60 protein-coding genes, 1 tRNA gene and 1 pseudogene (2 of these 62 running past the window's edge) are annotated in these 55,785 nt (G+C 58.0%); 17 read left to right on the top strand and 45 right to left on the bottom strand.

All coding sequences use genetic code 11. The features are described from left to right. The 18 genes and pseudogenes from rpoC to LA304_RS02680 form a co-directional block, all read right to left on the bottom strand. Window positions 1–4,125, bottom strand: partial view of a DNA-directed RNA polymerase subunit beta' gene (gene rpoC, locus LA304_RS02765; RefSeq protein ID WP_224501600.1) — the 5' portion only. The gene continues 117 nt to the left of window position 1, outside the view; the window shows 4,125 of its 4,242 coding nt (coding positions 1–4,125); its start codon is at window positions 4,123–4,125; its stop codon lies beyond the left edge, outside the window. 55 nt (window positions 4,126–4,180) lie between these two features. Then, the gene (gene rpoB, locus LA304_RS02760) at window positions 4,181–8,317 is read right to left on the bottom strand and encodes a DNA-directed RNA polymerase subunit beta (protein ID WP_224501599.1); all 4,137 of its coding nucleotides are present in this window, start codon (window positions 8,315–8,317) and stop codon (window positions 4,181–4,183) included. A gap of 252 nt (window positions 8,318–8,569) precedes the next feature. Further along, entirely contained in the window at window positions 8,570–8,944 is a 375-nt protein-coding gene (gene rplL / locus LA304_RS02755; RefSeq protein WP_224501598.1) for a 50S ribosomal protein L7/L12, read from the bottom strand. Between the two features lie 69 nt (window positions 8,945–9,013). After that, complete coding sequence (gene rplJ / locus LA304_RS02750) at window positions 9,014–9,529, bottom strand: 50S ribosomal protein L10 (protein ID WP_224501597.1); 516 nt, start codon at window positions 9,527–9,529, stop codon at window positions 9,014–9,016. A gap of 337 nt (window positions 9,530–9,866) precedes the next feature. Further along, window positions 9,867–10,565: a 50S ribosomal protein L1 gene (rplA, locus tag LA304_RS02745; protein WP_224501596.1), complete on the bottom strand. Its 699-nt coding sequence runs from the start codon at window positions 10,563–10,565 to the stop codon at window positions 9,867–9,869. Further along, window positions 10,565–11,014, bottom strand: a complete 450-nt coding sequence (gene rplK / locus LA304_RS02740; protein WP_224501595.1) for a 50S ribosomal protein L11 — start codon at window positions 11,012–11,014, stop codon at window positions 10,565–10,567. Before rplK ends, rplA begins: the two co-directional genes overlap by 1 nt. Window positions 11,015–11,140: 126 nt before the next feature. Further along, window positions 11,141–11,674 (bottom strand): transcription termination/antitermination protein NusG, encoded by a 534-nt coding sequence (gene nusG, locus LA304_RS02735; RefSeq protein ID WP_224502467.1) that lies wholly within the window; start codon window positions 11,672–11,674, stop codon window positions 11,141–11,143. A gap of 240 nt (window positions 11,675–11,914) precedes the next feature. Beyond that, window positions 11,915–12,115, bottom strand: coding sequence for a preprotein translocase subunit SecE (gene secE, locus LA304_RS02730; protein WP_224501594.1), 201 nt, complete (start codon window positions 12,113–12,115; stop codon window positions 11,915–11,917). A 55-nt stretch (window positions 12,116–12,170) separates the two neighbouring features. Next, entirely contained in the window at window positions 12,171–12,839 is a 669-nt protein-coding gene (locus tag LA304_RS02725) for a CatB-related O-acetyltransferase (RefSeq protein WP_224501593.1), read from the bottom strand. An 80-nt stretch (window positions 12,840–12,919) separates the two neighbouring features. Next, window positions 12,920–12,995 (bottom strand) — tRNA-Trp (locus tag LA304_RS02720). Window positions 12,996–13,077: 82 nt separating this feature from the next. After that, a complete protein-coding gene (locus LA304_RS02715; protein WP_224501592.1) occupies window positions 13,078–13,677 on the bottom strand; it encodes a tetratricopeptide repeat protein in 600 nt (199 codons plus the stop codon). Window positions 13,678–13,728: 51 nt separating this feature from the next. Beyond that, window positions 13,729–13,896, bottom strand: a pseudogene (locus LA304_RS17935) (hypothetical protein); the annotation flags it as partial. A 3-nt stretch (window positions 13,897–13,899) separates the two neighbouring features. Next, window positions 13,900–14,406, bottom strand: a complete 507-nt coding sequence (locus tag LA304_RS02705; RefSeq protein WP_224501591.1) for a tetratricopeptide repeat protein — start codon at window positions 14,404–14,406, stop codon at window positions 13,900–13,902. Window positions 14,407–14,527: 121 nt separating this feature from the next. Beyond that, a complete protein-coding gene (tuf, locus tag LA304_RS02700; protein WP_224501590.1) occupies window positions 14,528–15,703 on the bottom strand; it encodes an elongation factor Tu in 1,176 nt (391 codons plus the stop codon). Between the two features lie 91 nt (window positions 15,704–15,794). After that, window positions 15,795–16,430: a hypothetical protein gene (locus LA304_RS02695; RefSeq protein WP_224501589.1), complete on the bottom strand. Its 636-nt coding sequence runs from the start codon at window positions 16,428–16,430 to the stop codon at window positions 15,795–15,797. Between the two features lie 52 nt (window positions 16,431–16,482). Further along, complete coding sequence (locus LA304_RS02690; RefSeq protein ID WP_224501588.1) at window positions 16,483–17,601, bottom strand: M48 family metallopeptidase; 1,119 nt, start codon at window positions 17,599–17,601, stop codon at window positions 16,483–16,485. Between the two features lie 59 nt (window positions 17,602–17,660). After that, the gene (locus tag LA304_RS02685) at window positions 17,661–18,899 is read right to left on the bottom strand and encodes a DUF898 domain-containing protein (RefSeq protein WP_224501587.1); all 1,239 of its coding nucleotides are present in this window, start codon (window positions 18,897–18,899) and stop codon (window positions 17,661–17,663) included. Between the two features lie 18 nt (window positions 18,900–18,917). After that, window positions 18,918–21,275: a DNA topoisomerase IV subunit A gene (locus tag LA304_RS02680; RefSeq protein WP_224501586.1), complete on the bottom strand. Its 2,358-nt coding sequence runs from the start codon at window positions 21,273–21,275 to the stop codon at window positions 18,918–18,920. A gap of 161 nt (window positions 21,276–21,436) precedes the next feature. On the opposite strand from LA304_RS02680, the gene LA304_RS02675 reads away from it, so the two are divergent. From LA304_RS02675 to LA304_RS02645, 7 genes are all read left to right on the top strand, one after another. Next, window positions 21,437–22,072, top strand: a complete 636-nt coding sequence (locus LA304_RS02675) for an SH3 domain-containing protein (RefSeq protein WP_224501585.1) — start codon at window positions 21,437–21,439, stop codon at window positions 22,070–22,072. 76 nt (window positions 22,073–22,148) lie between these two features. Beyond that, complete coding sequence (locus LA304_RS02670; protein WP_224501584.1) at window positions 22,149–22,973, top strand: SDR family NAD(P)-dependent oxidoreductase; 825 nt, start codon at window positions 22,149–22,151, stop codon at window positions 22,971–22,973. Between the two features lie 90 nt (window positions 22,974–23,063). Continuing rightward, entirely contained in the window at window positions 23,064–23,264 is a 201-nt protein-coding gene (locus tag LA304_RS02665) for an HIG1 domain-containing protein (RefSeq protein ID WP_224501583.1), read from the top strand. Window positions 23,265–23,268: 4 nt separating this feature from the next. Further along, entirely contained in the window at window positions 23,269–23,847 is a 579-nt protein-coding gene (locus LA304_RS02660; RefSeq protein ID WP_224501582.1) for a cob(I)yrinic acid a,c-diamide adenosyltransferase, read from the top strand. 125 nt (window positions 23,848–23,972) lie between these two features. Further along, window positions 23,973–24,635, top strand: coding sequence for a hypothetical protein (locus tag LA304_RS02655; protein WP_224501581.1), 663 nt, complete (start codon window positions 23,973–23,975; stop codon window positions 24,633–24,635). Window positions 24,636–24,782: 147 nt separating this feature from the next. After that, the gene (locus tag LA304_RS02650; protein ID WP_224501580.1) at window positions 24,783–25,535 is read left to right on the top strand and encodes an electron transfer flavoprotein subunit beta/FixA family protein; all 753 of its coding nucleotides are present in this window, start codon (window positions 24,783–24,785) and stop codon (window positions 25,533–25,535) included. Next, window positions 25,535–26,455, top strand: coding sequence for an electron transfer flavoprotein subunit alpha/FixB family protein (locus LA304_RS02645; protein WP_224501579.1), 921 nt, complete (start codon window positions 25,535–25,537; stop codon window positions 26,453–26,455). The genes LA304_RS02650 and LA304_RS02645 overlap by 1 nt, the downstream gene beginning before the upstream one ends. 65 nt (window positions 26,456–26,520) lie before the next feature. Here the strand turns inward: LA304_RS02645 and LA304_RS02640 are convergent, their stop codons facing one another. Next, complete coding sequence (locus tag LA304_RS02640) at window positions 26,521–27,267, bottom strand: DUF6473 family protein (RefSeq protein ID WP_224501578.1); 747 nt, start codon at window positions 27,265–27,267, stop codon at window positions 26,521–26,523. A 176-nt stretch (window positions 27,268–27,443) separates the two neighbouring features. On the opposite strand from LA304_RS02640, the gene LA304_RS02635 reads away from it, so the two are divergent. Beyond that, on the top strand, window positions 27,444–28,319 hold the full coding sequence (locus LA304_RS02635) for a 3-hydroxybutyryl-CoA dehydrogenase (RefSeq protein WP_224501577.1): 876 nt from the start codon (window positions 27,444–27,446) through the stop codon (window positions 28,317–28,319). Between the two features lie 118 nt (window positions 28,320–28,437). Here the strand turns inward: LA304_RS02635 and LA304_RS02630 are convergent, their stop codons facing one another. The 7 genes from LA304_RS02630 to LA304_RS02600 are packed head-to-tail and all read right to left on the bottom strand — an operon-like array spanning window position 28,438 to window position 33,824. Beyond that, on the bottom strand, window positions 28,438–29,304 hold the full coding sequence (locus LA304_RS02630; protein WP_224501576.1) for a lysophospholipid acyltransferase family protein: 867 nt from the start codon (window positions 29,302–29,304) through the stop codon (window positions 28,438–28,440). Window positions 29,305–29,326: 22 nt separating this feature from the next. Then, window positions 29,327–29,602: an HPr family phosphocarrier protein gene (locus LA304_RS02625; protein WP_224501575.1), complete on the bottom strand. Its 276-nt coding sequence runs from the start codon at window positions 29,600–29,602 to the stop codon at window positions 29,327–29,329. Between the two features lie 33 nt (window positions 29,603–29,635). Beyond that, window positions 29,636–30,028 carry a PTS sugar transporter subunit IIA gene (locus tag LA304_RS02620; protein ID WP_224501574.1) on the bottom strand — a complete coding sequence of 131 codons (393 nt, stop codon included), beginning with the start codon at window positions 30,026–30,028 and terminating at the stop codon, window positions 29,636–29,638. A gap of 13 nt (window positions 30,029–30,041) precedes the next feature. After that, entirely contained in the window at window positions 30,042–30,965 is a 924-nt protein-coding gene (gene rapZ / locus LA304_RS02615) for an RNase adapter RapZ (protein WP_224501573.1), read from the bottom strand. Next, window positions 30,938–31,393, bottom strand: a complete 456-nt coding sequence (locus LA304_RS02610; RefSeq protein ID WP_224501572.1) for an HPr kinase/phosphorylase — start codon at window positions 31,391–31,393, stop codon at window positions 30,938–30,940. Before LA304_RS02610 ends, rapZ begins: the two co-directional genes overlap by 28 nt. A gap of 5 nt (window positions 31,394–31,398) precedes the next feature. Further along, window positions 31,399–33,123 carry a sensor histidine kinase gene (locus tag LA304_RS02605; RefSeq protein WP_224501571.1) on the bottom strand — a complete coding sequence of 575 codons (1,725 nt, stop codon included), beginning with the start codon at window positions 33,121–33,123 and terminating at the stop codon, window positions 31,399–31,401. After that, window positions 33,123–33,824 (bottom strand): response regulator transcription factor, encoded by a 702-nt coding sequence (locus LA304_RS02600; RefSeq protein WP_224501570.1) that lies wholly within the window; start codon window positions 33,822–33,824, stop codon window positions 33,123–33,125. Before LA304_RS02600 ends, LA304_RS02605 begins: the two co-directional genes overlap by 1 nt. A gap of 377 nt (window positions 33,825–34,201) precedes the next feature. Here LA304_RS02600 and LA304_RS02595 point away from each other — a divergent pair, with 377 nt between their 5' ends. Beyond that, the gene (locus LA304_RS02595) at window positions 34,202–35,800 is read left to right on the top strand and encodes a phosphoenolpyruvate carboxykinase (RefSeq protein ID WP_224501569.1); all 1,599 of its coding nucleotides are present in this window, start codon (window positions 34,202–34,204) and stop codon (window positions 35,798–35,800) included. 81 nt (window positions 35,801–35,881) lie between these two features. On the opposite strand, the gene LA304_RS02590 is transcribed toward LA304_RS02595, so the two are convergent. Then, a complete protein-coding gene (locus LA304_RS02590; RefSeq protein WP_224501568.1) occupies window positions 35,882–36,655 on the bottom strand; it encodes a sulfite exporter TauE/SafE family protein in 774 nt (257 codons plus the stop codon). Between the two features lie 202 nt (window positions 36,656–36,857). Between LA304_RS02590 and LA304_RS02585 the strand changes: the two genes are divergently transcribed. After that, window positions 36,858–38,537, top strand: coding sequence for an acyl-CoA dehydrogenase family protein (locus tag LA304_RS02585; RefSeq protein WP_224501567.1), 1,680 nt, complete (start codon window positions 36,858–36,860; stop codon window positions 38,535–38,537). Window positions 38,538–38,556: 19 nt separating this feature from the next. Here the strand turns inward: LA304_RS02585 and recO are convergent, their stop codons facing one another. Beyond that, the gene (gene recO, locus LA304_RS02580; RefSeq protein ID WP_224501566.1) at window positions 38,557–39,300 is read right to left on the bottom strand and encodes a DNA repair protein RecO; all 744 of its coding nucleotides are present in this window, start codon (window positions 39,298–39,300) and stop codon (window positions 38,557–38,559) included. Window positions 39,301–39,377: 77 nt separating this feature from the next. Here recO and LA304_RS02575 point away from each other — a divergent pair, with 77 nt between their 5' ends. Beyond that, window positions 39,378–40,037, top strand: coding sequence for a Pr6Pr family membrane protein (locus LA304_RS02575; RefSeq protein ID WP_224501565.1), 660 nt, complete (start codon window positions 39,378–39,380; stop codon window positions 40,035–40,037). 8 nt (window positions 40,038–40,045) lie between these two features. Here LA304_RS02575 and LA304_RS02570 read toward each other — a convergent pair whose 3' ends face one another. The 10 genes from LA304_RS02570 to folK form a co-directional block, all read right to left on the bottom strand. Beyond that, window positions 40,046–40,378: a DUF1491 family protein gene (locus tag LA304_RS02570; RefSeq protein ID WP_224501564.1), complete on the bottom strand. Its 333-nt coding sequence runs from the start codon at window positions 40,376–40,378 to the stop codon at window positions 40,046–40,048. A 29-nt stretch (window positions 40,379–40,407) separates the two neighbouring features. After that, window positions 40,408–41,319: a GTPase Era gene (gene era, locus LA304_RS02565; protein ID WP_224501563.1), complete on the bottom strand. Its 912-nt coding sequence runs from the start codon at window positions 41,317–41,319 to the stop codon at window positions 40,408–40,410. Beyond that, the gene (gene rnc / locus LA304_RS02560) at window positions 41,312–42,001 is read right to left on the bottom strand and encodes a ribonuclease III (RefSeq protein WP_224501562.1); all 690 of its coding nucleotides are present in this window, start codon (window positions 41,999–42,001) and stop codon (window positions 41,312–41,314) included. The genes era and rnc overlap by 8 nt, the downstream gene beginning before the upstream one ends. Beyond that, window positions 41,998–42,792, bottom strand: coding sequence for a signal peptidase I (gene lepB, locus LA304_RS02555; protein WP_396022170.1), 795 nt, complete (start codon window positions 42,790–42,792; stop codon window positions 41,998–42,000). Before lepB ends, rnc begins: the two co-directional genes overlap by 4 nt. A gap of 108 nt (window positions 42,793–42,900) precedes the next feature. Then, complete coding sequence (gene acpS, locus LA304_RS02550) at window positions 42,901–43,305, bottom strand: holo-ACP synthase (protein WP_224501560.1); 405 nt, start codon at window positions 43,303–43,305, stop codon at window positions 42,901–42,903. A 1-nt stretch (window position 43,306) separates the two neighbouring features. Beyond that, window positions 43,307–44,056: a pyridoxine 5'-phosphate synthase gene (locus LA304_RS02545; protein ID WP_224501559.1), complete on the bottom strand. Its 750-nt coding sequence runs from the start codon at window positions 44,054–44,056 to the stop codon at window positions 43,307–43,309. Window positions 44,057–44,139: 83 nt separating this feature from the next. Beyond that, a complete protein-coding gene (locus LA304_RS02540; protein ID WP_224501558.1) occupies window positions 44,140–44,805 on the bottom strand; it encodes a DUF2062 domain-containing protein in 666 nt (221 codons plus the stop codon). Between the two features lie 18 nt (window positions 44,806–44,823). After that, window positions 44,824–46,941 (bottom strand): RelA/SpoT family protein, encoded by a 2,118-nt coding sequence (locus tag LA304_RS02535; RefSeq protein WP_224501557.1) that lies wholly within the window; start codon window positions 46,939–46,941, stop codon window positions 44,824–44,826. 54 nt (window positions 46,942–46,995) lie between these two features. Further along, window positions 46,996–47,349 carry a DNA-directed RNA polymerase subunit omega gene (rpoZ, locus tag LA304_RS02530; RefSeq protein ID WP_224501556.1) on the bottom strand — a complete coding sequence of 118 codons (354 nt, stop codon included), beginning with the start codon at window positions 47,347–47,349 and terminating at the stop codon, window positions 46,996–46,998. Window positions 47,350–47,433: 84 nt separating this feature from the next. Next, complete coding sequence (folK, locus tag LA304_RS02525) at window positions 47,434–48,042, bottom strand: 2-amino-4-hydroxy-6-hydroxymethyldihydropteridine diphosphokinase (protein ID WP_224501555.1); 609 nt, start codon at window positions 48,040–48,042, stop codon at window positions 47,434–47,436. A 127-nt stretch (window positions 48,043–48,169) separates the two neighbouring features. On the opposite strand from folK, the gene LA304_RS02520 reads away from it, so the two are divergent. The 5 genes from LA304_RS02520 (at window position 48,170) to LA304_RS02500 (ending at window position 51,483) form a co-directional block, all read left to right on the top strand. Then, entirely contained in the window at window positions 48,170–48,730 is a 561-nt protein-coding gene (locus tag LA304_RS02520) for a LabA-like NYN domain-containing protein (RefSeq protein WP_224501554.1), read from the top strand. Window positions 48,731–48,849: 119 nt separating this feature from the next. Then, window positions 48,850–49,800, top strand: coding sequence for a 4-hydroxy-3-methylbut-2-enyl diphosphate reductase (gene ispH, locus LA304_RS02515; protein WP_224501553.1), 951 nt, complete (start codon window positions 48,850–48,852; stop codon window positions 49,798–49,800). Window positions 49,801–49,815: 15 nt separating this feature from the next. Then, window positions 49,816–50,409, top strand: a complete 594-nt coding sequence (locus tag LA304_RS02510) for a class I SAM-dependent DNA methyltransferase (RefSeq protein WP_224501552.1) — start codon at window positions 49,816–49,818, stop codon at window positions 50,407–50,409. Beyond that, a complete protein-coding gene (gene rnhA, locus LA304_RS02505; protein WP_224501551.1) occupies window positions 50,402–50,863 on the top strand; it encodes a ribonuclease HI in 462 nt (153 codons plus the stop codon). The genes LA304_RS02510 and rnhA overlap by 8 nt, the downstream gene beginning before the upstream one ends. Next, window positions 50,860–51,483 (top strand): trimeric intracellular cation channel family protein, encoded by a 624-nt coding sequence (locus LA304_RS02500; protein WP_224501550.1) that lies wholly within the window; start codon window positions 50,860–50,862, stop codon window positions 51,481–51,483. The genes rnhA and LA304_RS02500 overlap by 4 nt, the downstream gene beginning before the upstream one ends. Window positions 51,484–51,487: 4 nt before the next feature. Here LA304_RS02500 and LA304_RS17805 read toward each other — a convergent pair whose 3' ends face one another. From LA304_RS17805 to def (LA304_RS02470), 7 genes are read right to left on the bottom strand one after another with little or no spacing between them, the layout of a single operon-like run. Next, on the bottom strand, window positions 51,488–51,619 hold the full coding sequence (locus LA304_RS17805) for a hypothetical protein (RefSeq protein ID WP_263491220.1): 132 nt from the start codon (window positions 51,617–51,619) through the stop codon (window positions 51,488–51,490). Continuing rightward, window positions 51,620–51,859 carry a GlsB/YeaQ/YmgE family stress response membrane protein gene (locus LA304_RS02495; protein WP_224501549.1) on the bottom strand — a complete coding sequence of 80 codons (240 nt, stop codon included), beginning with the start codon at window positions 51,857–51,859 and terminating at the stop codon, window positions 51,620–51,622. A 9-nt stretch (window positions 51,860–51,868) separates the two neighbouring features. Next, window positions 51,869–52,108, bottom strand: coding sequence for a hypothetical protein (locus tag LA304_RS02490; RefSeq protein ID WP_224501548.1), 240 nt, complete (start codon window positions 52,106–52,108; stop codon window positions 51,869–51,871). 9 nt (window positions 52,109–52,117) lie between these two features. Further along, window positions 52,118–53,023, bottom strand: a complete 906-nt coding sequence (fmt, locus tag LA304_RS02485) for a methionyl-tRNA formyltransferase (RefSeq protein ID WP_224501547.1) — start codon at window positions 53,021–53,023, stop codon at window positions 52,118–52,120. Further along, complete coding sequence (def, locus tag LA304_RS02480) at window positions 53,020–53,523, bottom strand: peptide deformylase (RefSeq protein ID WP_224501546.1); 504 nt, start codon at window positions 53,521–53,523, stop codon at window positions 53,020–53,022. The genes fmt and def (LA304_RS02480) overlap by 4 nt, the downstream gene beginning before the upstream one ends. After that, window positions 53,520–54,011, bottom strand: coding sequence for a peptide deformylase (gene def, locus LA304_RS02475; RefSeq protein WP_224501545.1), 492 nt, complete (start codon window positions 54,009–54,011; stop codon window positions 53,520–53,522). Before def (LA304_RS02475) ends, def (LA304_RS02480) begins: the two co-directional genes overlap by 4 nt. Further along, window positions 54,011–54,532 (bottom strand): peptide deformylase, encoded by a 522-nt coding sequence (gene def, locus LA304_RS02470; protein WP_224502466.1) that lies wholly within the window; start codon window positions 54,530–54,532, stop codon window positions 54,011–54,013. The genes def (LA304_RS02475) and def (LA304_RS02470) overlap by 1 nt, the downstream gene beginning before the upstream one ends. A gap of 175 nt (window positions 54,533–54,707) precedes the next feature. On the opposite strand from def (LA304_RS02470), the gene LA304_RS02465 reads away from it, so the two are divergent. Beyond that, on the top strand, window positions 54,708–55,785 hold the 5' portion of the coding sequence (locus LA304_RS02465) for a MalY/PatB family protein (protein ID WP_224501544.1). It continues 101 nt past the right edge of the window; the window shows 1,078 of its 1,179 coding nt (coding positions 1–1,078); the start codon lies at window positions 54,708–54,710; its stop codon lies beyond the right edge, outside the window.

Here is a 55,785-nt window from a genome sequence, read left to right as displayed (position 1 = left end):
GATCACCACATTGTCGCGCTCTGCGGCAATGCGACGGACGCGTTGGGTTGCGCCACCAGTACCGGCCGGGATGAGACGACCCACGATGATGTTCTCTTTGAGACCCACCAGTTTGTCGCGTTTGCCCTGAACCGAAGCCTCCGTTAGAACACGGGTCGTTTCCTGGAAGGACGCAGCAGAGATGAAGGAACGGGTCTGCAGGGACGCCTTGGTGATCCCGAGAAGGATCGGCTGACCTTTTGCAGCGCGGCCGCCTTTGGCTTCCGCTTTCTCGTTGGCTTCATCGAACTCGACCTTATCGACCGCTTCGCCTTTGAGCAGAGTGGTATCACCCGAGTCGAGGATCTCCCATTTCTGCAGCATCTGGCGCACGATGACTTCGATGTGCTTGTCGTTGATCTTCACGCCCTGCAGTCGGTAAACCTCTTGCACCTCGTCGATCATGTAGTCAGCGAGCGCTTCGACGCCCATGATGGCGAGAATGTCGTGCGGTGCCGGGTTGCCGTCCATGATGTACTCACCCTTCTGGATGAAGTCGCCTTCAGCCACAGGGATGTGCTTGCCTTTCGGCACCATGTATTCAACGGGCTCCAGCGTGTCGTCCGACGGTTCGATCGAGATCCGACGCTTGTTTTTGTAGTCCTTGCCGAAGCGCACGTAACCGTCGATCTCCGCGATGATTGCGTGATCTTTCGGGCGACGTGCTTCGAAAAGTTCGGCCACACGCGGCAGACCACCGGTAATGTCCTTCGTTTTCGCACCTTCGCGCGGAATACGTGCAACTACGTCACCGGCCATGATGTCCTGACCGTCCTCAATGGAGAGAATGGCGTCCACAGACATCAGGTAGGTCACCGGGTTACCGGCTTCGTTGCGCATCGGCTCACCGTCCTCGCCGAGGACGAGGATTTCCGGCTTCAGATCACTGCCGCGCGGCACAGAGCGCCAGTCAACCACGATCTTCTGGGTCATGCCGGTTGCGTCATCGGTTTCGTCACGCACGGAGAGGCCCGTGATGAGGTCAACAAACTTCGCTTTACCGGATTTCTCCGCGATGATCGGAAGGGTGTACGGGTCCCACTCAAAGAGTTTTTCGCCGCGACCAACCGTCTGACCATCCGTCACGAAGACCTTCGTGCCGTAGCCGAGTTTGTAGGATGCACGTTCCACACCGTTGTCGTCGATGATCGCGAGCTGCATGTTGCGGCCCATAACGATCTGTTCGCCATGACGGTTGCTGAGAAGGTTCGCATCGCGAAGCTCGATCTTGCCTTCTTGGTTCGCTTCCTGGAACGACTGCTGACCACCCTGCGCAACGCCGCCGATGTGGAAGGTCCGCATCGTCAGCTGCGTGCCCGGTTCACCAATGGACTGAGCCGCGATGATGCCGACGGCCTCACCTTGGTTCACCAGCGTGCCGCGAGCAAGGTCACGACCGTAGCAGCTTGCACATACGCCCTCTTCCGCCTCACAGGTGAGCGGCGAACGGATGCGCATGGACGCGATGCCAGCCGCCTCGATGGCGTCGGCTTTGCGTTCGTCGATCAACTCGTTCTTGGAGACGAGAACCTCATCGGTGCCCGGCTTGAGAACGTCATCAGCAGACAGACGACCAAGGATACGCTCGGCGAGAGTTGCAACAACTTCACCGTCGTTGACCGCAGCTTCCGCCGTGATCGCACGCTCGGTGCCACAGTCGACTTCGCGCACGATGCAGTCCTGTGCCACGTCGACGAGACGACGGGTCAGGTAACCGGAGTTCGCGGTCTTCAGAGCCGTATCCGACAGACCCTTACGAGCGCCGTGGGTCGAGTTAAAGTACTCGAGCACGGTCAGACCTTCTTTAAAGTTCGAGATAATCGGCGTTTCGATGATCTCGCCCGAAGGTTTCGCCATAAGGCCGCGCATACCGCCCAGCTGTTTCATCTGCGTCACGGAACCACGCGCACCGGAGTGGGCCATCATGTAAACCGAGTTCGGTTCCATTTCAGCGCCATTCTCGTCACGCTTGTTGGCGGAGATGGTGTTCATCATCGCCTCGGTGACTTTGTCGTTACACTTGGCCCAGGCGTCGACAACTTTGTTGTACTTCTCGCCCTGAGTGATCAGGCCGTCCATGTACTGTTGTTCGAAGTCTTTCACCTGGTCGCGGGTGCCTTCAACGATGTCCCATTTGTTGTCCGGGATCACCATGTCGTCCTTGCCGAACGAGATACCTGCCTTGAACGCTTCTTTGAAGCCCAGGGACATGATCTGGTCACAGAAGATCACCGACTCTTTCTGACCGCAGTAACGGTAGACGGTGTCGATGACACGCTGGACGTCTTTCTTCCGCAGAAGCTGGTTCACGAGTTCGAAAGGTGCTTTCGCGTTGAGCGGCAGCAGGGAGCCAAGGCGCAGGCGGCCCGGAGTCGTTTCATAACGCTTCCAAACTTCCTGACCGTGCTCGTCGATCTGCTTGATCCGCGCGGTGATTTTGGCGTGCAAGTGCACTTCACCAGCATTCAGAGCGTACTCGACTTCCTCGATGTCGGAGAAGACCATGCCTTCGCCCTTCATGCCTTCGCGCTCCATCGTGATGTAATAGAGGCCAAGGATCATATCCTGCGACGGCACGATGATCGGCGCGCCGTTTGCCGGCGACAGCACGTTGTTCGTGGACATCATCAGGACACGGGCTTCGAGCTGTGCTTCAAGAGACAGCGGCACGTGAACAGCCATCTGATCACCGTCGAAGTCAGCGTTAAACGCGGAACAGACGAGCGGGTGCAGCTGAATGGCTTTACCTTCGATCAGCGTGGGTTCGAATGCCTGAATACCGAGCCGGTGAAGCGTCGGCGCTCGGTTCAAGAGAACCGGGTGCTCACGGATCACTTCGTCGAGAATATCCCAGACTTCTGGACGTTCTTTCTCCACCAGCTTCTTCGCCTGCTTCACAGTGGAAGACAGACCTTTGGCTTCAAGGCGCGAGTAGATGAACGGCTTGAACAATTCGAGCGCCATCTTCTTCGGCAGACCACACTGGTGCAGCTTGAGTTCCGGACCAGTCACAATGACCGAACGGCCGGAGAAGTCGACGCGCTTACCCAAAAGGTTCTGACGGAAACGACCCTGCTTACCTTTGAGCATGTCGGAGAGCGACTTCAGCGGACGCTTGTTCGCGCCGGTGATGACGCGGCCACGACGACCGTTGTCAAACAGAGCGTCAACAGACTCCTGAAGCATACGCTTTTCGTTCCGGACGATGATGTCCGGAGCACGCAGCTCGATCAGGCGCTTGAGACGGTTGTTCCGGTTGATCACACGACGGTAGAGGTCGTTGAGGTCGGAGGTCGCGAAACGGCCACCATCGAGCGGAACCAGCGGGCGGAGTTCTGGCGGGATCACAGGGATCACGGTCAGGATCATCCACTCCGGACGGTTGCCGGACTCGAGGAAAGATTCCACGATTTTCAGACGCTTGATGATCTTCTTCGGCTTGAGCTCACCGGTGGCCTCTTTGAGGTCTTCACGCAGTTGTTCTGCGGTGGACTCAAGGTCGATGTTGGAGAGCATCTTACGGATGGCTTCGGCGCCGATGTCGGCCTCGAACGCGTCCATGCCGTAGAGATCCTGGGCATCCATGTACTCTTCTTCGGTCATCATCTGACCGTAGGTGAGGTCGGTGAGACCCGGTTCGATCACCACGTAGTTTTCGAAATACAGCACACGCTCCAGATCACGCAGCGTCATGTCGAGCATGAGGCCGATCCGGCTCGGGAGGGATTTCAGGAACCAGATGTGTGCAACAGGCGCGGCCAGTTCGATGTGGCCCATACGCTCGCGGCGCACTTTCTGGAGGGTAACTTCAACACCACATTTTTCGCAGACAACGCCGCGGTATTTCATGCGCTTATATTTGCCGCAAAGGCATTCGTAGTCTTTGATCGGGCCAAAGATACGCGCACAGAAAAGACCGTCACGCTCCGGCTTGAAGGTCCGGTAGTTGATGGTTTCCGGTTTTTTGATTTCCCCGTAGGACCACGACAGGATGCGCTCCGGCGATGCGAGCGAGACTTTGATCTCGTCGAAAGTCGCAGGAGAAGCGAGCGGGTTGAACGGGTTTGTGGTCAGTTCCTGGTTCATATTTTGAGTTCCTCAAATTGTCTCGGAAAGGGAGGAGAGAAGTGGGCCGCAGCCCTTACTCCTCACCCTCCGAGTCCAGGAGTTCCATGTTGAGGCCGAGGCCGCGGACTTCTTTGACAAGCACGTTGAAGGATTCCGGCACGCCGGCTTCAAAGTTGTCTTCGCCCTTGACGATCGACTCGTAGACTTTTGCACGGCCGGCCACGTCATCCGACTTGACCGTGAGCATTTCCTGCAGGGTGTAAGCAGCACCGTAAGCTTCGAGAGCCCAGACCTCCATCTCCCCGAAACGCTGACCACCGAACTGCGCTTTACCACCGAGCGGCTGCTGGGTGACGAGCGAGTACGGACCCGTGGAACGGGCGTGAATTTTGTCGTCCACGAGGTGGTGCAGTTTCAGCAGGTACTTCACGCCAACCGTGACCTTACGAGCGAATTTCTCACCCGTGCGGCCATCAAAGAGATCGGACTGAGCCGAGGTGTCGAAACCTGCGCGGGTCAGAGCGTCGTTGATGTCAGCTTCTTTGGCACCGTCAAAGACCGGAGTCGCGATCGGAACACCGCGGGTCACGTTGCTGGCAGCGTCGATAAGGTTGTCATCATCCATCGGTTCGAAGCCCTCTTCATAGACTTCTTCGCCGTAGACGAACTTCAGCGCATCGCGAACCGGGGTCATGTCACCGGAGCGACGGTATTCACCGAGAGCTTCGTCAACTTGGAGACCGAGGCCACGAGATGCCCAACCCATGTGGGTTTCGAGGATCTGACCAACGTTCATACGCGAAGGCACGCCGAGCGGGTTGAGACAGAAATCAACCGGTGTCCCGTCTGCGAGGAACGGCATGTCCTCCATCGGAACCACGCGGGAGATAACACCTTTGTTCCCGTGACGACCAGCCATCTTGTCACCCGGCTGAAGCTTGCGCTTCACCGCGATGAAGACTTTGACCATCTTCATCACGCCCGGCGGCAGGTCGTCGCCACGACGGACTTTTTCGACCTTGTCTTCAAAGCGGTGCTCGAGGGCACGTTTCTGAGCTTCGTACTGGGCGTTCAGAGCCTCGACGATTTGCGCGTCGGCTTCATCTTCCAGTGCGAGTTGCCACCACTGGCCTTTGGACAGCATGCCGAGCAACTCGTCATCGACAGACACACCAGCTTTCACGCCTTTCGGACCTTTTGCGATGGTTTTGCCCATCAGCAGGTCTTTGAGACGTGCGTAGATGTTACGGTCGAGGATCGCCATCTCGTCGTCGCGGTCGCGTGCGAGGCGTTCGATTTCCTCACGCTCGATCTGCAGCGAACGTTCGTCTTTTTCAACGCCGTGGCGGTTGAAGACACGAACTTCCACAACAGTACCGTAATCACCCGGCTTCACGCGCAGAGAGGTGTCACGCACGTCGGACGCTTTCTCACCGAAGATGGCGCGGAGAAGTTTTTCTTCCGGCGTCATCGGGCTTTCGCCCTTCGGAGTGATTTTACCAACGAGGATGTCACCCGGCTCCACGTGGGCGCCGATGTACACGATACCCGCTTCGTCGAGGTTGCGCAGAGCTTCCTCGCCGACGTTCGGGATGTCGCGGGTGATTTCTTCCGGCCCAAGCTTCGTATCGCGAGCAGCGACTTCGAATTCCTCGATGTGAACCGAGGTGAAGACGTCGTCACGTGCGATACGCTCAGAAATCAGGATGGAGTCTTCGTAGTTGTAACCGTTCCAAGGCATAAACGCGACGATCACGTTTTTACCCAGAGCGAGTTCGCCCATATCCGTGGACGGACCATCGGCAACCACTTCGCCCTTCTCAACCGTCTGACCCACTTTCACCAGCGGACGCTGGTTGATGCAGGTGTTCTGGTTGGAACGCTGGAACTTGCGCAGACGGTAGATGTCCACACCCGGATCGCCCGGCTCGAGATCGGCGGTTGCGCGGATCACGACGCGGGTTGCGTCCACTTGGTCGATGATACCAGCACGTTTCGCCTGAATAGCAGCGCCGGAGTCGATTGCGACTTTGCCTTCCATACCGGTGCCGACGAGCGGCGCCTCTGCGCGCAGAAGCGGCACGGCCTGACGTTGCATGTTCGAGCCCATGAGAGCGCGGTTCGCGTCGTCGTTTTCGAGGAACGGGATGAGCGCCGCAGCAACAGACACCAGCTGTTTCGGCGACACGTCGATCAGGTCAACGTTTGCCGGCGGGTTCAGCGCGTGCTCACCGGACTGACGAGTGGACACGAGATCGTTCACAAATTTGCCGTCAGCGTCGAGGGTCGCGTTGGCCTGAGCCACGGTGTGACGCATCTCTTCGGTCGCGGACATGTAGGACACATCATCCGTCACCTGACCTTCAATAACCTTACGGTACGGGGTCTCGATGAAGCCGTATTTGTTCACGCGAGCGAAGGTTGCCAGCGAGTTGATCAGACCAATGTTCGGACCTTCCGGCGTCTCAATCGGACACATACGACCGTAGTGCGTGATGTGAACGTCACGAACCTCAAAACCAGCGCGTTCGCGGGTCAGGCCGCCCGGCCCGAGTGCGGAAAGACGACGCTTGTGCGTGACTTCCGAAAGCGGGTTGGTTTGGTCCATGAACTGCGACAGCTGCGAGGAGCCGAAGAATTCGCGGACGGCAGCAGCGGCGGGTTTCGCGTTGATGAGATCCTGCGGCATGACCGTGTCGATCTCGACGGAGGACATACGCTCTTTGATCGCGCGCTCCATACGCAGAAGACCCACGCGGTACTGGTTCTCCATGAGTTCACCAACAGAGCGCACACGACGGTTGCCGAGGTGGTCGATGTCGTCCACGTCGCCTTTGCCGTCACGAAGCTCAACGAGGCCTTTGATACAGGCAACGATGTCTTCACGGCGCAGCGTGCGGTGCGTGTCCGGCGCGTCGAGGTCGAGGCGCATGTTCATTTTCACGCGACCAACAGCGGAGAGGTCGTAACGCTCGCTGTCGAAGAACAGGCTATCGAACAGAGTGGACGCAGCCTCAACGGTCGGCGGTTCACCCGGACGCATGACGCGGTAGATGTCCATGAGCGCGGTTTCGCGGTTCATGTTTTTGTCCATCGCCATGGTGTTGCGGATGTACGGACCGACGTTCACGCCGTCGATGTCGAGAACCGGAATGTCGGTGATGCCGTTGTCGAGCAGCTCTTTGAGGGAGCCGCCGATCACGTCGCCGTCTTTGTCCAGTTCGTAGGTGAGCTCGTCACCGGCCTCGACGTAGATCGCGCCGTTTTCTTCGTTGATGATATCCTTCGCAACGAATTTGCCAACGATCTGCTCGAACGGCAGAAGAAGCTCGGTCACAGAGCCTTCGTCGATGATCTTCTTGACCGCACGCGGGGTCATTTTGTCACCGGCTTTACAGATCACTTCGCCAGTCGCGGCGTCGACGAGGTCGTAGGCCGGACGAGTGCCGCGCACGCGCTCGGGGAAGAACTTGGTCACCCAACCTTTGTTCTTCTCAAGCTTGTACTCAACAGTGTTGTAGTAGGCGTCGCAGATTGCTTCCTGATCGAGACCCAGCGCGTAAAGCAGCGTGGTCACCGGCAGTTTGCGGCGGCGGTCGATACGGGAATAGACAACGTCTTTGGCGTCGAATTCGAAGTCGAGCCAGGAACCACGGTACGGAATGATGCGGCAAGCAAACAGCAGTTTACCAGAGGAGTGCGTCTTGCCCTTGTCGTGGTCGAAGAACACGCCCGGGGAGCGGTGCATCTGGGACACGATTACGCGCTCTGTGCCGTTCACGACGAAGGTGCCGTTCGGCGTCATCAGAGGCATGTCGCCCATGAACACGTCTTGTTCTTTGATGTCTTTAACCGACTTCGCGCCAGTGTCTTCATCCACATCAAAGACGATGAGGCGGAGAGTCACTTTGAGCGGCGCGGCATAGGTCATGTCACGCTGCATGCACTCCTCAACGTCGTACTTCGGAGCTTCGAGCTCGTAGCGCACGAATTCGAGAACAGCCGTCTCGTTGAAATCCTTGATCGGGAAAACCGACTGGAACACGCCCATGATGCCTTCGCCGTCGAGCGGCGTCGCTGCATCTCCGGATTTCAGGAAGAGTTCGTAGGAAGATTTCTGAACCTCAATGAGGTTCGGCATTTCAAGTACTTCACGAATTTTACCGTAGTACTTGCGGAGCCGTTTCTGGCCAAGGAAGGACGATGCCATACGCGTCTACACCTTTCGAATTTTCGCAAGCGTCATTCTCCGTTGGGTGCCGGAGGATGAGCCCTGACGAAACAGAGGGGTTCGATCTATTCCTGCTCCCGACCCAAAGGGAGCTCCCGATCTTTGAACCTCTCCTGAGAAAAGACCTTTTTCGTAACGCTCTCGCGAAAGGTCCTTTCTAAGACAGGTTAAGCTGGACCCGGGAATTCCCGGATCCAGCCCATATTTTGGTTGGCCGCAAGGCCGAGGCGATTAGGCCAGCTCGACAGTCGCGCCAGCTGCTTCCAGCTTAGCTTTGACTTCTTCAGCTTCAGCTTTCTCAACGCCTTCTTTGATTTTGCCGCCAGCTTCAACGAGCTCTTTGGCTTCTTTGAGGCCGAGACCGGTCAGGCCGCGAACTTCTTTGATGACGTTGATTTTGGATGCGCCAGCGTCTTTGAGAACGACGTCAAATTCGGTCTTCTCTTCTGCTGCTGCGCCAGCATCGCCTGCCGGGCCAGCCATCATTACAGCGCCGCCAGCAGCGGGTTCGATGCCATACTCGTCTTTGAGGATGGTTTTCAGTTCTTGTGCTTCGAGAAGGGTGAGACCCACGATCTCTTCTGCAAGTTTCTTCAGATCAGCCATTGTACTGTTTCCGTTCGTTTAAGATGTGTTCCAACGCGTGTGTTTACAACCACGTCGGTCTCTAATTGCTTATGCAGCAGCCTTGTCTTCGATAGTAGACAGGATGCCAGCGATGTTCGAAGCAGGAGCGCCAATCGCGCCAGCGATGTTGGAAGCAGGTGCACCAATGCAGCCAACGATGGAGGCAATAAGCTCCTCGCGGGACGGCATCTGTGCCACGGCTTTAACACCAGCGACGTCGAGTGCGTTTTCACCCATTGCACCACCGAGGATCACGAACTTGTCGTTATCTTTGGCATATGCATCGGCGACCTTGGCAGCAGCCACAGGATCTTCCGAGTAGGTGAGAACGGTCATGCCCGTCAGGAATTCAGCAACGCTTGCGCAAGGCTTTCCGTCGAGGGCGATTTTGGCGAGCTTGTTCTTGGCAACGCGGACGGACCCACCAGCTTCACGCATGCGAGCGCGCAGGTCCTGCATTTCAGCAACCGTGAGACCTTCGTAGTGGGCAACCACAACGACGCCAGAGCTGTCAAAGATTTGGCCGAGCTCTTCGACCATTTTTTCTTTTTGTGCTCTATCCACAGTTTTACTCCAAGTATGGGAGGGTCTCCCCTCCCGGCTCAATTCTACCGGTTGAAACCGGCACGAAGTCCGTTACGGGGCTGCGCCAAAGTCGCCCGAGGTTAGCCTCGGAGAAACTTGTCGTCTTCCCGTCTCAGGCAGGAATTATGACCGACATATCCCGATCACCCACCGTCTTGGACGAAACGCAAAACAGCGCACGACGAATCGCACGCTGGGATGCAAGAGGGTGTTTAGAAGGAATTAAGGGTGCGCGCAACCCATTGCATCACCTCAAAACCGAAAACAAAAGGCGCCCCTCGCGGAGCGCCTTTCAAATTCTCACTAAGTTTAAAACTTAGTTGCCGGAAGCGGAGTCCACAGAGATGGAAACACCCGGGCCCATGGTCGAGGACAGGGAAACCTTCTTCATGTAGGCGCCTTTTGCACCAGTCGGCTTTGCTTTCTGAACAGCATCCACGAATGCGCGGATGTTTTCAGCGAGCTTGGAAGCGTCGAAGGACACTTTGCCAACACCAGCGTGCACAACACCGGCTTTCTCGGCTTTGAACTGAACTTCACCGCCTTTAGCAGCTTCAACAGCAGCTTTGACGTCCATGGTCACAGTGCCAACCTTCGGGTTCGGCATCAGGTTGCGCGGGCCGAGGATTTTACCGAGACGGCCAACGATCGGCATCATGTCCGGCGTTGCAATGCAACGATCGAACTCGATGGTGCCGCCCTGAATGGTTTCCATCAGGTCTTCTGCACCAACGATGTCTGCGCCAGCAGCGGTTGCTTCGTCAGCCTTCGGGCCACGAGCGAACACAGCAACGCGGACGGTTTTACCGGTGCCGTTCGGCAGGGTCACAACGCCGCGAACCATCTGGTCTGCGTGACGCGGGTCAACACCGAGGTTGAGCGCGATTTCAATGGTCTCGTCGAATTTTGCGGTCGCGTTTGCTTTGATCAGCTCAACTGCTTCCTCGACGGTGACGTTCTCTTTGCCAGCGAAAGCTTCACGGGCAGCTGCGGTACGTTTGCCAACTTTCGCCATCACTTCACCTCGATGCCCATGGATTTCGCGGAGCCAACGATGATCTGCATTGCTGCTTCAACGTCATTCGCGTTCAGGTCTTTCATCTTCGCTTCTGCGATCTCGCGCACTTGGGCAACGGTCACGGATGCGACGGTCTCACGACCCGGCAGGGACGCGCCTTTGGGGCGGTTCCGTTTGCCGACCGGCTTAAGACCAGCTGCCTTCTTGAGGTAATAAGATGCCGGCGGCGTCTTGATGTCCATCGCGAAGGATTTGTCGGAGTAGTAGGTGATCACGGTCGGGCACGGTGCACCCGGCTCCATATCCTGCGTCTTAGCGTTAAACGCCTTACAGAATTCCATGATGTTGATACCACGCTGACCGAGCGCCGGACCCACTGGCGGGGACGGGTTCGCTTGACCGGCGGGCACTTGCAGCTTCATCGTACCTGCGAGTTTCTTAGCCATTGGCCTTTTCCTTTCCAACGGTCACAAAACGCGTTTCGTGACCTCTTATGTTGTGTGGTCTGAATTGGATCGCGCGCGACCCGCCTCTCCCACGGCTCAATGCATCCCGTGCGGGACGCGAAACGCTCAGGCCGTTTTGTTGACCTGAGTGAATTCCAATTCGACCGGCGTTGCCCGGCCAAAGATCGACACGGAGACTTTCAGACGCTGGTTGGCGTCGTCCACCTCTTCCACCATGCCGTCAAAGCCCTCGAAAGCGCCCTCGGCAACGGACACCTGCTCGCCCACCTCGAAGGTGATCGTGGAGCGCGGCGCCTCAGCATTTTCTTCCACGCGACCGAGAATCGCCTCGACCTCCGAATCGCGCATCGGCATCGGCTTGCCGAAAGAACCGAGGAAACCGGTGACCCGGTTGATCGAGTTGATCAGGTGATACCCCTCATCGGTCATTTCCATGCGCACGAGCACGTAGCCCGGCATGAAACGACGCTCGGTCGTCACCTTCTTGCCCCGGCGCACCTCAATGACCTCTTCGGTCGGCACCAGAACTTCTTCGATCTGATCCTGCAGGCCCTTTTCTTCCACGGCGGTTTTGATCGCTTCGGCGATTTTTTTCTCGAAGTTCGAGAGAACGCTTACCGAATACCAACGCTTCGCCATGGTGCCTTTGCCTTTTCCATCGTCCGGCATTGCACCGGAACTCGTTTATTCATCAGTCACTTACGTGTCACTCGCCCGAATAGTAAAGCGGCGCACAACTCGAATCGCTGCACGCCCCGTCGGTAGAGTGCGCCCGCTCTAACGCCTCTGGGCTTTGAGTTCAAGCCTTTAGCGGTCTCCCGGAAACGACGAAGCCCCCGCACATCGGCAGGGGCTCAATTTCATGTCCGCGCTTTTGGCTCAGCCGAAGAGGTTGAGGAAGCCAGCGAGACCAGAGCGGATCAGGAGATCGACGAGGAAGAAGAACGTCGCCGTCAGCGCAGCCATTACGAAGACCATCAGAGTGGTCAGCATCACTTCGCGGCGGGTCGGCCATACGATCTTGGAGGCCTCTGCACGCACCTGCTGAATGAACTGAAGCGGATTGGTTTTCGTGGCCATATCTTTGTCCTGAACCTTGATTACCCGGCGCAGATACGCGAGCGGGACGGGAATTTCAAGCCCGCATGCGCTCCGCGATGCGTTCAAGCGCCGCAATGTCTTGTCCACAGATCTCCGCTTCATGCGCAAGGATGGTTTCAATCGGCCAGTCCCACCACGCGAGCGCTTGCATTCGCGCGGCATCCTCGGGAGACAAGCGCTCTCGCACCTGCTGCGCGGGATTGCCCGAGATGATCGTGTAAGGCGCAATCTCGCCGCGCACAACCGCGCCCGCTCCAACGATCACACCATCACCAATCACGGCCCCAGGCAAGATCATCGCGCCCGTGCCGATCCACACATCGTTGCCGATGACAGTATCCGGCCCGGGATCAGGCATGGAAGGACGCCCGACAGGCAGGGCATCGTCGAAGATCATGAATGGAAAGCTCGAAAGGCCGTCAAAGCGATGGTTCGCAGACGACGTGATGAACTGCGCGCCGTGGGCGATCTGGCAGAATTTCCCGATGATCAACCGTTCAGGGCTGAACTCATAGGTGTAGGGCGCAAGACGCGCAGCGACGTCTGCACCGTCGAGAAACGGTTGATGTGAGGACGCGTAGCTGTAGTCGCCCACCTCAATCCGGGGGTGTTCCAGAATCGCAGAGAGAAACACGGTTCCGCCGTGGACAGAGCCATCCGGCAGACGCAGAGGAAAGGATGTATCGGGAGTAGAAAAGGGCATGGTGCACCTCCTATTTGAAATCTTCGAAAAGGTTCAAATGAGGGTGTTGTCCATCGTCCCGGTTCCTTCGGCTGGATGTTTGGCAGGGGCAGCAGGGTTCGAACCCGCGACCTACGGTTTTGGAGACCGTCGCTCTACCAGCTGAGCTATACCCCTAAGGCCGTGCAGTCAGATACGAAAGGGCGCGCCGCTTTGCAAGCGGAAAACTGTCGAGAAACTCAACGTCGACGTAAAAGTCTCAGTCTTCACTCTTTGCGTGGCTCAGGTGGAGCTTGAATTGGATCAGGCGCAGGTACTCGCCGTGCCCCGCCAGCACTCCGTAGAATTCGTCGAGCCACTGCGGATCGTAGCCGTAGGAGATTGCCTCTTTCACCTTCTCCTGGGCCGCATCGAATGACTTGCTCTTCGCAAGCAGGATCGCATCAAAGTATGTCGCATCCGGCGACTGTGGGTTCATTTCCAACAACGCATCACGCGCCACCCCTGCTCGGTCGAGACGATCCGTCCGGAACGCTGCCCAGAACGCCATCGTGTGGTGATAGTCCGGAAGACTGCCATCATCCTCAATGCCATCAAGCACAGATAAGACCTCTTCGGGCCGCGCGTCATCCTCATAGAGAGTCGCGAGCCAGTGAGCAGCCCACCTTGCTTGGTCAGGGTCAAGCGTCTCGTCGTAGGCGACCCTTTTGAGCAGCCCAAAGGCCTCGCCCCCTCGCCCGCTATAATATTGCGCACGCGCCTTCAGAACGTACCCCTCCGCCCTGTCCGGCCACAACTCAATCATCCGATCCGCTTCATACTCAGCCACACGGTAACGCCCCAAAAAGAGTAGGTTCACGCCCCGCGAATTGACGAAGTCGAATTCCTCTCCGCCATACTCGATGGCCTTGTTAATATGCTCGAGAGACTCTTCATACCGGCCGAGTTCGTGGAGAACTTCGCTCAGCGCAAAATGGGTATGAACATCCCCATCATCGAATGCGACAACGCGGCGGAACGCGTCTTCTGCAACTTCGTAGCTATTTAGCCCGAACGCGAGCCACCCAAGCTCTGTGATCGGTCATATATAGTCAGGATCTACGGCATGCGCGGCTTCAAGCCCCTCGGAAGCCTCTTCGAAGTCAACCCTACCCCCGCGAAACTTGCTCGACGCGGCCCCAGCTAGTGATTCCGCTTGAAATATCACGGAAAGTGCCTGCTCGAAAGCCTCAGCGGCCTCGCCATACTCGCCTTTGGACCAAGCACACCACCCGAGGCCATTGAGCCCCATCGTCGAATTTGGCTCGATGAGCAGCATCTCGTCATAGATCTCACAGCCACGCTCATCTTGCCCCAGATCCTCATAGCTCCACGCCAACTGGTTCATGATTTTCAGCCGCTGCGTGGTGCTCGCGCCCGCGGCATCCAGCGCTAGCTCACAGATCTGGACCAATCGCTCTGGGGTCTCCCATCCGTCGATGCAGGCGGAGACATATGTGTCTTCGGAGTTGAGCAGAAGCGGCTTGGCCTGCGCCACAGGCGGCAGAATGACAAACGGCAGGGCAATTAGGAGTGTGCTCAGGCGCATAATAACTTTCGCAAAATAGACGCCACCAGCCTACCGGCACATCGCTCAATATCAAAGAGCGGAGAACGAAAAAGGGCCCCACTTTCGTGGAGCCCTTTCTAACTTTCAAATCAGCGAGAGATTACTCGATGATTTTGGAGACAACGCCGGAACCCACGGTGCGGCCGCCTTCGCGGATAGCGAAGCGGAGGCCTTCTTCCATGGCGATCGGTGCAATCAGCTCAGCGGAGAGCTTCAGGTTGTCGCCAGGCATAACCATCTCGGTGCCTTCCGGCAGGATGCAGGTACCGGTGACGTCCGTCGTACGGAAGTAGAACTGCGGACGGTAGTTCGCGAAGAACGGGGTGTGACGGCCACCTTCTTCTTTGGTGAGGATGTAGACCTCAGCCTCGAATTTGGTGTGCGGGTTCACGGAGCCCGGCTTACACAGAACCTGACCACGCTCAACGCCGTCACGGTCAACGCCGCGCAGCAGGGCGCCGATGTTGTCGCCAGCTTCACCGCGGTCAAGCAGTTTGCGGAACATTTCAACACCGGTACAGGTGGTTTTCTTCGTGTCGTGGATACCAACGATTTCGATCTCGTCACCTACGTTGATCACGCCGCGCTCAACACGACCGGTCACAACGGTACCACGACCGGAGATCGAGAACACGTCTTCGATCGGCATCAGGAACGGCTGGTCGATCGCACGCTCAGGCTCAGGGATGTAATCGTCCACTGCAGCCATCAGTTCTTTGATCTTCTCTTCGCCGATTTCCGGATCGCGGCCTTCCATAGCGGCCAGAGCGGAACCTGCGATGATCGGAATATCGTCGCCCGGGAAGTCGTACTCGGACAGAAGCTCACGGATTTCCATTTCGACGAGCTCGAGAAGCTCTTCGTCGTCAACCTGGTCAACTTTGTTCATGAACACGACGAGAGCCGGAACGCCAACCTGACGCGCAAGCAGGATGTGCTCACGGGTCTGCGGCATCGGGCCGTCTGCTGCGTTCACAACCAGGATACCGCCGTCCATCTGGGCAGCACCGGTGATCATGTTTTTCACGTAGTCAGCGTGACCCGGGCAGTCAACGTGTGCGTAGTGACGGTTCTCGGTCTCGTACTCAACGTGAGCCGTCGAGATCGTGATGCCGCGAGCTTTCTCTTCCGGCGCACCGTCAATCTGGTCGTACGCTTTGAAGTCACCAAAGTACTTGGTGATCGCTGCAGTCAGAGTCGTTTTGCCGTGGTCAACGTGGCCGATCGTGCCGATGTTGACGTGCGGTTTGTTACGTTCAAACTTACCTTTAGCCATATCGAGGCGCCTCTTGGTTTGAAGGGGCCAGCTCTCGGCCCGGAATTAACATCGCGGGCTAGTTATTGGCTCTGGAGAGGAAAATCAAGCATCAGTTGCTATTTGTGTTCTCTGAAATCGCATCCGGTGCAAGAACGTCGAGCGCGGCCTTTGCTTCCTCGGCATCGGTCATTTCTGCGGCGATAGGTTCAACACCGAACCACTGACCATTTTCCTGCAGCCAACGCTCAATCTTGAGGGCGGCATTTCGCGTAAGAATATCAAGCTGTTCCTCTCTTGACCGCGTGAGGCCCGAGCCGACCAATGTGTCCCCGGAAACACTCTCGAAGACGGTCAAAATCTTCGGTTTCTCGGTGAGTTTCAATTCCTGCGAATCGTCCCAGATATTGACCGCCAGAACGAGTACGGATTTCGGCGTGAAGAGAACAGGAACTCCGGGCGCTGCAAGCCCGTAAGCATCCACCTTGATCCCGATGTGGTAGAGTTTTTCGCCGTCGTATCGACCGAGGCGCGCCTGCATCGCTGCTGCGAGCGCCTCTTCGATTTCCGCCTCGGTTGCGTTGCGTGAAAACGGCGCCTTTTGCACGTCCTTCGCGATCACGATGTTATGGCCAAGGGCAAAATCCCCGAGATCGACCAGTGGTGTTTCTGTCGTAATTTGCTCCGCATCTGCGCAAGCGACCAAAGCCAGCAGCGAAAAGCCCATGAAAGCGCGACGGATAGACATAAACACAGAGAACCTCCTCTAAGACGTTCGACAAGAGGTAGCGGGAAAGGTCTTAGTCCGCAACGTCTTCCGCACCCCACCAGGAATCGTCGCAGATTTCGCGGAGATCCGCCCATGCGGCATCCGTGAGAATCGGCACACTCGGACCGTCATAGCCGAGGGCCGCAGCCTCCGCCCGATCGACACGATCACCGAGCTTCGGGTGGGATGCGAGGTGGGACGCCATCCCGTCGACATCCCCGAACGCTTCTTTCAGTCGCGCAAAAAACGGCGCCATCGCCCCAGGCGACACCCCAGCTTCAGGCAAGATGTCATGCGCGAAGGCATCAGCCGCGCTTTCCGCACTCTGACTGTATTGCGCGTTCACCAGTTGATTGACCCCCATAAGCACGAGCATTCCGCCTGAGAAATCACCGAAGACGAGAGACAACACGCCAAACGTGCCCACGCTGCGAAGCGCATGCCGCGTTGGGTCGCGATGCACAACGTGGCCGATCTCATGGGCGATGACAGCCGCGACTTCGTCGGGGCTCTCGGCAGCATCAATAAGACCGTTCATGACGACGATCCGCCCTCCCGGGAGCGCAAAGGCGTTGATCATCTCAAGGTCCAGCACCGTGAGCGTCACATCATCAGGTTCGAGATCGGACGCCGCGAGAAGCTTCTCCGCCATTTGCTCTAGCGCAATCTGCCCCTCTGGCGCACCGCATTCGGGCACCACCCAAAACCCCTCGCCAAAACTCGTGCGGATTTGTTCGTAAGTTTTGTCGCCCAGCGCGCGCTCTCCCTCGAAAGGAAGCAAACGCGCAAGCTGATCTGACACGACGGGGATCAGCAAGAAGATGATCAAAGCAATCGACACAACTGCCCCCGCGACCAACGCCAGAAGGCGCGATCTGCCGGAAACTGGAGGGCGCTCGGTCAGTTTCCAAGCTTTTGACGTGAGGTGCTGAAGCAGATCCCGGTCTGTAACATAGAGGCGCGCGAGCGGCGCCCGCGTCGCAGTAAAGACACCGAAGGGCTGTTTGCCAGAGCGAAGTCGCGATTGCCCCTCGACATATCGCAGGTCTTCCAATCTCCACCGAACATCCTCTGCGTCAGCACGGGTCAGGATCAACTCATTTTCGGCGACCTGCACCCGCGCAAATACCTCGTGCCGTTCGGCTGTCATGCCATCATGAAAATCGCACGGCACCCCCTCGGGTTGCGCCGTCCAGGGGCCCGACACGCTCATATCGCCGCTCCGAGATCAAAGGCCTCTGCCATGCCCTCAGCCTGCCCTGCCTCGTCTCTCTCCCGCTGACGAATGTGCGCGAAATGCTCGCCACCCGTGAGTGAAAGCGTGGAGGCGTAATGCCTCCAGATCGGAAAGAGGACAAAGGTTTGACGGAACACGGAGAAAAAGAGGAGCGTTGCCATGTAGAGGAAAATCGAGATGAAGAGCGTGACTTCCGCAGAAGGCAAGTCCGACCCGGCTACATCCAGACCGTCGGATAGACCCGCCGCAGCAAAGATGCCCAAGTCAGTGAGCGCAGGATAAAACAGGATGAGAAGCCCGGACAGAATGGCACCCAATACGAACGCGGATAAGACAGTGAGAAGGTTGGTAAACGTGTATCCCGCGAGCGTAATCCAGAGCACACGCGGGAAAGACAGCGTAGAGATAATTCCGACACCGCCTGCCGATTTATGATTAGCTAAATACCGCACTGCAACGATGCGATAGCGGGTGTAAAAAAACAGACCAACACAGACGAGGAGGATAATGAGCGGAAGCAGCGCCAATTCGTCATACCAGGAGTTCGCGATCTCCCTCAAAAGCATGTAGCCCACCAAAGCCGCCGACACCCAAACGCAGATCAATGTCGGAAGGAATGACTTCAAGAGCCCTGTCCACTTTCCGCCCTGATGCATCCTCTGATCCCCGAAAAACGTCCGGTCTGTGCGGAATTTTTCGAGCTTGAATGTCATCCGCGGCCAGAGAAGGCCGAGCGTGACGAGCGTCAGAAATAGATGCCCCATCGCGTGCAGCGCATACTTGGCGGCGGCGGGTTCCAACCCAAACCGAATACCGCGCCAGCGGGTGCGCGCGTAGACATAGCGCTTGGCCCGATAGGCCGCAAAATAGATCAGAGGCAAAGCGATGAGAGCCGCGACAATGTAGGCTTCGTATTCTTCGTTGAAAATCGCAAAGGACGCATAGACGAGGACGAGCGCCACGATTCCGATCAGGAACGCGAGGATCACGAGTGCAATCAGAAATCCCGCAAACTTCTCCACGCCCTTCCCGACATATTCGAGCGGCGTTCCCGCCGGACGCACAGCCGACCAGAAATGCCGCCGGAGCCGTGTTTTCATCCAGAAGCGGTAGAACCCGAGCGTCAGGACCGTGAGGGCAGATGTCCAGAGAGACAGCTTCAGGAGCGGCCAGATGCGACCTTCAAACTCCGTTCTCAAAAGCTGCGCCATCGGCCCTCACACATCTGATCAGGTGAACTTGTTGTTCCTCGGGAAGCCATGCGGAGGCTGTTTGCCCACACCGGCACGTTTGCCGAGCCATGGAGTCAGGTCTTTCTCCGTGCGGGTGTTGCCACCGCCCATGGTCCAGCTCAGACCCTCTTCCCAGTTGAAGGTCGTCAGATCAGACAGACCGCCATCAAGTTCGAGCATCCCCTGCGCCCCACGCGCCTGATTGTATTTCTGCAAGCGCACACCTTTGCCGCGTGTCATCTCGGGAAGTTCGGAGATCGGGAACACGAGGAAGCGTCGGTTCTGCGAGACAATCGCGACGTGGTCCCCCGTGACACGGTGGACGATCAGGGCCTTCTCGTCGTCTTTGACGTTCAGAACCTGTTTACCCGTGCGGGTCTGCGCAATGACGTCCTTCTCCGCGATCTGGAACCCGTTGCCTGCGTTCGACGCAACCACAAGTTTCGCCTCCGGATCGTGGGCGAAGATATCGACAATCTCGACCTCGTTCGGGAGATCGACCATGAGCCGCACAGGCTCGCCCATTCCGCGACCACCCGGCAGGTTCGCCGTCGACAGCATGTAGAACCGTCCATTCGAGCCCATAACGATCAGGCGATCCGTCGTCTCCGCATGGAAGATAAAGCGCGGACCATCGCCGTCTTTGAACTTCAATTCACGGGTCAGGTCGATATGGCCGGACATTGCGCGGATCCAGCCCATCTGCGAACAGACCACAGTGATCGGCTCACGTTCAATCATGGCCTCGAGCGGCACGTCCTCAACCTCGGCGGCATCGGCAAACTGTGTGAGGCGCTGGCCGCGCTCATAATCTTTGCCGAACTTCTTCTTGGTCTCTTTGAGTTCTTCCGAAATGCGGTCCCATTGCTTGTCCTCGGACCCGAGCAGCTCAACGATCCCAGCCTTTTCAGCGAGGAGCGCGTCACGTTCTTTCACCAACTCGATCTCTTCGAGGCGGCGCAAGCTGCGCAGGCGCATGTTGAGGATCGCTTCGGCCTGAACCTCGGTGAGTTCGCCTTGCCCTTCCGGTGCAGGCAGCGGGCTCACATAGTCGGCTTCGGACATAGCCCGCGCGAAGTCGCGGCCCCAGACCTCGGCCATCAAGGCCGCCTTGGGATCGTCGTCGTAGCGGATGATGTCGATCACGCGGTCGAGGTTGAGGAAGGCAATGATGAAACCTTCCAAGACCTCGAGACGGTGGTCGATCTTTTCGAGACGGTGCTGGCTCCGACGCTGCAGAACCACACGACGGTGATCGAGCCATGCGCGCAGAACCTCTTTGAGCGAACAAACCTTCGGCGTCCGACCGTCAATAAGTACGTTCATGTTGAGTGAAAACCGCGTCTCCAGATCGGAGTTCCTGAAGAGCGTGTTCATGAGAACGTCCGGATCCACGTTCTTCGACTTCGGCTCGAGAATCACGCGAATATCTTCGGCGCTCTCGTCGCGCACATCCCCGAGGATCGGCACTTTCTTCGTCTGGATCAGTTCCGCGAGCTTCTCGATCAGCTTCGATTTCTGGACCTGATACGGAATCTCCGTGACCACAACTTGCCACTGCCCGCGCCCGAGGTCCTCGACCTCCCACTTCGCGCGGAGACGGAAAGACCCCCGCCCCGTGGCGTAGGTTTTCATCATGCTCTCGCGCGGCTCGACTATGACGCCGCCGGTCGGGAAGTCCGGACCTTTGACGTAGTTGAGCAGGGTGTCGTCACGGACATCCGGCGTCTTGATCATGTGCAGCGACGCGTCGATCAGTTCCGCAATGTTGTGCGGCGGGATGTTCGTCGCCATACCGACAGCGATCCCCGAGGACCCGTTCGCAAGAAGATTCGGGAAAGCGGCGGGCAACACCTCCGGCTCGCGGAGCGTGCCGTCGTAGTTATCACGGTAATCGACCGCGTCCTCGTTGAGACCTTCGAGCAGAGCCTCCGCCGCAATCGTCATCCGCGCTTCTGTATAACGCGACGCAGCGGGGTTATCCCCGTCGATGTTGCCGAAGTTCCCCTGACCATCGACAAGCGGGTAGCGGACGTTAAAGTCCTGCGCCAGACGCGCCATCGCGTCATAAATCGCCGCGTCGCCATGCGGGTGATAGTTTCCCATTACGTCGCCAGAAATCTTCGCGGACTTCCGGAAACCGCCGTTGGAAGACAGGCGAAGTTCGCGCATCGCAAAGAGGATTCGCCGGTGCACGGGCTTCAGACCGTCACGGGCATCCGGAAGCGCGCGGTGCATAATCGTGGACAGCGCATACTGGAGATAACGCTCGCCAATCGCGCGGCGCAATGGTTCCGAGCTTTCTCCGAGAGGAGCGCCGTCGTTTTCGGGATCTTGGGTCAAATCACTGCTCATGACAAAGATGAATACCCGCGCTCATTCCCTCCGGCAAGCGCATCTGGCTTTGCGGCCTGTCGGTCCTGTCAATGAGGTGGAAAACTGCGGAACTTTTCCCCATTCGCGGCGTTGGCTTCACGACTATGATGAAAATGATAGATTTGGTGGGGGCATTTCAGATGCTGCGTTTAACAGTGATGACATTGGCGGGTTTGTGGGCAGGCCTGATGACCTTCGGGACTGACCTGACCGCGGAGGAACAGGCCGCACTCGACGCACGTCGCGCCGAGCAAACTCCACTCCAGACACAAATTATAGCGGTGCTCTCCGATTCCTTCGCAACGGAACAGAAGCGTCAGGGAGCCTATGTGCCCACGCTCGCAGAAATCGCCGCGAAAGAGGCGGTTACCCCGACGAAACGTGACGCGCTGCAAAGCCCGTTGGTCCACCTCGCGAGTGCGAAAGTGACGCCGCCGCAAGTCTCGACAACGCGCGTCTCTCATCCTGAGAAACTTGCAGCAGCGCTGTCGGGCAAACCTTTGAATGTGACGAATGTCGCAATGCCTGCGCCGATTCAAAAAGTCACTCCGACCACTGCAGAGAAAGACACGGCAGACCTGCGTGAAGTGACCGCATCGCGCGTCAACGTCCGCTCCGGCCCGTCGACAAACTTCGAAGTGATGGGACAGGTCAGCCGCGCGGACATCGTTCAGATTGTTTCTCCTGTTGAAAACGGCTGGGTCAAAATTCTTGTCGAAGGCGACGGTGTCGAGGGGTTTATGGCCGCCCGCTTCCTGACCTCTCCTGACGAATAACTTTCGTAAGATAGGCGTTTCCCTCGTCGCCGATCCTGCGCTAAGCCTTTCCCGAGACTTCGGGAAAGGCTTTTTCATGCGCTCCATTCTGATCACCGGCTGCTCCTCCGGCATCGGCCTTCACGCAGCCCGTCACCTCAAAGCGGAGGGCTGGCGCGTGTTTGCGACCTGCCGCCGCGAAGAAGACGTTGCGCGCCTGCAGGCAGAAGGATTGGAGAGTCTGCGCCTCGACTATGAAGACCCCGCCTCAATTGAGGCCGCCTGGACAGACATCATGATACGAACCGGCGGCACGCTCGACGCTCTTTTCAACAACGGCGCCTACGCGATCCCTGCCCTGATAGAAGACCTACCGGTGAACGCACTCCGCCAGAACTTCGAGGCAAACCTCTTCGGTTGGCACGACCTGTCACAGCGCGCAATCAAGGTGATGCGCAAACAGGGACATGGCCGGATTGTCCAATGCTCTTCTGTTCTGGGGTTCATCACGACCAAATTCCGCGGCTCGTATTCAGCAACGAAACACGCGCTCGAAGCCCTCACGACCGCCATGCGTCTTGAGCTGAAAGACTCCGGCATCGGCGTGTCCTTGATCGAACCCGGCCCCATCGCCACGGATTTCCGCCTCAACTCTCGCAAACAATTCGACAAATGGATCGACTGGGAGAAAAGCGATCAGTCGCAGAGATATAGCAAACTCGTCTCGCGCCTATACGCCACCGACAAGGCCCCCGACGCGTTCGAACTCCAATGCGATGCCGTCACCGAGAAACTCATGCGCGCCCTCGAATCCCCTCGCCCCAAGGCCCGCTATCACGTCACGAAGGTCACGACCTTTTCGTCCCTCGCCCTTCGTTTTCTTCCGCCGCGCGCCACAGAATGGATGATGTCCAAAGGCTGACTGCGTCGATTTCGTGACTTGGGAAAACGACCCAAACGCGCTATCTGAACCGCCAACAGCGCTCTCGCGCGACAGAACAAGGGTCAGATCATGTCTGAATCATTCCTCTATCTCATCGGCGCAGGCTGCCTCGTCGTTCTCGTCATACTCGCGCTTGGCCTTAGCCAATTCGGCCGCGGTGGCATGGAAGGCGCGAAGCGTTCCAACAAACTCATGCAGGCCCGCATTCTCGCGCAATTGGGCGTCGTGATCCTCGTGGTCATTCTCGTCGCCATCACCAAAGGAGGCTAACCCGATGGTCGTGTTGAACAAGATTTACACCCGCACCGGCGACACGGGCGAGACCTCTCTGAGCGACATGTCGCGCGCGCCGAAACATGCGACGCGCGTCAACGCTTACGGCACAGTGGATGAACTGAACGCGACTCTCGGCATTGCACGGCTCCACGCAGAGGGCGCGACAGATGACGCGCTCGCCCGTATCCAGAACGACCTGTTTGACCTCGGCGCAGACCTCTCCCGTCCGAACCTCGACAAAGATGATGAGGCTGGCTATCCGGTCCTGCGCACCGTTTCTGAGCAGGTTCAGCGATTGGAAACCGAAATCGACGCGATGACCTCGGTGCTCGAACCGCTCCGGAGCTTCATCCTGCCCGCAGGCACCCCGCTCGCAGCCCAGCTCCATCTTTCCCGCACCGTAGCCCGCCGCGCAGAGCGCCTCGCAGTCGAGCTTTCCGCCGAGGAAAACGGAGACGCGAATCCTGCCGCAATCAGATACCTGAACCGCCTCTCCGACTGGCTTTTCTGCGCCGCACGGATGGCGAATAACGACGGTAAGGACGATGTTCTTTGGGTTCCCGGCGCAAATCGGTAGATCGAAAATGCCGGGGCAAGAGCGGGCCTATCTGAGCGAAGACTTACGACACATCGTCGAGCGTGCATACGGCGTCTTCCACAGCCGCCCCCCCCGCCGACCTCGGCGTCTGCACCTCTTGCTGCATGCCGCCAGATACAGAAGCCAGTATTCTTTCACGATCGCCACAAAAACTCACCTTTGAAGAGATCGAGGAATGGTACGACGCCGCCTACAACACAAAAGATGACGCCTCAGCCCTCTTTTGGCTCATGCCGCGCATTCTCGATCTTTTGGCTCAAGGGCGCGAGATTTGTTTCTTTGGAAACATAGGCACTTTCTCTCGCCTCAAGTCCTCCATGCTCTTCCCCGACTGGCCTAAACCCTATCAGGAAATCTTTCACGAATTTGCCATTGCCTATCTGGATTGCGTGATCGAAGGGAAATTCGTCGAAGACGATTATCTCTATGACGAGGGCCAATTCTACACCGTCTTCGGCATGTTCTCGAACGCTGGCTTGCCTATGAAAACCTTGCTCGATCATCTCGATGCACTTCCCCGCGTAAAACTCGCACAGGGGATCCTTTGGCAATTCGCGTCGCCCTATCAGACATTGCCTCCCAAAATCGAGAGCGACAACCTGTGGGCCAACCCCAAAGATGCAGAGGAAGTCAGCGCCTTCCTCGCACGACGCGAGTTTTACGATGACTTTCTTCGGCTTGGAATGGACGCAAATGGCGAGGAACAAACCGTTCTCCTGAAAGCCGCCGAACTGCTCGAATTGGTGATTTCCTCGAAACACCCCTGACCCTGCGGCAATTGTTCCGCGAAACGTGACGTCTTTGGACCAAAGTCGCGCGATTTGGGGGTGTCTTCTGCGCCCGCAAACGGGTAAGAAAATTGCCGGAGAGCTTTTAGCACCCCGCTCGGGGACGCAAAAATAGGGAGTTTACCTATGAAAGTATTGGTGCCCGTGAAACGGGTGATTGACTACAACGTCAAAGTGAAGGTTCAGGCCGATGGGTCTGGCGTTGATCTGGCAAACGTCAAAATGTCGATGAACCCGTTCGACGAGATCGCGGTTGAAGAGGCCATTCGCCTGAAAGAAGCCGGTGTGGCATCTGAAGTGGTCGTCGTATCCATCGGCGAAAAGAAGGCCACGGACACGATCCGCAACGCGCTTGCTATGGGTGCGGACCGCGGCATCCTCGTGACCGAGGACCAAGGCGTCGATATCGAGCCGCTCGCAGTTGCGAAGATCCTCGCAAAGGTTGTTGAAGAGGAATCCCCGGAACTGGTGATCCTCGGCAAACAGGCCATCGACAACGACATGAACGCGACGGGCCAGATGCTCGCGGCGCTTCTCGGCTGGGGTCAGGCGACCTTTGCGTCCGAGGTCAAAATCGAAGACGGAAAAGCTGTCGTGACCCGCGAAGTGGACGGTGGTCTCCAGACCATTTCCGTGTCCCTTCCGGCCATCGTGACCACCGACCTGCGCCTCAACGAGCCGCGTTATGCGTCGCTGCCGAACATCATGAAGGCGAAGAAAAAGCCGCTCGATGAAAAAACAGCTGCTGACTACGGCGTCGATACCGCCCCGCGTCTGACCGTTGTCACCACTGAAGAGCCCGCTGGCCGCGAAGCCGGTATCAAGGTCGGCTCCGTCGATGAACTCGTTGCGAAACTCAAAGAGGGAGGTCTGGTCTGATGGCTGTTCTGCTTCTCGCTGAAGTCGCGGGCGGTGCGCTCGCAGTTGATGCTACCGCCAAGGCTGCGACCGCTGGAGCCAAGCTCGGCGATGTGACTGTGCTCGTGTGTGGTCCGTCATCCGCCGCTGACGAAGCTGCGAAAATCGACGGTGTGTCCAAGGTTCTGGTCGCCGATGACGCTGCCTATGCCAACGGTCTCGCCGAAAACCTCGCGGACCTGATCGTCTCGCTCGCCGGTGACTATTCCCACATCATCGCGCCTGCGACCACGACCGGCAAAAACGTCCTGCCGCGCGTTGCTGCTCTGCTCGACGTGATGGTGCTGTCCGAGGTGATCGAGGTTGTCGACGCCGACACGTTCAAACGTCCGGTCTACGCCGGCAACGCCATTCAGACCGTGAAATCCGGCGACGCGACGAAGGTCATCACCTTCCGCACCTCGACCTTTGACGCGGCTGGCCTGTCCGGCTCTGCATCTGTCGAAGCCGCCGCTGGCGCCGGTGACAAAGGTCTGTCCTCTTTTGTGGAAGACAAAGTGGCCGAGAGCGATCGTCCGGAGCTCACCTCAGCGAAGATCGTCGTGTCTGGCGGCCGTGGTGTTGGCTCCGAGGAAAGCTTCTCGATCATCGAAGCGCTCGCAGACAAACTCGGTGCTGCCGTCGGTGCATCCCGCGCCGCTGTCGACTCCGGCTTTGCTCCGAACGACTGGCAGGTCGGTCAAACCGGCAAGGTCGTGGCCCCCGAGCTCTACATCGCCTGCGGCATCTCTGGTGCGATCCAGCACCTCGCCGGCATGAAGGACTCCAAAGTCATCGTCGCGATCAACAAGGACGAAGAAGCCCCGATCTTCCAGGTCGCAGACTTCGGCCTCGTCGCAGACCTTTTCGACGCCGTTCCGGAACTCACTGAAAAGCTCTGAGGCGAACGGATTAAGGTTAGAAGGCCCGCTGATTTCGGCGGGCCTTTTTATTTATGTAATTGATATTAAATAACTTTATTGATGGCCTCAGCCAATTCATCGACCACAGCGGATGAGAGTAGATCACCCGAAACGATCTCCATCTCAAGCACATCTTTCACGAGAGATTTCAGCCCCGCAAGCATCGCACGGGTCACGAAGAGCGGCTCATTGCCGAGCGCATCACAGGCGGCGGCATCATCAAGCGAATGATTGGGGAGCGCGACCAGCACCAACTTCCCGCGCAACTCTGTGGCCACAGAACGCATCCGTGCGATCCACGCATCGCGGAGTTCGTTCCGCACAACATCGAACTTGTCCGGCCCTTTCGCGTGCAGGAGAGACAAAAGCTCATCCGTCGTGCGCACCCCGCTGAAATCGACCCCGTTATAAATTGTCTGCAAGAGGGAAGACGGGCGAATGATGCGGTACGGGTCAGCACGGACCACAGTGTAGAACCGGTTGGAAATAGTCGACGCAGCCGGAATTTGTAGCACCGTCAGGTTCGCCTTTCGGCAGCGTTCTAGCGTAGCCGGGTCATGGAGAAGCGCCTCGATGCCCATCTCGCCGAATGTGACGCGAACCGCGCTCTTTTTGGGGAAAGTCTCTTCGATGGCCGCTTGAATATGTTGCCCCACGAGTCTCTCAAACCCAATCAAGGCGATATCGCGCACCGAAGGGGCCTTGGGGGCGGCATCAGTGCGGGGATTTGAGGCAATGGACCGAGAAACTGCGCGTGCGTGCGCCTCCGCCTCGCGATTTTGATATCCCATGTGACCACCCGCTGATTAGACTCTCAGATGGGGCGCAAGGTCGCACAGATAGGTTGCTAAAACGCTAAAACACGAATTCGTCACGAATTTTTACTGTTAGCGGTATGGCATGCACTCTTGAACCCCGTGGGACACGCGGCGTAAAGTCTGGCAAATTCAGCCAAGGAGACGATTGGATGAGCATCAATAAGGTGGGCGTGGTCGGCGCTGGTCAGATGGGCAACGGGATTGCGCATGTCTTTGCCTTGGCTGACTATGATGTTGTTTTGAATGACATTTCGCAAGAGGCGCTCGACAAGGGGATTGCGACGGTGACGCGCAATCTGGATCGTCAACTGTCGCGCGGGAAGATTTCGCAGGAACAGATGGACGCCGCCCTCGCACGGATTTCGACGACACAGGAACTCAGCGTTCTCGGCGACACCGACCTCATCATCGAGGCGGCGACCGAGCGTGAGGATGTCAAAAACGCGATTTTTGAACGTCTTTTGCCGCACCTCAAGCCCGAGACGATTCTGACGTCGAACACCTCGTCGATCTCGATCACACGCCTTGCGTCCCGCACGGATCGTCCGGAAAAATTCATGGGTTTCCACTTTATGAACCCTGTGCCGGTTATGCAGCTCGTGGAACTGATCCGCGGGATTGCGACGGACGAAGAGACCTTCAAGACGCTTCTTGGCGTTGTGGAATCTCTTGGAAAAACAGCAGCTTCCGCCGAAGATTTCCCCGCATTCATCGTGAACCGCATTCTGATGCCGATGATCAACGAAGCGGTCTATACGCTTTATGAGGGTGTCGGTTCGGTCAAGTCCATCGACGAATCCATGAAGCTCGGGGCGAACCATCCGATGGGGCCTCTGGAGCTTGCGGACTTCATCGGGTTGGACACCTGTCTGGCGATTATGAACGTGCTGCACGACGGTTTGGCGGATACGAAATACCGCCCCTGCCCTCTGCTCACGAAATACGTTGAGGCCGGGTGGCTCGGTCGGAAAACGCAGCGCGGGTTCTACGATTACCGTGGCGAAACGCCGGTTCCGACGCGCTGATTTCCAGACAAACGAGAGAAAAACAAAGGGGCCGAACGGCCCTTTTTTGCTGTCGGCAAAACGTCGGACAAGTGTCGGACTTTTGTCGGGCAAAGTGTCGGGCACCTCCGCCCTTCCGTCAGTCGGTCCGACCGCCAAGCGCGAGCGTATGCGTGCGCATCCAATCCATGAATTCGCGCGTCTTCGACTGCCACGGCACCAGATCGTCAGGCGTCAGAGGATCGCCGATGATCGGTGACTGCGGTTTGTCCATCGCCCGCGCAATTTCATGCAGCAAAAGACCCTGACGCATCGAATCCGAAATCTTGTCCGCGATCTGGTAGAGGCGCGTGTTGCGGCCCGGGAAGTAGATCGGGAGAACGGTCGCACCGGACTTGAGCACCATCTTCGCGGTGAAGGGGTTCCACGGCTTTTCAACCACCGGTCCGAACCAGTCTTTCGACGCGGCCACCGCGCCCGCGGGGAAGAGGATGATCACGCCGCCCTGCTTGAGCGTCTCCATCGCCTCGTTGCGCATCTTGATCGACTTGCGGTGGCTGTCTTCCTCGTGTGGGAACGGCACCGGCAGCATGAAGTGATCGATCTCGCGCACGCCGGTCAGGAGAGAGCGGGTGAGGATTTTGTAATCCGTGCGGACCTGACCGATGAGCTCTGCCATCACCAACCCGTCCACGAGACCGTGGGGGTGGTTGGCAACCACGACGAGCGGGCCTTCGCGCGGGATTTTCGCAACTTGATCAGCGCTCGTTTCGACGGAGACGCCCATCACATCAAGGGCCTGCCGGAAGAACGGCTGCCCGAAAGGCGTGCCCAACTTTTCAAAACGCCGGATGCGACGGAGCAGTGGCAGTTTACCGGTGACCCATTCGATAGAGCGGATGATCGCGACCTTCGACGGGTCGCTAAAGGTGCCTGCGTAGGACAAGCGCCGTGCATCATATCGCACGAAATCCTCATCGCCCGGTTTCGGGGCGTGGAGATCCATCATCTCGTCCTTCTCCGACACTTTACATTTCCTCGCCGAATTTATTTTTGATCAGGGCTTCCAGTGCATCGGCGAGCTCCGCCGACTGCGGACCGCTTGTGGAAACCTCGATCGTCGTTCCTTTGGACGCCGCCAACATCAGCAGGCCCATAATGCTGTCTCCGGTCGTGCTCAGGCCGTCTTTGGCGACCTCGGCCTCGGCGTCATAGGATTCAACCATCTCAACAAATTTCGCGGAGGCCCGCGCGTGCAGGCCCTTCACGTTCACAATCTCATGCGTGCGTGTCACGGACGCCATTCCTCTTCCCAATCTTAAATCTTTAAACCGCCATCAATGCCCGAGCACATCGAAACTATCGATGTATTTGCGCCCGGCCGTGAGCGCCTGACCGACAGCTTCCGCAACGGTCTTGTGGCGCGATTTGGCGAGCTTGATCAACATCGGCAGGTTGGCCCCGTAAACGATTCGTCTGTCATCATGATGACAGGCCATCAGAGACAGGTTCGACGGGCTTCCCCCAAACATATCCGTCACGACCACGACGCCGTCGCCGGTATCCACGTCATCCGCCGCCATGCAGATTTCGCGTTGCTTTTCAGCCCGGTCATGGTCGGGCTCGATGGAGATCGCTTCAATGCCACTTTGCTTGCCGACGACATGTTCGACGGCAGCCAGATATTCCTTGGCCAATCCACCATGCGCGACGATGACGATTCCGATCACGCGAATACCCCGTTCACAAGCCGCTCCGGCGGCGTTCAAGTTCCCTGTGTCTTATTGACACCTGCCATTCATGTTCCGCAAGGGCTTTGGACAGAATCTCGGCCAATGTCACCGACCTGTGTTGCCCGCCCGTGCAGCCAAAGGCAATTGCAAAATGTTTCTTTCCCTCTTGCTGGTAGGCCGGAAGCAGCAGCAGCGTCAACTCCAGCACCTTTTGAAAGAAGGCCTCGAACCTCGGGTCATTCTGGACATAGGCTTGCACCCGTTCATCCTGACCATTGAGGGCGCGTAAGGACTCGTCCCAGTAGGGATTGGCCAGAAAGCGCACGTCGAACACCATATCGACGCCGCGCGGCATGCCCCGTTTGTAGGAGAAGCTGTGCACAGAGAGCGCCATGTCGGCCTCTTTGTCGTGGGCGAACCAGTGTTCGATTTCCTCACGAAGCTGATGCGGCGTCATTTCAGACGTGTCGATCAGGATGTCAGCGCGCGCCCGCACGGGAACCAGCAGGTCCATTTCGCGGATCACCCCATCCTGCGCCGTTTCAGCGGGGGCAAGCGGGTGACGGCGGCGCGTCTCGGAATAGCGTTGGACGAGCACGTCGGCGCGGCAATCGAGATAAAGGAGTTCGACGTCATGCACGGGATCGGCGGTCAGGCCGTCGATAACTTCGATGAGGCCGTTCACGGAAAAATCGCGGTTTCTGACGTCAAGACCCAAGGCAAGCGGGCGAGTCAGCGCCCCACCTTCAAGCAGGCGCGGCAGGAAGGTCATCGGCAGGTTGTCGATCACTTCATAGCCGAGGTCTTCGAGCACATTGATCGCGGTGGAGCGCCCCGCGCCAGACGGGCCGGAAACGAGCACGATCCGCTGATTTTTCGCCGGGGTCGGAGCCGTGTCAGCTGGGGTCACGCGCGACGCCCTCCTTTGAGCCATTGGATCAGTCCGGGGGCAAATTGCGGCCCCTCCACCCGCCGCATGAGCGGCACTGTCACACCGATCAAAGCGGTTTTCTGCAGGGGAGGCAAGCGCTCCTCCTCAGGTTCAGAGAGGTCAACAACACCGATGATGCGCGCCTTTGGCAGCGGGTCAGCCGAGAGCAGGCCGATGCCACGTGCCTCGATCATGCCGGAAAGGAGCGCGGGGGCAGAGGCTATGACGGTTTCGCCGCGTCGGATGAGGTCACAGCGGTCGTCCGACACCAGCCGCGCCCCATAGGCCATCAGGGTGAGCGAGAGCGTCGATTTGCCGCTGCCGGAAGGGCCGAGGATCAGAAGGCCACGGTCTTCATCGAGCGCGACACAGGACCCGTGCAGGTTCACACCTTCGTTTCCCCGCCCCACGTCTGATTGATCCTGAGGCATGGCGATTAGATCGGGAGTCCGACAACAAATCGTGCGCCAAGCGGCGGAGAGCCGATCTCAGCCCCAGCAGGTCGGATGTTTTCCGCCCAGATCACACCGCCATGCGCCTCAACGATCTGTTTGGAGATCGCAAGACCGAGGCCGGAGTTGTTTCCGAACTGACCGGCAGGGCGTTCGGAGTAGAAGCGTTTGAAGATCTTCGCGAGGGCTTGGTCCGGGATGCCCGGGCCGGTGTCTTCGACGACGATGAGAACACGGTGATCACGCTTGCGCACCCACACGCGGATGGCATCGCCATCTTCGCAGAACGAAATCGCATTCGAGATCAGGTTCACGATCACCTGTGCGAGACGGGCCTCAAGCGCCGAAATGATGATCGGTTTGTCAGGCAGATCTGCAACGAAATCGACACCCTTTTCCTTGGCCTCGATGGAGAGATAGTCAATCAGATTGCCAACCATCTTGATGAGGTTGAACTCTTCTTCGTCGTCTTTGACCAACTCACTGTCGAGGCGGGAGGCGTTCGAAATGTCAGAGACCAGACGATCGAGACGACGGACATCGTGCTCGATGATGTCCAGAAGCTTCATCCGCTGCTCTTCTTTCTTGATCATACGCAGAGAGCCGACCGCAGAACGCAGCGATGCCAGCGGGTTCTTGATCTCATGCGCGACGTCGGCGGCGAACTGTTCGTTTGCGTCGATCCGGTCATAGAGCGCAGACACCATACCCTGTAGCGCGGAGGACAGTCGGCCGATCTCGTCCGGACGGCCGGTCAGGTCGGGGATGCGCACGCGGCCCGGAGAAATCGTGCGGCTGTTCTTGTCGCGCCCGATTTCAGCCGCCGCAGCCAGATCGGAAAGCGGGTTTGCAATCGTGGAGGCAAGCACAAGGCTCAAACCGATAGACACGAGGATCGCGATGACAAAGACCTGCAGGATTTGCTCACGCTCCACACGCACGAGCGCGTCAATCTCACCCTCGCCGGACATGAGGCCCACGACACCTATTGCCCCCTCGAGCCCGACATCTGCCGACGCCAGAATGGGAGCCGCAACGGTGAAAACGGTCGAACCGGCCTCGGTCACGATTGTTTCGACATGGAATTCGTTCGACAGCGCCGATTTCGCTAGCTCGGCAAGCGAGACGGACGGATCATAGGCGCGGAGAGGCGCGGTGTCTTCGCCAAAGGACAGGAATGTTCCGACCTTGCTCAGAAAGTCCGAAAGAACCGTAGAGCGCCCTTCGAACCGCAAACCGGAAACCGTCACACCGTTCGTACGCGGTCTGCCCTCGGTGGACGCGATCAACTCACCGGTGACATCATAGATGTAAACGTGTTCCCGCAGCGGCAGTTCGAGCACGTTGAGGATCGAGGAAACGTCGTCCACAGGATCGAGAACGCCGTCCTCTCCCGTAATCGTCCCGAGGAGGTCGGCCACGAGCGCAGCCTCTGTCACCATGGCCGATTCGCGTTGGGTCACGAGGCTGTTGCGGAAGGGGTTGAGGTAGAGAATGCCCGCAACCATCAGAATGATCGCGACGAGGTTGAAGGTGACGATCTTCCGCGCGAGCGGCGAGCGCTTCATCGCCAGGACGCGGCGACGTTCACGCTTGGCTCGTAGTTCAGCGTCTGAATTGCGTGGCGCAATCCAGTCGTCCCCGAGCACGACCTCAGGATGATTGCCGCGCCGTGCGCGCGACTTACCCAGTTTAGAGGGAAAGGCCATTATTCCTCGTTGTACCGGTACCCGATCCCGTAAAGGGTTTCGATGGCGCTAAACTCTTTGTCGACGGTACGCATCTTTTTGCGAAGGCGCTTGATGTGGCTGTCGATGGTGCGGTCATCGACATAGACCTGATCGTCGTAGGCCACATCCATCAGTTGGTCACGCGACTTTACGAACCCCGGGCGCTGCGCAAGAGCCTGCAACAGCAGGAATTCCGTCACGGTCAGGGTCACATCCAGACCTTTCCACGTCACGGCGTGGCGCAACGGGTCCATTTCAAGCTCACCGCGCACCATCACCTTGGTGTCGTCGCTTTCGACAACGTCTGCGCCGTCGATCGCCTCTTTGCGTCGCAGGAGCACACGGATGCGTTCTACGAGCAGGCGCTGGGAGAACGGCTTTTTGACGTAGTCGTCGGCCCCCATGCGAAGGCCGAGCACCTCGTCGATCTCGTCATCTTTGGACGTGAGGAAAATCACCGGCATGCTCGATTTCTGTCGCACACGTTGAAGAAGATCCATGCCGTCCATACGAGGCATCTTGATGTCGAACACGGCCATATCCGGCATGCGTTTGTTAAACGCATCGAGTGCGGATTGACCGTCGTTATAGGTTTCAACTTCGAACCCCTCGGCTTCGAGAGTCATCGAAACTGAGGTGAGGATGTTCCGGTCATCATCGACCAAGGCGATACGAGACATGATCGGCTTCCTTGCGCTGCTCTTCTTTCGCTTTGCAAAGCATAATCCGTGTTTAACGGAGGCAACGCAAGAGAAAGTGCGAATCGCCAATCCCATCAGAGCGTCGAAAAGTGAATAATTCTTAACAAATGGAGATTCACAGAACGGTTTGCTCGAGCATCCCTCTGATTTCCTCCGATTTTCGGCGCGAATCCCCTTGTTTGCGCTACCCCTCCGATGGTTGCGCTAACCTTGACCTGTGTCCTGTTTACGCCGCTGGCCAGCATGCTATAGCACATGCGTCGGGCGCATAGCTCGCCCGTCCGCGATTGGCCCTTTCGCGCAAAGAATTTCGACATCCATAGACGCCGCCAGAGAGGCGGCGAGGGAGTTTGCATATGACAACCGGACGCGTGAACCCGGATTTCACACTCGAAGCCCAAGGCATCACTGGGCTTGGCACGGTCTACTACAACCTTCTTGAGCCGGCGCTGATCGAGATCGCGCTGAAGAACAACGAAGGCAACTTGGGTCAGGGCGGCACGTTCCTCGTGAGCACGGGTGAGCACACTGGCCGTTCCCCGAAAGACAAATTCGTCGTCCGCACCCCGGATGTGGAAGACACGATCTGGTGGGAAAACAACAAGCCCATGGATCCCGCGAAATTCGATGTGCTCTATGCTGACATGCTCGAGCACATGAAGGGCAAAGATTACTACGTTCAGGACCTTTACGGCGGCGCCGATCCGGCCAACCGTCTCGACGTGCGCGTCGTGTCCGAGCTTGCTTGGCACAACCTGTTCATCCGCACCATGCTGCGTCGTCCGGAGCTGTCCGAGCTTGACGATTTCACCGCAGACTTCACGATCATCAACTGCCCGAGCTTCAAGGCCGACCCTGAGAAGCACGGCTGCCGTTCCGAGACCGTTGTCGCGCTGAACTTCGAGAAAAAGCTGATCCTCATCGGCAACACCGAATATGCAGGCGAGAACAAAAAGGGCGTCTTCACCCTTCTCAACTACATCCTGCCGGGCAAAGGCATCATGGCGATGCACTGCTCCGCGAACCACGCTCCGGGCAACCCGGTCGACACCGCGATCTTCTTCGGTCTCTCCGGCACGGGTAAAACCACCCTGTCCGCTGACCCGGATCGCGTTCTGATCGGTGATGACGAGCACGGCTGGTCCGACAAAGGCACCTTCAACTTCGAAGGCGGCTGCTACGCGAAGACGATCAACCTCTCTGCCGAAGCAGAGCCGGAGATCTACGCGACCTGCTCCATGTTCGGCACCGTGATCGAAAACATGGTCTTTGACGAGCACACCAAAGAGCTCGACTTCCAAGACAGCTCGCTGACCGAGAACATGCGCTGCGCTTACCCGCTGCACTACATCTCCAACGCATCGCCGACCGCGATGGGTGGTCACCCGAAAAACATCATCCTGCTGACCTGTGACGCGTATGGCGTTCTGCCTCCGATCGCACGTCTGACCCCGGCGCAGGCCATGTACCACTTCCTCTCCGGCTTCACCTCGAAGACCCCGGGCACCGAAGTTGGCGTGACCGAGCCGATCCCGACCTTCTCCACCTGCTTCGGCGCGCCGTTCATGCCGCGTCGTCCGGAAGCCTACGGCAACCTGCTCCGTGAGAAGATCGCGAAACACGGCGCGACCTGCTGGCTAGTGAACACCGGTTGGACCGGTGGTGCGTTCGGCGTCGGTTCCCGTATGCCGATCAAAGCAACGCGTAACCTGCTGCACGCTGCCCTCGAAGGCACGCTGGCCGAGGTCGAATTCCGCGAAGACGAAAACTTCGGTTTCGAAGTTCCGGTATCCGTGCCGGGCGTTGCAGACGTTCTGCTCGACCCGCGCCGCACCTGGGCTGACAAAGACGCCTTCGATGCGCAGGCCGAGAAACTCGTCGGCATGTTCAAAGAGAACTTCGAACAGTACCTGCCTTACATCGACGAAGACGTAAAAGCCGCAGCTATCGGCTAAGCGCTCTCTCTAAGAAAAAAAGAACGCCTCGGTTTCACGACCGGGGCGTTTTCTTTTGGGCGATTGAATTGTTCGAAAGCGTCAGGCGAGGCCGCGACGGATCAGGTTCGCGCCCGCGATCAACAGAACAAAGAGTGTCGCGCGCTTGAACTTCTTCTGATCGAGCCGGTCCTGCACCAAGTTCCCCAGCAACATCCCGAACAAAGCAGGGACCATCAGACCTACAGAGAGGGGAATCGTCTGGGCGTTGAGCACGCCGGATCGCAAATGCGCGATGAGGAGTGTCAGGGAACCCATGCCAAAGATCACGCCGGTGATCTTGATCTGCAGCTTCTTCGGCGTATCGACCGCCGTCAGATATGCGACCGTCAGCGGCCCCCAAATGCCCGCAACACCGCCAATGACGCCAGAGATGCTCCCGAGACCGAGGTCATAATAGGCGCGATGGTGGTCAGGAATATGGAGCGCGCGGCCGATAAGGAGATAGCTCGCTAGCAACACAACGATGATTCCGAGCGTCAGAAAGACCACGGATTGCGGCAGGATGACCACAAGCTGCGCCGACAGCAGAATCATCACGAGCAGCGCGGCGATATAGAGACGATAGAGTTTAAAGGCCTCCACGGCCTCCCCCACGCCGCCGCGCAGCGATTGCCAGACGTTCGAGGCAACGGTCGAAAAGATCAGACCCGCGAGCGCAAGCTCCGGCGACAGGAAAGACCCGAGCCCCGAAATCATGATCATGGGCATCGCAAAGCCGGTCGCGCCTTTGACGAAACCCGCGACGAGCGCGATGCCAAAGGCCATCATCACTTGGGGGAGCGTCAGGAAAGACAGGACAACTTCAAAGCTCATACCCCCTGATACGGTGGCACTGTGCGGTTGCCCAGAGAGAAGCGCGGCCACGTTGAGACCAGCCGCATTCTTTTTCAGAGCCAGCGAGATTTGACATTTCTATGCGACATTTTAAATCAACAAAAACGCCCATATCAAAATATTATTGCGCTGCGACTGCGAAAGGATTAGACAGACATGAAATCCAAGGAGGAGAGATTCCATGGCCCTTGATCGACAGGAGATGACCATGACGAACCCGATTTTGCCCGACCTGCTGACCCTGACCGGTGCGGCTGTCGCGCCCGTAGAAGCGCTGCTTGATCGTGCGCGCGCAGCGCTCCGTGCCGAATTCATGGACGGTGGCCGTATTTCCAACGCGAAAGTCGAAGCCAACCAGACTGCGGCACATGGTCTCGCATGGCTTGCAACCTATGTGGAAGCTCTCCGTCAGATGCAGAAATGGGCTGAGGCTCTGTCTGAGGCCGGCACCTTCGGTGAAATGGAACAGCTGATCCACCAGATCGCGTTCGGGGAATACCTGAACCAGATCTACGGCGGCATTCCGATGAACCAAGGCGAAGTCGTGCGCCTGTCCGATCTCGGCCTCGGCCTCGTGCAGCCGAGCCACAATGAAGTCGTCAAACTCATGCTGGAGGGCAATTCCCTCTCCGCACGGAACCGCCTCGTGGCGCTCATGCGCGACAACCACGGTCATGCGACCTTCGGGGCTTCCGGCCTCGATGAAGAGTTGGAAATGGTCCGCGACCAGTTCCGCCGTTATGCCGATGACAAGGTTGTGCCCTATGCCCACGAATGGCACCTCAAAGACGAACTCATCCCGATGTCGGTCATCGAAGAGCTCGCCGAAATGGGCGTGTTCGGCCTGACGATCCCCGAGGAGTTCGGCGGCTTTGGTTTCCCCAAGGCGGCGATGGTCGTTGTGTCCGAAGAACTGTCCCGTGGCTACATCGGCGTTGGCTCTCTCGGCACGCGGTCTGAAATCGCAGCTGAACTGATCCTCGCGGGCGGCACCGACGAGCAGAAAGCGCAGTGGCTGCCGAAGATTTCCGCCGCTGAAGTGCTCCCGACCGCTGTGTTCACCGAGCCGAACACCGGCTCTGACCTCGGCTCCCTGCGCACCCGCGCCGTGAAGGACGAAGACGGCGAACATTACACAGTGACGGGCAACAAAACGTGGATCACCCACGCCGCGCGCGCGAACATCATGACGCTTTTGACCCGCACCGATCCCTCGACCGACAACTACAAAGGTCTGTCGATGTTCATCGCAGAGAAAGAGGCCGGCACGGATGAAAACCCGTTCCCGACAGACGGCATGACCGGCGGCGAAATCGAGGTGCTCGGCTATCGCGGCATGAAGGAATACGAACTTGGCTTTGACGGGTTCAAAGTGAAGTCCGAAAACCTGCTCGGCGGCGAAGAGGGCAAGGGCTTTAAACAGCTCATGGAGACCTTCGAGTCCGCCCGCATCCAGACCGCAGCGCGCGCCATCGGCGTGGCGCAGAACGCGCTCGAGATTGGGATGCAGTATGGTGAGGACCGTAAGCAGTTCGGCAAAGCCCTCATCGAGTTCCCGCGCGTGAGCAGCAAACTCGCGATGATGGCCGTCGAAATCATGGTTGCGCGTCAGCTCACCTACTTCTCGGCTTGGGAAAAGGACCACGGCCACCGCTGTGACCTTGAAGCCGGTATGGCGAAACTGCTTGGCGCGCGTGTCGCGTGGGCAGCGGCAGACAACGCGCTGCAAATCCACGGCGGCAACGGCTTTGCCCTCGAATACCAGATCAGCCGCGTGCTGTGTGACGCGCGTATCCTCAACATCTTTGAGGGCGCAGGCGAAATTCAGGCACAGGTTATCGCGCGTCGCTTGCTCTCCTGACCGCGATGTCCTGACCTGTTCAGAAAGGCGGTGCTGATTGCGCCGCCTTTCTCATGAGACGGTCCCAAAACCGGTCCCGCGCGGCGGGGAGAGGGCGGTCCGCGAGTTCGGCGGAAATTTTTTCGAGAAAATGCCCCGTCGTTTTCAGACCCAGCGCGATTTCGGCGTAGTCGAGAGAGGATTGCCCGAGCAGACATTGCGGCAGGGGCAAGAGACGATCCGCCCATTCCCCCGCCCCTTGGCGCGACACCGCGCGGCCCGTCTTGGGCGATACGTAAACCAGATCATCGGGTGAACCGGTGACAGCGCAGGCCGTCAGGTCAAGACCGAAGCCCAATTCCTCAAGCAGCGACACCTCCCAATGCAGATAGCTGAGAGGCCAGTTCGGATCGATCCCGAGTTTGTCAAAGAGAGACAGGCTCTCCGCATAGAGATAACCGTGCGGTTCGCGCTCCGGCAGGACCGCAGAGAGAAGTGCAGTCATCGCACCCAGTCCTGCGAGCGCCAGCGGATCACCGAGCGTCGCGGCAGCACGGCTTTTCAGCGGTTCGAACGTAAAGCTGCCCAAATGGTCCTCAAGACGCGCTTTCCACGTGACCGTGAGCTGTGTGCCGGGTTGGAGATGAGGCGACATCTTTCGCGAAATACCCCCGCGCACCACACCCGCATGGCGGCCGTGATTTTCGGTGAACATCTCGACAATCACCGAGGTCTCGCCGTGTTTGCGCACGGATAAAACTGTGCCCTGATCGCGCCACTCCATGCGGACAATGTGTCGGTGCCCCCGTCCGAACGCAAGAGCTATTGCCGGAGTGGATCGCGCACCTTAGCCTCCGCAGCATGAAGCATGAGACGCCTCCTCCCCTCACGCCGGCGGCCCGCGCCTCGGCAGGCCTCATTGCCGTGCTCGCCCTCGTCTCGCACGTCTGTCAGTTCCAGTCCTCGCAGATCGAGCATCCGGACGACACGGCGCTCCAGACGCTCTGGGCGATGGCGCGCTATTTCACTGTGATGACCAACGGTCTGATCCTGATCCTGTTCACGCATATGGTCCGCACGGGCCGCGGGCTATCCGCGTTCTGGATGTCCGGGATTGCGCTCTGGATCGCCATCGTCGCAGGGGTCTGGCACGGGATTTTGGTGGACCGGAGCCTCGTGCGTGTCGGCGCGGATTTCTGGGCCAATGCGCTCTATCATACCGTGAACCCGATCGGAGTTCTCGTGTTCTGGGCGGTCTGGGGCAAGAAGGCGCATGAATTGCGCACGGCCTTCCTCTGGCTCGTCTACCCGCTCGGCTATTTCATCTACGCACTCTGGCGCGGGAGTCTCGATGGTAAGTATCCGTATTTCTTCGTGGACCTGCCAACGCTCGGGGTTGATGGGGTGGCCCGCTGGTTTGCGATCCTCTCCGTGGCCTTTGTCATAGCAGGGCTCGGCTTTATCGGGATCGGACACCTTTTGCGCCGAAATAAGCGACGCCTGAAGCGGGCATCGCTCTGATCGCAAATTCAGTCGGACAAGCCAGGCTCATCAAGCAGACTGCGCCCTTGCCGGTCTTCGACTTCGATGATCCAGAGATCAGGATCGAAACTGGCCTGCTTTGAGAGAGCGGCATCCACATCGCGTTCGTCGCCCTCTGCCAGAACGGCCCAATCACGGCGGTCCTCAAGGATGTTGAATTCGCGCTGAAACGCCTTGGCCTGCCCGTCGAGCGTGTTGAGCTTGACCATCACAGCGCCCGCCGTCGCGTCGCCTTTGCGGGTAACGAAGGCGGGAATGTCAGAAAGACGCAGGCGGGTGAGATAGGCGGACACCCAGAGATCAGCGGTCAGACGGGCCATGATCTATTCCTCACCACGCGCGGAGGCGTTCAGTTTCCGTCTTTGAAATCGAGACCCATCTCGCCATAGCGCTCAGCTTCTTCGAGCCAGTTCGGGCGCACTTTCACCTGTAGGAAGAGGTGGATTTTACGACCGGCGAACTCGGACAGTTCCTCACGCGCGGCGCGGGAGATGCGTTTGATCGTCTCGCCGCGTTTGCCGAGGATGATCCCCTTGTGACCGTCGCGGGACACGTAGATCACCTGATCAACCTTGGCGGAGCCATCCTTGCGCTCTTCCCAGTTCTCGGTCTCAACCGTCAACTGGTAGGGCAGTTCCTGATGGAGGTTCAGGGTCAGCTTTTCACGGGTGATTTCTGCCGCGATCATGCGCATCGGCAGATCGGCGATCTGATCCTCGGGGTAGAGCCACGGGCCAGCCGGCACCTCTTTCGCGAGCCATTTGCGCAGATCGGCGACACCTTTGCCCTTCTCTGCGGAGATCATGAAGGTTTCGACGAACTCGCGGCGCTCGTTCATGTCCTTCGCGATTTTCAGGAGCTTCTCAACATCGACCATGTCGATCTTGTTGATTGCGAGGGCAATTTTCTGACGCGGGTTGGCGTGTTCGTCGAGGGCGGCGAGGATGGCTTCGACACCTTCGGTGACACCTTTGTGCGCCTCGATCATCAGGACCACAACATCCGCGTCCGCAGCCCCGCCCCAAGCGGCCGTGACCATCGCGCGGTCGAGACGACGGCGCGGTTTGAAGATTCCGGGCGTATCGACAAAGACGATCTGGCTATCGCCTTCAATGGCCACGCCGCGAATGCGGGCGCGGGTGGTTTGCACCTTGTGCGTCACGATGGAGACTTTCGCCCCGACCATCGCATTCAAAAGCGTGGATTTACCAGCGTTCGGCTCACCGATCAGAGCCACGAAGCCTGCACGTGTATCAGCCATTCTTGGCCTCCAATTCGGTCAGTAGAGATTTTGCTGCGGCCTGTTCGGCCTGACGTTTCGAGGGTGCCTCGGATCGTGCGGACTCACCGCTTTCGAGAGACACTTCGATTGTGAAAACCGGCGCGTGGTCCGGACCCTTGCGGGCGATTTCCGTGTATTTCGGCGGCTTCTGCCCGCGGGCCTGAGCCCATTCCTGCAACGCGGTTTTGGCGTCACGGGAGTCGGCGTCCACGGTCTCGATCCGTTTGCCCCAGAGTTTGCGCACAACAGATTTCGCAACATCAAAGCCAGCGTCGCGGTATACGGCGGCAATCACCGCCTCCATCGCGTCGGCCAAAAGCGCCTCTTTGCGACGTCCGCCGGACATCATCTCGGAACGGCCAAGTTTCAACACCGCGCCAATATCAATCTGACGGGCCACGTCTGCGCAGGTTTCTTTACGCACGAGCGCGTTGAAACGGGGAGCGAGCTGGCCTTCGGACGCGGTTTTATCCGCTTCAAACAGTGCCTCTGCCATGGTCAGGCCAAGCACACGGTCCCCAAGAAATTCGAGGCGCTGGTTGTCCGGACGGGTCGGCGAGGAAATGGAGCTATGGGTCAGCGCACGCACAAGCAAATCGGGCTGAGAAAACTCATGCCCGAGGCGTTTTTGAAACGCTTGGAGATCGGCGGAAATCTTCACTGTAGTGCCTTGAAGAAACGGTCGGAGCGCCAAGTCCAGAAGTAGAGCAGACGTTGACCGGCAGAAGAAAAGATCACGCGGTTCACTTTGCCGAGGAGATACTCTTCAGGGACATAGCCAACACCGCCCGCGGATTGCGCCATGCGGCTGTCGGCAGAGTTGTCACGGTTATCACCCATGAAGAAATAGTTGTCGGCAGGAACCGTGTAGACCGGCGTATTATCGACGGAGATGGTCCGCACGTTCAGGATCGAGTGCTCGTGCCCGCCCGGAAGCGTCTCGATGAATTTTTCTTTGATACAGTCCCCACCACGACCCGGTGCAGCGTTGGAACAGGACGGATAGCGGCCTTGGGCCCCCTGCGGCTCGAACGTCTCAACAAAGGCACCATCAGGGGTTTGCACGGCCTCTTCGCCATTGATGAAGACCACACCGTCTTTGACCTGCACCTTGTCCCCCGGCAGACCGATCAAACGTTTCACGAAAACACGTTCCTGCGTCGGGTGCATAAACACAACGATGTCCCCCCGCTCAGGCTCTGATCCCAAGATGCGCCCGGAGATCGGGCAGAGGAAGTTGACCATCTGCGGGCAGGACCACTTGGAGAAACCGTAGCTCATCTTGTTCACAAAGAGGAAGTCACCGATGAGCAGCGTGTCTTTCATGGACGAGGATGGGATGTAGAACGGCTGGAAAAAGAACGTCCGGAACACGCCCGCAATCAAGAGCGCGTAAACCACCGTTTTGACGGTTTCCATCAGGTTATCTTTGCCGCTGCTCATCGAATTCATCCTTGTGGGCTTTGTTGGAAAGCATGTGGGGTATTTTTACCTTGGCGATATGAAAGGCAAGCACTTGGGAGTCAAGCGATACCCCTAGAAACGCAGGTTTTTGGCGGTTTAACCGGCCTTGGGGCGCGCCTCAATGACGACAAAGGCCTGCGCCCACGGGTAATCGTCGGTCAGGGTCACATGAATGATCGCTTCGTGACCTGCGGGCGTCATCTGGTCGAGACGGTCTTTCGCCCAGCCCGTGACCTCCATGATCGGCTGTCCGGTCGGGAGGTTTTTGACCGCCATGTCCTTCCACGAAATCCCCATCGCGAGGCCGGTGCCGAGCGCCTTGGAACAGGCCTCTTTCGCGGCCCAGCGTTTCGCATAGGTTCCGGCCACATCGCGGCGACGTTCGGCCTTGGCCTGCTCGATCTCGGTAAAAACGCGATTTTTGAACCGGTCTCCGAACCTCTCCAGCGTGCCGGAAATCCGGTCGATATTCGCGAGATCAGAGCCAATGCCGAGGATCATGTCATCCCTCCGCGCGCGCTTCGTCCATCAGGCGGCGCATTTCATGAATGGCCGGAATGATCCCGCGGAAAATCGCTTCGCCAATGAGAAAATGGCCGATGTTCAATTCGACGATCTGAGGAAGGGCCGCGATCGGTTTGACCGTTTCGTAGGTCAGGCCGTGGCCCGCGTGGACCTCAAGACCCAGACCATGCGCGAATTCGGCCATGTCTGTCAGGCGTTTAAGCTCGTCATCACGCTCCGCGAATTTGCCTTCGGCGTGGAAATCGCAATAGGCGCCTGTGTGCAGTTCGACCACGGCAGCACCGATCCGGTGGGCCGCTTCGATCTGCGGCTGGTCGGCAGCGATGAAGATCGATACACGCGATCCGGCCTCGCGCAGCGGCGCGATGAAGTGGGCGAGGCGGTTTTCCTCGCGCGCGACTTCGAGACCGCCCTCGGTCGTGCGCTCTTCGCGCTTTTCAGGAACGATGCAAACGGCGTGCGGTTTGTGACGCAGGGCAATGGCCTGCATCTCATCTGTCGCAGCCATCTCGAAATTGAGCGGCACAGTCAGGTTAGCGACAAGCGCCTCGATATCGGCGTCGGTGATGTGACGACGGTCTTCGCGCAGGTGCGCGGTGATCCCGTCGGCACCGGCCTCTTCCGCGAGCTTGGCTGCGCGCACCGGATCCGGATAGGCAGAGCCGCGCGCATTTCGCACGGTCGCAACGTGGTCGATATTCATGCCGAGGCGCAGTTCGGTGGTCATGGTCTTCTATTCCTGACGATTAATCTGGTGCGAAAATAGCGTCCGTGACCGGAAAGCAAAGCCACAATCTCTGATCGTGTCGATCAAGGCTTGTGCGTCACCTTATCCAGAGGCGCGTCTTTGATCTTGGCTTTCTGGCGGCGGTCTTCGAGTTTGGCTTTTAATTTACGCCGACGGCGCAACTGATAGGCCGCGATCATGGGCAGGGTCACGTAATAGGCCACAAGCCCCGCGATGAGACCGGGAACGATTCCACCCACCAAATAGGGAAGAAAGACTTCGTGAAAAAACCGGCCCAGCCCGGTCCAATCCGCGTCACGATCGGTGAAGAGCGCGAAGAAGTTGCGTTGCAGATCATCAAGTGCGTCGTAACTCTTGCCCACAAAGCTGCGCTCTTGGTGGTGATCGAACTCCGTGCCTAGGATCAGGTGGCCCATTTTGAGGGAGATCACACCAATAGGCACATAGGTCAGAGGATTGCCGACAAAGGTCGCCAGAAGAGCGGCAACCACGTTGCCACGCATGATCTTCGCGAGAATGAAGGCGAGGACAAAATGCAGGCCGTAGAAGGGCGTAAAGACACAGAACACACCGGCAAAGACGCCACGGGCAATCTTCTCAGGTGTGTCAGGAAGGCGGTGCAAGCGGTGTTTGAGATACTGCGCCGCGCGCGCCCAGCCTTTCTTGGGCCAGAGCAGTTGCCCCAACCACTGGAGTGGTGTCAGCTTGTCCCGGCGTTTGAAAACCACGTTCTACCCTCGACGCGCTCAGGGGCGTCTGCCCAGATCCCGATGTCGCCGCACCCGCGCCACGTCACTTTCGGCCTCAAGGGCCAACATGACGGCGTGCAGATGTTCGATATCTCTCAGTTCTACGTCGACAATGAGGCGATAGAAGTCAGGTTTTCGATCAATAAATTTCAAATCTGAGATATTGGCCTTTTGCTCGCCAATCAAAGAGCAAATACGCCCGAGAACACCGGTGTCGTTCGAGATCGTCAGATCAAGAGAAACGGTATGCTCTGCCGCGTGCGGGCCAGCGTGCCATTGCAAATCCACCCAACGCTCCGGCTCGCTTTCCAGAGCCTCGAGGGTCGGGCAGTCGATCGTGTGAATCACGACGCCCTTGCCCCGATAGGTGATGCCGACAATACGTTCGCCCGGAACCGGCTGACAACATTGGGCCTGATGATAGCTCTGCCCCTCAGAGAGACCGAGGACGGCGCGTTGGCTGTCGATCTCGCCGCTCTCACGCACGAGTTCCGGATAAACCGTGCGGACAACAGACGACGCCGTGAGTTCAGCGGACCCGAGACGCGAGAGAAGTTCCTCGCTGTTTTCAAGCGAGAGTTGCTTTGCAGCGGTTGCGAGCGCCTTTTCCGTTGCCTTGCGACCAACGTGCTCAAACGCCACACGGGCAAGCTCGCGGCCCAGCTTGATAAACCGTTCACGGTCCTCTTCACGCAGACTTTTGCGAATGGCGGCTTTTGCACGTCCCGTCACAACGATATCGAGCCATGTCGCCTGCGGGCGCTGGCCCTCGGCTGTCATGATCTCGACGCTCTGACCATTCTTCAAACGGGTCCAGAGCGGGACGCGAATACCGTCCACCTTTGCGCCGACGCAGCTATCGCCGATGCGCGTGTGGATGGAATAGGCGTAGTCCAGAGGCGTCGCCCCTTTCGGCAAAGCAACCACTTCGCCCTTGGGCGTGAAGGTGAACACCTTGTCGGAATACATTTCCATTTTGACGTGTTCGAGGAATTCGGAGTGGTCCTCCGCGTTCTCGAACCGCTCGGTGAGCGTCGTGAGCCATTTCGTCGGATCAACCGCAAACGGGTTCTGCGCGCGGACACCATCACGGTAGGACCAGTGCGCAGCCACACCGGATTCCGCGACCTCGTGCATCTGACGGGTGCGGATTTGCACCTCGACGCGTTTGCCGTCACGGCCCGATACGGTGGTGTGGATGGAGCGATAGCCGTTCGACTTCGGTTGACTGATGTAGTCCTTGAACCGCGTCGGAATCGCGCGCCAGCGTTGGTGGATCACGCCGAGAACCCGGTAGCAATCGAGGTCCGAACGCGTGATGACGCGGAAGCCATAAATGTCTGACAGACGGGAGAAACTCTGTTGCTTCTCCTCCATCTTGCGCCAGATTGAATACGGTTTTTTCGCGCGCCCAAACACATCCGCCTCAATCCCCTCGCGCTCAAGCTCGGTACGGATATCGTTGGTAATCTTGTGGATCACATCACCGGTTTCGCGCTGAAGCGTGATGAAACGGCGGATGATCGAGTTGCGCGCCTCGGGGTTGATGACGCGGAACGAGAGATCCTCGAGTTCCTCGCGCATCCACTGCATACCCATCCGGCCCGCGAGCGGCGCAAAGATATCCATCGTCTCGCGCGCTTTTTGAAGCTGCTTTTCCGGACGCATGGATTTGATCGTCCGCATGTTGTGCAGACGGTCAGCGAGTTTTACGAGGATCACGCGCAGGTCTTTCGACATCGCCATGAACAGCTTGCGGAAATTTTCCGCCTGCTTGGTCTCGGTCGAGGAAAGCTGAAGGTTCGTGAGTTTGGTCACGCCATCGACAAGCTCGGCGATTTCCTCACCAAAACGGCGGGAGACCTCCTGATAGGAGGCGCGCGTGTCTTCGATCGTGTCGTGAAGAAGGGCCGTGATGATCGTCGCATCATCGAGCGATTGCTCGGTCAGGATGGCGGCAACGGCGACGGGGTGGGTGAAATAGGGTTCACCCGACCGACGGAACTGACCTTCATGCATCTCGAGGCCATAGGCATAGGCCTCTCGGATCAGGTCAGCATTTGTCTTGGGGTTATAATTGCGAACCAGGGCGATCAGGTCTTCGACGTCGATCATTTTGGTTCGCAAACTCCTTTAGCGAAGGCAGGCCTTCGTCGTCTCTCCAATCCCTCAGGATTGGCCTTGTGCTTCCATCAGTGCGCGGAGCAGTTTCTCTTCGGACATGTCGTCGTCTGCCGGTTTGTCCGTTTCCTGACCCATCAGCAGAGCCATTTGATCGTCTTCCGGCTCATCGACCTCGATCTGGGTCTGATGGCTCTCGATCATGCGCTCGCGCAGCGATTCAGCGGATTGGGTTTCTTCTGCAATCTCGCGCAGAGCAACAACGGGGTTCTTGTCGTTGTCACGGTCCACGGTCAGAGAGGAACCAGACGCAATCTCGCGCGCACGGTGTGCAGCAAGCATCACAAGCTCGAAGCGGTTCGGAACCTTATCGACGCAATCTTCAACGGTCACGCGGGCCATGGGAACTCCAATCGTTTGACGGGGGTATCAGTTCAAAGGCTTTATTTAGGCGCTCGCATACTGAATGACAAGCGCCCTTTGGCCTTATTTCAGGGGGATTTCGACGCCGTCGAGCGCTTTCACACCGGTTTTCTCCCCCGCCGGACGGGCATCCAGCATTTCCTGCACGGTTTGCCCCAAAAGCGGATGCTTCCAATCGGGTGCCACATCGGCAAAGGGAATCAGCATGAACGCGCGGTCCTGAATGCGTGGATGTGGCAAGATGAGCGTGTCAGGCGCGCTCTTCATTTGAAGCTCCAGCGGCATGTTGATCCAGCGCTCTACACCTTCTCGGTCCGGGGCGATAAGGTCCTCGACGGCAAGAAGATCGAGATCAAGCGATCGCCCCGCCCAACGGGTTTCGCGCACGCGCCCGAATTGCGCCTCGACCTCGTGAAGAACGCTAAGGATCGTCTCGGCAGGCAAATCGCTCTGCAATTCAAGGGCCGCATTGAGATAGTCAGGACCTGCACCTTCGGGGAAACAGGGGGTTTCAAAGACGCGACTCACCGCGCTGACGTGAAGCCCGAGCGCCTGCAACGCGGCCACAGCGCCACGCAACGTGTCGATCGGTTCACCTGCTGTCGAAGGCAGATTGGCCCCCATCGCTACAAAGATGCGTCGCAGATTTGCCTTTTCTGCACCCTGACCCATTTGACCCCCGAGATATCCCTTTAGACAAGTTCTTTTCGAGCCATAGGTCGAATATGATCGTCTGTGTAAAGCGAATATTGACCAATCGTATTACGGTTGGCCCAAGAACAACAAAAAGGACCATTGAATGTTTTACAAAGATGAACGCCTTGCTCTGTTTATCGATGGTTCGAATCTTTATGCGGCCGCTAAATCGCTCGGGTTCGACATTGATTACAAACTGCTTCGGCAGGAATTTATGCGCCGCGGAAAAATGCTTCGCGCGTTCTACTATACCGCACTGCTCGAAAACGATGACTATTCGCCCATTCGCCCGCTTGTAGACTGGCTGAACTACAATGGCTTCACGATGGTGACGAAACCCGCAAAAGAGTTCACTGACTCGATGGGTCGCCGCAAAATCAAAGGCAACATGGACATCGAACTGGCTGTCGATGCGATGGAATTGGCGCCGCACGTCGATCACATCGTGCTTTTCTCCGGCGACGGTGATTTCCGTCCGCTGCTCGAAAGCCTCCAGCGTCAAGGCGTCCGTGTTTCCGTGGTCTCCACGATCAAAACGCAACCGCCCATGATTGCGGACGAACTGCGCCGTCAGGCTGATAACTTCATCGAACTCAGCGACCTTCGTGATGTCATCGGCCGCCCGCCGCGTGAACCGCGCGAAGAAGGCAACTACGACGACTAAACGCACCGAACACACGCACAAAACTGACTGCAAACCCCCGCTTCACGGCGGGGGTTTTATTTTGTCCCGTTGCCATCGCCGTCCGGAGACAATACCTCATAGGGGAACAGGAGCGCGCTTTGACCATGACACCACTCACTCTCTATCTTGCTGCGCCACGCGGATTCTGCGCGGGTGTTGATCGAGCCATCAAGATCGTCGAAATGGCGATCGAGAAATGGGGACCGCCCGTCTATGTCCGGCATGAGATCGTCCACAACAAATTCGTAGTCGATGGCCTGAAGGAAAAAGGCGCGATATTTGTCGAAGAGTTGGAAGACTGCCCCGACGACCGTCCAGTGATCTTTTCGGCGCATGGCGTCCCGAAGGCAGTGCCCGCCGAAGCCGCGCGGCGCGAGATGGTTTACGTAGATGCCACCTGCCCGCTCGTCTCCAAAGTTCACATCGAGGCAGAGCGCCATCACGCCGACGGGTTGCAGATGATCATGATCGGTCATGCCGGCCACCCTGAGACCATTGGCACAATGGGGCAACTGCCCGATGGCGAGGTTCTGTTGGTCGAAAAGCCTGAAGATGTGGCGGGGCTGACGGTTCGCGATCCGGATCAACTGGCGTTTATCACGCAGACGACGCTTTCTGTGGACGACACGGTGGATGTGATTGCCGCACTCCGCGCCCGCTTCCCGAAAATAGTCGGGCCGCATAAAGAAGATATTTGCTATGCGACCACGAACCGCCAAGCGGCCGTGAAAGCAATTTCCTCAAATATCGACGCTCTTTTGGTGATTGGCGCGCCCAATAGTTCGAATAGCAAACGTCTTGTAGAAGTTGGAAAAGCGAACGGCTGCGACTATTCGCAGCTAGTGCAACGTGCCGATGACATCGACTGGCGCGCTCTTGGCGACATTAAATCCGTTGGCATCACCGCTGGGGCGTCGGCACCAGAAGTGCTCGTCAACGAAGTGATCGACGCGTTCAAAGCGCGGTTCGACGTGACCGTCGAGCTTGTGGAAACCGCGCAGGAGAACGTCGAATTCAAAGTGCCGCGCGTTCTGCGTGAAACCGCGTAAAGCGGCATGCCGCCCATGAGCACCGACGAGCCAACCATCGCCGTCTACGACGCACAGGCCGACGCCTATGCGAAACGGAATGAGACGCTCTATGAGGTGCGCGAGGCAAAAGCCCTGATTGAGGGACTTCCCGACGGCGCGAAGGTTTTGGATCTCGGATGCGGCCCTGGCCAATATGCTGCGTGGTTCGCAGACCACGGTTGCGACGTCGACGCATGGGATGCGTCAGCAGAGATGGTAGCGCGGGCATCTAAGCACCCGAAGGTCAACGCGCGGCAAGCGCAATTTGTCGAGTTGGACGCCGAGCACACCTACGACGCGATTTGGGCGAATTTCAGTTTGTTGCACGCCAGACGAACCGAACTCCCCGATTTACTCGCACGAGTTCATCGCGCGCTCAAACAGGCGGGAAAATTCCACGTCGCGATGAAGCTCGGCGCGGGTGAAGGTCCGGACAAAATCGGACGGTTTTACACTTATTACAGCGAGGAAGAATTAGAGGCCCATCTAACCGAAGCAGGCTTTTCAATCCTCGCACGGCGCATCTCGCAGGGCGAAGGGCTTGACGGGAGCACAGGGCGCTTTATCACCCTTCTCTGTCATGGCTGAATTTTACGCATATACCGACGGAGCATGCTCCGGAAATCCTGGCCCGGGTGGCTGGGGCGCTTTGCTTCAGGCGAAGGAAGGTGAAACCGTTATCAAAGAGCGGACGCTCAATGGCGGTGAGCCGGAAACCACCAACAATCGGATGGAGTTGCTAGCGGCGATCTCCGCGCTTGAGACGCTCGGACGCCCGACAAAGATCACCATCGTGACCGACAGTGCCTACGTGAAGAACGGGGTAACAGGTTGGATTTTCGGCTGGAAGCGGAACGGTTGGAAGACCTCAAACAAGAAACCGGTTAAGAACGTCGACCTTTGGCAACGCCTTGATGCGGCTCAGCAAAACCACGATGTAACGTGGGAATGGGTCAAGGGGCACGCGGGGCATCCGGAGAACGAACGCGCCGATGAGTTGGCGCGCGAGGGCATGGCCCCGTTCAAGAAGGTCGCCTCATGACGCCCCTCGCCGCTCTCGATTATGCCTCGGTTATCGTGTTCGCAATTTCGGGAGCTTTGGCGGCGTCACGCGCACAGCTTGATATCGTTGGCTTCGCGTTCATCGCCTGTCTGACGGCGGTGGGAGGGGGCACGTTGCGCGACGTGCTTCTGAACCGCGACTCCGTGTTCTGGATCGCCAATCCGACCTATATCGTCATCGCCTGCGTCGTGGCGACGGTCGTGTTTTTCACCGCGCACCTTTTTGAGAGCCGTTTAAAAGCCCTGATGTGGGCCGATGCCATCGCTCTGCCGGTCGCAGTGGTCGCGGGTGCAGGCGTCGCGATGACACTCGGCCAACCGCCTGTGATTGTGGCCCTCATGGGGGTGACGACGGGCTGTTTTGGCGGCCTGATGCGCGACGTGGTGTGCAACGAAGTGCCGCTCATTCTCAAGCAAGGCGAGATCTATGCCTCCGCCGCACTCGCTGGCGCAATCACAATGCTATTAGCGTCTTATTTTGAATTTCCGAGGACAGTGTATTTCACGGCGGGTGCGTTTATGACCTTTGCACTTCGTTCCGGCAGCCTCATCTGGGGCTGGTCTCTTCCGGTTTACAAGAGCCGTCCTCCGCGATCCTGACTGGTCAGAAATACCATGTTGCGGCGATAGCGAGACAGCACGCAACGAACCATCCACCCGGACGGAACATGAGCCAAAGCCCAAGCGCAAAAACAAGCCGCACGGCCATTCCCGGAATGCTCAGGAACCAAAGCACTTAGCGGCGCCCCCGAAGCGTCTTCCATACCCAAATCAGCAACATCGCCCCGAGCAAGGCACCAACAAACCCTGCAGCCATGCCGGTGAGCAACAGGACGCCGCGGAGCACTAGCCCGCCGATCAGAGCGCCTGCCATGCCGATCAGGATTGTTGTGAATATATCCGTTTTGACGTCCATCACACGGGTGGCAATAAACCCTGCTGCAGCCCCCACGATGATCAAGAACAGAACGGGCATATCCCTCTCCTACCGATTTCGCCAATGGGTCGGCACGATAATCAAAGATCCGAGCGAGGCGACAATCGCATTGATGCCCGGGGTTCGAAAACCAAAGCCGAACATGATCTTCACAAAGTATGCCAGAAAGGCGCCGCCCACGCAGATAATAATGGACTGCAGAATGCCATTGCGGGTGAAGCCTGTCTTTTCAGAAACATAGCCAACGATTCCGGCAATGATAACAGTTCCCATCAGAACCATGAACATGGAAACTCCTCACTCAAAACGACTGCCGATCGGGAGCTCGAGACCTTTCAGGATTTCCGAGACCGGCATCGCGCGTTTACCTTCGCGCTGTGCCGTCAAAATTTCAACCGCGCCGTCACCGCAGGCGATGGTGAAATCTCCGATCACGTCTCCCGGTTGGCCGCTGCCCAAAACCGCGCGCGACATGTGGAACTTGATCCGCTCGTCGTTCAGCATGGCCCATGCGCCCGGGAATGGCGATAGTCCACGGATTTGGCGGTCAATTACGGTCGCCGGGCGGGTCCAGTCGATTTTGGCCTCGGCCTTATCGATTTTGGCCGCGTAGGTGACGCCGGCCTCTGGCTGAGGTTCAGGCACAAGTTGCGACAAGGCATCAAGCGCGACGACAATCGCATCAGACCCCATCTCCGAAAGGCGATCATGAAGGATGGCGGTGGTGTCTTCTGCCGTAATTTGCGTTTCTTGACAGAGCAAAACAGGCCCAGTGTCCAGACCTGCTTCCATCTGCATGATGCAGACACCCGTTTTCTCATCGCCTTCGAGGATCGCGCGATGGATCGGGGCAGCGCCACGCCAACGCGGCAGGAGCGATGCGTGGATATTCAGGCACCCGTGTTTCGGCGCGTCGAGCAGCGCTTGCGGCAGGATCAGGCCGTAGGCCACGACGACAGCAACATCTGCGTCGAGCGCGGCGAACTCCTCCACATCAGAGGGATCTTTGAAGTTGATCGGGTGACGGACAAGAAGATCAAGTTCCTCGGCACGCGCCTGAACTGGCGTCGGGCGGTCTTTCTTGCCACGACCCGCCGGACGCGGCGGCTGGCAGTAAACGCAGGCGATCTCATGCCCCGCCTCGACAAGCGCGTCGAGCACGGGAACGGAGAACTCCGGGCTGCCCATGAACACAACTCTCATTTGATGGCTCCCGTTTTCTTCGCCTTCTTCAGGAACATCTGACGTTTCACGGGTTTCAGATTGTCGAAATACATCCGGCCGTTGAGATGGTCGATCTGATGCTGCACGGACGTCGCCCAGAGGTTCACAAAGTCGCGCTCTTCTATTTCGCCGCTCTCATTGAGAAAGCGGACAGTCACAGCACGAGGGCGGGAAATCACGGCGGACATTCCCGGCAGGTTTGGGGAGGCCTCCTCGTGTTCCCTTGGTTGAGCGGACGCATGGAGAATCTCTGGGTTCGCCAGCTTGATCGCCTTCCCGCGCTCTTCCGAGCAATCCACGACGGCGAGCTGCTGCATCACTCCGATCTGCGGACCAGCGAGGCCATAGCCCGGCATCGCATCCATCGTTTCGACCATATCGTTCCAGATCGCGCGGATTTCATCGGTGATTTCCGTGACAGGCGGAACAGCCGTCCGCAAGCGCTTGTCCGGATAGGGCAAAAACGGGCGCTGGGTCATAGGTAAGCCTCCTCGAGGAGAGAACGGGATTTGGGATCAAGACGGTCGAAATGCACGAGACCTTCGAGATGGTCGAACTCGTGCTGGATGATGCGGGCGTCTACGCCCTCGAACGCGCGGGTTTGGATCTCTCCATCGAGATCCTTCCACCGCATTTCAATGCGCGTCGGACGGGTCACATGCGCGGACACACCGGGAATGGAAAGGCACGCCTCCTCGATCTCGCAAACTTCCTCCGAAACACTCACGACTTCCGGATTGATCATTGCGAGCGGCGATTTCTCACCTTCTTTCCACGTTGCATCCATAACGAATAGACGGATCAATTCTCCGACCTGAGGCGCCGCGAGGCCACGGCCCGGTGCGTCATACATTGTCTCGAACATGTCCACGACAAGGTGACGAATGTCGTCGGTGATCTCGGAAACGGGCGCGCAAACTGTGCTCAGACGCGCATCGGGCCAAAGCACGATTTCGCGCAGCGCCATCAGGAACGGGCCTTTTCGCGTTTCAGCTTTTGCATCTTCTTGGTGATCATCTGGCGCTTGAGCGGCTTGAGATAATCAATGAAGAGCACGCCGTTCAGGTGGTCGATCTCGTGCTGGACACAGGTCGCCCAGAGCTCGTCGAACTCTTCTTCGTGGCTCTTGCCTTCAACATCAAGCCAACTGACGCGCACCATCTTCGGGCGTTCCACCTCGGCATACTGGCCGGGGATGGAGAGACAGCCCTCTTCGTAGACGTTCTTGTCTTCGCTCTCCCACGTCACCGCAGGGTTCACGAGCACCATCGGCTCCGGCGTGCCATCCGCCTCTTTGGCGCAGTCCATCACCAGCAACCGCTTCGTAAGGCCAATCTGCGGGGCCGCAAGACCGATCCCCGGCGCATCATACATGGTTTCAAGCATGTCATCAGCGAGCCGCGCCAAATCCGAGTCGAATTCGGTCACAGGGTCGCACACCTTTTTAAGGCGCGGGTCGGGGTGGATGAGGATCGGTTTCAAGGTCATGCCTTGCATTTAGGCGATGGCGGGTCACGACGCAATGGGGCGCAAGGGGCGGAATGGAGCGCAAAAGGGCGTTCTCTAGCCGCTGAGACGAGATGCAAGCCCCGCTGCGCGGGAATCGCCCTTTAACTTGTGGCTTTTGAACGGTTAACTGCGGGCAAGTATGAAAGGATGTCATATGAGCAATTCCCTGTTTGACGAGGTGATCCCCCGCTTCGGCACCCGCTGTGCCAAATGGGACAAGATGGAAGCGCTGTACAACGTGCCCGCAGATGACGGCATCGCGATGTGGGTCGCGGATATGGATTTCCGCCCGCCCGCCACGGTGCAAGCTGCGCTGGAAAAGATGACCGCCCACGGAATCTACGGCTACCACGGGGATGACAGTGCCTATCTGGCGGCGATCCAATGGTGGATGAGCACGCGTCACGGATGGAATGTTGAGCCGGAGTGGATCTTCACAACACATGGCCTCGTCAACGGCACCGGACTTTGCGTCGATGCCCTCACCAAGCCGGGTGATGCCGTAGTTCTGATGACGCCAGTCTATCACGCGTTTCACCGTGTGATCAAAGCCGCCGGACGGGACATCACATCATGTGAACTCGCGCTCGAAGACGGGCGATACGTCATGGATTTCGAAGCGTGGGACGCGCAGATGACCGGTAAGGAGACAATGCTGGTGTTCTGTTCTCCGCACAATCCAGGGGGACGTGTCTGGACCCGTGACGAACTGGAAGGCGTCGCAGCCTTCTGCAAACGCCACGACCTCATTCTCGTGTCTGACGAAATTCACCACGATCTCGTGATGCCGGGCTATACACATACACCAATGGCACTCATCGAGGGGATCGAAGATCGGCTCGTGATGATGACCGCGACGACAAAGACGTTCAATATTGCTGGCACACACTCTGGCAACGTCATCATCCCAAATGAAAAATTGCGCAACGTTTTCGCCGCTCGCATGGCGGGTCTGGGAATTTCGCCAAACTCGTTCGGGCTCGAGATGGCAACCGCTGCCTACACGCCAGAAGGGGCCGCATGGGTGGACGAACTCGTTGCTTATCTCGATGGCAACCGCAAGATTTTCGATGAGACAATCGCAAGCATTCCGGGCCTGACCTCCATGCCGCTGGAGGCCACCTATCTCGCTTGGGTAGATTTTTCCGGCACCGGCATGACGGCAGAGGAATACACCTCGCGGGTCCAAGACACTGCGCATATCGCGCCAAACCATGGGCCGAGTTTCGGCA

It is taken from the genome of Celeribacter litoreus, assembly GCF_020165855.1.
GTDB lineage: Bacteria > Pseudomonadota > Alphaproteobacteria > Rhodobacterales > Rhodobacteraceae > Celeribacter > Celeribacter litoreus.
Note: the sequence above shows the minus strand (reverse complement) of the source record. Positions and strands in the feature narration are given on the sequence as shown.

What these genes read in the sequence shown, in the direction of transcription:
- rpoB (WP_224501599.1), bottom strand. Translation starts at nt 8,317, where the DNA reads ATGGCATCGTCCTTCCTTGGCCAGAAACGGCTCCGCAAGTACTACGGT.
- rplL (WP_224501598.1), bottom strand. Translation starts at nt 8,944, where the DNA reads ATGGCTGATCTGAAGAAACTTGCAGAAGAGATCGTGGGTCTCACCCTT.
- rplA (WP_224501596.1), bottom strand. Translation starts at nt 10,565, where the DNA reads ATGGCGAAAGTTGGCAAACGTACCGCAGCTGCCCGTGAAGCTTTCGCT.
- rplK (WP_224501595.1), bottom strand. Translation starts at nt 11,014, where the DNA reads ATGGCTAAGAAACTCGCAGGTACGATGAAGCTGCAAGTGCCCGCCGGT.
- nusG (WP_224502467.1), bottom strand. Translation starts at nt 11,674, where the DNA reads ATGGCGAAGCGTTGGTATTCGGTAAGCGTTCTCTCGAACTTCGAGAAA.
- secE (WP_224501594.1), bottom strand. Translation starts at nt 12,115, where the DNA reads ATGGCCACGAAAACCAATCCGCTTCAGTTCATTCAGCAGGTGCGTGCA.
- LA304_RS02725 (WP_224501593.1), bottom strand. Translation starts at nt 12,839, where the DNA reads ATGCCCTTTTCTACTCCCGATACATCCTTTCCTCTGCGTCTGCCGGAT.
- LA304_RS02705 (WP_224501591.1), bottom strand. Translation starts at nt 14,406, where the DNA reads ATGCGCCTGAGCACACTCCTAATTGCCCTGCCGTTTGTCATTCTGCCG.
- tuf (WP_224501590.1), bottom strand. Translation starts at nt 15,703, where the DNA reads ATGGCTAAAGGTAAGTTTGAACGTAACAAACCGCACGTCAACATCGGC.
- LA304_RS02695 (WP_224501589.1), bottom strand. Translation starts at nt 16,430, where the DNA reads ATGTCTATCCGTCGCGCTTTCATGGGCTTTTCGCTGCTGGCTTTGGTC.
- LA304_RS02690 (WP_224501588.1), bottom strand. Translation starts at nt 17,601, where the DNA reads ATGACAGCCGAACGGCACGAGGTATTTGCGCGGGTGCAGGTCGCCGAA.
- LA304_RS02685 (WP_224501587.1), bottom strand. Translation starts at nt 18,899, where the DNA reads ATGGCGCAGCTTTTGAGAACGGAGTTTGAAGGTCGCATCTGGCCGCTC.
- LA304_RS02680 (WP_224501586.1), bottom strand. Translation starts at nt 21,275, where the DNA reads ATGAGCAGTGATTTGACCCAAGATCCCGAAAACGACGGCGCTCCTCTC.
- LA304_RS02675 (WP_224501585.1), top strand. Translation starts at nt 21,437, where the DNA reads ATGCTGCGTTTAACAGTGATGACATTGGCGGGTTTGTGGGCAGGCCTG.
- LA304_RS02670 (WP_224501584.1), top strand. Translation starts at nt 22,149, where the DNA reads ATGCGCTCCATTCTGATCACCGGCTGCTCCTCCGGCATCGGCCTTCAC.
- LA304_RS02665 (WP_224501583.1), top strand. Translation starts at nt 23,064, where the DNA reads ATGTCTGAATCATTCCTCTATCTCATCGGCGCAGGCTGCCTCGTCGTT.
- LA304_RS02660 (WP_224501582.1), top strand. Translation starts at nt 23,269, where the DNA reads ATGGTCGTGTTGAACAAGATTTACACCCGCACCGGCGACACGGGCGAG.
- LA304_RS02655 (WP_224501581.1), top strand. Translation starts at nt 23,973, where the DNA reads ATGCCGCCAGATACAGAAGCCAGTATTCTTTCACGATCGCCACAAAAA.
- LA304_RS02650 (WP_224501580.1), top strand. Translation starts at nt 24,783, where the DNA reads ATGAAAGTATTGGTGCCCGTGAAACGGGTGATTGACTACAACGTCAAA.
- LA304_RS02645 (WP_224501579.1), top strand. Translation starts at nt 25,535, where the DNA reads ATGGCTGTTCTGCTTCTCGCTGAAGTCGCGGGCGGTGCGCTCGCAGTT.
- LA304_RS02640 (WP_224501578.1), bottom strand. Translation starts at nt 27,267, where the DNA reads ATGGGATATCAAAATCGCGAGGCGGAGGCGCACGCACGCGCAGTTTCT.
- LA304_RS02635 (WP_224501577.1), top strand. Translation starts at nt 27,444, where the DNA reads ATGAGCATCAATAAGGTGGGCGTGGTCGGCGCTGGTCAGATGGGCAAC.
- LA304_RS02630 (WP_224501576.1), bottom strand. Translation starts at nt 29,304, where the DNA reads ATGGATCTCCACGCCCCGAAACCGGGCGATGAGGATTTCGTGCGATAT.
- LA304_RS02625 (WP_224501575.1), bottom strand. Translation starts at nt 29,602, where the DNA reads ATGGCGTCCGTGACACGCACGCATGAGATTGTGAACGTGAAGGGCCTG.
- rapZ (WP_224501573.1), bottom strand. Translation starts at nt 30,965, where the DNA reads ATGGCTCAAAGGAGGGCGTCGCGCGTGACCCCAGCTGACACGGCTCCG.
- LA304_RS02610 (WP_224501572.1), bottom strand. Translation starts at nt 31,393, where the DNA reads ATGCCTCAGGATCAATCAGACGTGGGGCGGGGAAACGAAGGTGTGAAC.
- LA304_RS02605 (WP_224501571.1), bottom strand. Translation starts at nt 33,123, where the DNA reads ATGGCCTTTCCCTCTAAACTGGGTAAGTCGCGCGCACGGCGCGGCAAT.
- LA304_RS02600 (WP_224501570.1), bottom strand. Translation starts at nt 33,824, where the DNA reads ATGTCTCGTATCGCCTTGGTCGATGATGACCGGAACATCCTCACCTCA.
- LA304_RS02595 (WP_224501569.1), top strand. Translation starts at nt 34,202, where the DNA reads ATGACAACCGGACGCGTGAACCCGGATTTCACACTCGAAGCCCAAGGC.
- LA304_RS02590 (WP_224501568.1), bottom strand. Translation starts at nt 36,655, where the DNA reads ATGAGCTTTGAAGTTGTCCTGTCTTTCCTGACGCTCCCCCAAGTGATG.
- LA304_RS02585 (WP_224501567.1), top strand. Translation starts at nt 36,858, where the DNA reads ATGGCCCTTGATCGACAGGAGATGACCATGACGAACCCGATTTTGCCC.
- recO (WP_224501566.1), bottom strand. Translation starts at nt 39,300, where the DNA reads ATGGAGTGGCGCGATCAGGGCACAGTTTTATCCGTGCGCAAACACGGC.
- LA304_RS02575 (WP_224501565.1), top strand. Translation starts at nt 39,378, where the DNA reads ATGAAGCATGAGACGCCTCCTCCCCTCACGCCGGCGGCCCGCGCCTCG.
- LA304_RS02570 (WP_224501564.1), bottom strand. Translation starts at nt 40,378, where the DNA reads ATGGCCCGTCTGACCGCTGATCTCTGGGTGTCCGCCTATCTCACCCGC.
- era (WP_224501563.1), bottom strand. Translation starts at nt 41,319, where the DNA reads ATGGCTGATACACGTGCAGGCTTCGTGGCTCTGATCGGTGAGCCGAAC.
- lepB (WP_396022170.1), bottom strand. Translation starts at nt 42,792, where the DNA reads ATGAATTCGATGAGCAGCGGCAAAGATAACCTGATGGAAACCGTCAAA.
- acpS (WP_224501560.1), bottom strand. Translation starts at nt 43,305, where the DNA reads ATGATCCTCGGCATTGGCTCTGATCTCGCGAATATCGACCGGATTTCC.
- LA304_RS02545 (WP_224501559.1), bottom strand. Translation starts at nt 44,056, where the DNA reads ATGACCACCGAACTGCGCCTCGGCATGAATATCGACCACGTTGCGACC.
- LA304_RS02535 (WP_224501557.1), bottom strand. Translation starts at nt 46,941, where the DNA reads ATGATCGACGTCGAAGACCTGATCGCCCTGGTTCGCAATTATAACCCC.
- rpoZ (WP_224501556.1), bottom strand. Translation starts at nt 47,349, where the DNA reads ATGGCCCGCGTGACCGTTGAAGATTGCGTCGATAAGGTTCCGAACCGC.
- folK (WP_224501555.1), bottom strand. Translation starts at nt 48,042, where the DNA reads ATGGGTCAGGGTGCAGAAAAGGCAAATCTGCGACGCATCTTTGTAGCG.
- LA304_RS02520 (WP_224501554.1), top strand. Translation starts at nt 48,170, where the DNA reads ATGTTTTACAAAGATGAACGCCTTGCTCTGTTTATCGATGGTTCGAAT.
- LA304_RS02510 (WP_224501552.1), top strand. Translation starts at nt 49,816, where the DNA reads ATGAGCACCGACGAGCCAACCATCGCCGTCTACGACGCACAGGCCGAC.
- rnhA (WP_224501551.1), top strand. Translation starts at nt 50,402, where the DNA reads ATGGCTGAATTTTACGCATATACCGACGGAGCATGCTCCGGAAATCCT.
- LA304_RS02500 (WP_224501550.1), top strand. Translation starts at nt 50,860, where the DNA reads ATGACGCCCCTCGCCGCTCTCGATTATGCCTCGGTTATCGTGTTCGCA.
- LA304_RS02495 (WP_224501549.1), bottom strand. Translation starts at nt 51,859, where the DNA reads ATGCCCGTTCTGTTCTTGATCATCGTGGGGGCTGCAGCAGGGTTTATT.
- LA304_RS02490 (WP_224501548.1), bottom strand. Translation starts at nt 52,108, where the DNA reads ATGTTCATGGTTCTGATGGGAACTGTTATCATTGCCGGAATCGTTGGC.
- fmt (WP_224501547.1), bottom strand. Translation starts at nt 53,023, where the DNA reads ATGAGAGTTGTGTTCATGGGCAGCCCGGAGTTCTCCGTTCCCGTGCTC.
- def (WP_224501546.1), bottom strand. Translation starts at nt 53,523, where the DNA reads ATGACCCAGCGCCCGTTTTTGCCCTATCCGGACAAGCGCTTGCGGACG.
- def (WP_224501545.1), bottom strand. Translation starts at nt 54,011, where the DNA reads ATGGCGCTGCGCGAAATCGTGCTTTGGCCCGATGCGCGTCTGAGCACA.
- def (WP_224502466.1), bottom strand. Translation starts at nt 54,532, where the DNA reads ATGACCTTGAAACCGATCCTCATCCACCCCGACCCGCGCCTTAAAAAG.